The 55,623-nt window shown below is 71.1% G+C and carries 53 protein-coding genes and 2 pseudogenes (1 of these 55 only partly in view); 24 read left to right on the top strand and 31 right to left on the bottom strand.

Annotated elements, in window-relative coordinates; all coding sequences use genetic code 11:
- Nucleotides 1-122: the 5' end (the start) of a DUF3052 domain-containing protein gene (locus tag OG948_RS54955; protein ID WP_331772600.1), read on the bottom strand. 289 nt of this gene lie to the left of the window's left edge; only the first 122 of its 411 coding nucleotides appear in the window; its start codon is at nucleotides 120-122; its stop codon lies beyond the left edge, outside the window.
- A gap of 383 nt (nucleotides 123-505) precedes the next feature.
- A complete protein-coding gene (locus OG948_RS54950) occupies nucleotides 506-2,608 on the bottom strand; it encodes a SpoIIE family protein phosphatase (protein WP_331772599.1) in 2,103 nt (700 codons plus the stop codon).
- 433 nt (nucleotides 2,609-3,041) lie between these two features.
- On the opposite strand from OG948_RS54950, the gene OG948_RS54945 reads away from it, so the two are divergent.
- Entirely contained in the window at nucleotides 3,042-3,419 is a 378-nt protein-coding gene (locus tag OG948_RS54945) for a chaplin (RefSeq protein ID WP_406300770.1), read from the top strand.
- A 158-nt stretch (nucleotides 3,420-3,577) separates the two neighbouring features.
- On the opposite strand, the gene OG948_RS54940 is transcribed toward OG948_RS54945, so the two are convergent.
- A complete protein-coding gene (locus OG948_RS54940) occupies nucleotides 3,578-3,934 on the bottom strand; it encodes a helix-turn-helix transcriptional regulator (protein WP_406300769.1) in 357 nt (118 codons plus the stop codon).
- 250 nt (nucleotides 3,935-4,184) lie between these two features.
- On the opposite strand from OG948_RS54940, the gene OG948_RS54935 reads away from it, so the two are divergent.
- A complete protein-coding gene (locus OG948_RS54935) occupies nucleotides 4,185-4,577 on the top strand; it encodes an STAS domain-containing protein (RefSeq protein ID WP_331772596.1) in 393 nt (130 codons plus the stop codon).
- Entirely contained in the window at nucleotides 4,574-4,810 is a 237-nt protein-coding gene (locus OG948_RS54930; protein ID WP_331772595.1) for a DUF2795 domain-containing protein, read from the top strand. Before OG948_RS54935 ends, OG948_RS54930 begins: the two co-directional genes overlap by 4 nt.
- A 184-nt stretch (nucleotides 4,811-4,994) precedes the next feature.
- Here the strand turns inward: OG948_RS54930 and OG948_RS54925 are convergent, their stop codons facing one another.
- From OG948_RS54925 to OG948_RS54915, 3 genes are all read right to left on the bottom strand, one after another.
- The gene (locus OG948_RS54925) at nucleotides 4,995-5,915 is read right to left on the bottom strand and encodes an aldose 1-epimerase family protein (RefSeq protein ID WP_331772594.1); all 921 of its coding nucleotides are present in this window, start codon (nucleotides 5,913-5,915) and stop codon (nucleotides 4,995-4,997) included.
- An 81-nt stretch (nucleotides 5,916-5,996) separates the two neighbouring features.
- On the bottom strand, nucleotides 5,997-7,367 hold the full coding sequence (locus OG948_RS54920; protein ID WP_406300768.1) for a chloride channel protein: 1,371 nt from the start codon (nucleotides 7,365-7,367) through the stop codon (nucleotides 5,997-5,999).
- 191 nt (nucleotides 7,368-7,558) lie between these two features.
- Nucleotides 7,559-8,527, bottom strand: a complete 969-nt coding sequence (locus OG948_RS54915) for a DUF389 domain-containing protein (protein WP_331772592.1) — start codon at nucleotides 8,525-8,527, stop codon at nucleotides 7,559-7,561.
- Between the two features lie 228 nt (nucleotides 8,528-8,755).
- On the opposite strand from OG948_RS54915, the gene OG948_RS54910 reads away from it, so the two are divergent.
- The 3 genes from OG948_RS54910 (at nucleotide 8,756) to OG948_RS54900 (ending at nucleotide 13,198) form a co-directional block, all read left to right on the top strand.
- Nucleotides 8,756-10,576 (top strand): glycoside hydrolase family 15 protein, encoded by a 1,821-nt coding sequence (locus OG948_RS54910; protein WP_331772591.1) that lies wholly within the window; start codon nucleotides 8,756-8,758, stop codon nucleotides 10,574-10,576.
- A gap of 72 nt (nucleotides 10,577-10,648) precedes the next feature.
- The gene (locus OG948_RS54905; protein WP_331772590.1) at nucleotides 10,649-11,563 is read left to right on the top strand and encodes a cyclase family protein; all 915 of its coding nucleotides are present in this window, start codon (nucleotides 10,649-10,651) and stop codon (nucleotides 11,561-11,563) included.
- A gap of 54 nt (nucleotides 11,564-11,617) precedes the next feature.
- Nucleotides 11,618-13,198, top strand: a complete 1,581-nt coding sequence (locus OG948_RS54900; RefSeq protein ID WP_331772589.1) for a GMC family oxidoreductase — start codon at nucleotides 11,618-11,620, stop codon at nucleotides 13,196-13,198.
- Between the two features lie 198 nt (nucleotides 13,199-13,396).
- On the opposite strand, the gene OG948_RS54895 is transcribed toward OG948_RS54900, so the two are convergent.
- From OG948_RS54895 to OG948_RS54875, 5 genes are all read right to left on the bottom strand, one after another.
- A complete protein-coding gene (locus OG948_RS54895; protein WP_331772588.1) occupies nucleotides 13,397-14,416 on the bottom strand; it encodes a cytochrome d ubiquinol oxidase subunit II in 1,020 nt (339 codons plus the stop codon).
- The gene (locus tag OG948_RS54890) at nucleotides 14,413-15,918 is read right to left on the bottom strand and encodes a cytochrome ubiquinol oxidase subunit I (RefSeq protein ID WP_331772587.1); all 1,506 of its coding nucleotides are present in this window, start codon (nucleotides 15,916-15,918) and stop codon (nucleotides 14,413-14,415) included. Before OG948_RS54890 ends, OG948_RS54895 begins: the two co-directional genes overlap by 4 nt.
- The gene (locus tag OG948_RS54885) at nucleotides 15,915-17,297 is read right to left on the bottom strand and encodes an NAD(P)/FAD-dependent oxidoreductase (RefSeq protein WP_331772586.1); all 1,383 of its coding nucleotides are present in this window, start codon (nucleotides 17,295-17,297) and stop codon (nucleotides 15,915-15,917) included. Before OG948_RS54885 ends, OG948_RS54890 begins: the two co-directional genes overlap by 4 nt.
- A 4-nt stretch (nucleotides 17,298-17,301) precedes the next feature.
- Complete coding sequence (locus OG948_RS54880) at nucleotides 17,302-18,141, bottom strand: SDR family oxidoreductase (RefSeq protein ID WP_331772585.1); 840 nt, start codon at nucleotides 18,139-18,141, stop codon at nucleotides 17,302-17,304.
- Nucleotides 18,142-18,719: 578 nt separating this feature from the next.
- Nucleotides 18,720-19,316 carry an NAD(P)H-dependent oxidoreductase gene (locus OG948_RS54875; RefSeq protein WP_331773616.1) on the bottom strand — a complete coding sequence of 199 codons (597 nt, stop codon included), beginning with the start codon at nucleotides 19,314-19,316 and terminating at the stop codon, nucleotides 18,720-18,722.
- 112 nt (nucleotides 19,317-19,428) lie between these two features.
- Here OG948_RS54875 and OG948_RS54870 point away from each other — a divergent pair, with 112 nt between their 5' ends.
- Together OG948_RS54870 and OG948_RS54865 are read left to right on the top strand one after the other, a co-directional pair.
- Complete coding sequence (locus tag OG948_RS54870) at nucleotides 19,429-20,265, top strand: helix-turn-helix transcriptional regulator (RefSeq protein ID WP_331772584.1); 837 nt, start codon at nucleotides 19,429-19,431, stop codon at nucleotides 20,263-20,265.
- A gap of 217 nt (nucleotides 20,266-20,482) precedes the next feature.
- Nucleotides 20,483-20,728 (top strand): hypothetical protein, encoded by a 246-nt coding sequence (locus OG948_RS54865; protein WP_331772583.1) that lies wholly within the window; start codon nucleotides 20,483-20,485, stop codon nucleotides 20,726-20,728.
- A 301-nt stretch (nucleotides 20,729-21,029) separates the two neighbouring features.
- Here OG948_RS54865 and OG948_RS54860 read toward each other — a convergent pair whose 3' ends face one another.
- Nucleotides 21,030-21,230, bottom strand: coding sequence for a hypothetical protein (locus OG948_RS54860; protein ID WP_331772582.1), 201 nt, complete (start codon nucleotides 21,228-21,230; stop codon nucleotides 21,030-21,032).
- 156 nt (nucleotides 21,231-21,386) lie between these two features.
- Here OG948_RS54860 and OG948_RS54855 point away from each other — a divergent pair, with 156 nt between their 5' ends.
- Nucleotides 21,387-21,614 carry a hypothetical protein gene (locus tag OG948_RS54855; protein ID WP_331772581.1) on the top strand — a complete coding sequence of 76 codons (228 nt, stop codon included), beginning with the start codon at nucleotides 21,387-21,389 and terminating at the stop codon, nucleotides 21,612-21,614.
- 744 nt (nucleotides 21,615-22,358) lie between these two features.
- Nucleotides 22,359-23,543 (top strand): glutamate--cysteine ligase, encoded by a 1,185-nt coding sequence (locus OG948_RS54850; protein WP_331772580.1) that lies wholly within the window; start codon nucleotides 22,359-22,361, stop codon nucleotides 23,541-23,543.
- Nucleotides 23,544-23,976: 433 nt separating this feature from the next.
- Here OG948_RS54850 and OG948_RS54845 read toward each other — a convergent pair whose 3' ends face one another.
- From OG948_RS54845 to OG948_RS54820, 6 genes and pseudogenes are all read right to left on the bottom strand, one after another.
- A complete protein-coding gene (locus OG948_RS54845; RefSeq protein WP_331772579.1) occupies nucleotides 23,977-25,881 on the bottom strand; it encodes a pentapeptide repeat-containing protein in 1,905 nt (634 codons plus the stop codon).
- A gap of 316 nt (nucleotides 25,882-26,197) precedes the next feature.
- Entirely contained in the window at nucleotides 26,198-27,115 is a 918-nt protein-coding gene (locus OG948_RS54840; RefSeq protein ID WP_331772578.1) for an alpha/beta hydrolase fold domain-containing protein, read from the bottom strand.
- Between the two features lie 913 nt (nucleotides 27,116-28,028).
- A pseudogene (locus OG948_RS54835) lies at nucleotides 28,029-28,296 on the bottom strand (IS256 family transposase); the annotation flags it as partial.
- Between the two features lie 167 nt (nucleotides 28,297-28,463).
- The gene (locus OG948_RS54830) at nucleotides 28,464-29,636 is read right to left on the bottom strand and encodes a protein-L-isoaspartate O-methyltransferase (RefSeq protein WP_331772576.1); all 1,173 of its coding nucleotides are present in this window, start codon (nucleotides 29,634-29,636) and stop codon (nucleotides 28,464-28,466) included.
- Nucleotides 29,637-30,116: 480 nt separating this feature from the next.
- Nucleotides 30,117-30,299 carry a DUF397 domain-containing protein gene (locus tag OG948_RS54825; protein ID WP_331772574.1) on the bottom strand — a complete coding sequence of 61 codons (183 nt, stop codon included), beginning with the start codon at nucleotides 30,297-30,299 and terminating at the stop codon, nucleotides 30,117-30,119.
- Nucleotides 30,299-31,138: a helix-turn-helix transcriptional regulator gene (locus OG948_RS54820; RefSeq protein WP_331773615.1), complete on the bottom strand. Its 840-nt coding sequence runs from the start codon at nucleotides 31,136-31,138 to the stop codon at nucleotides 30,299-30,301. The genes OG948_RS54825 and OG948_RS54820 overlap by 1 nt, the downstream gene beginning before the upstream one ends.
- Before the next feature lie 194 nt (nucleotides 31,139-31,332).
- Between OG948_RS54820 and OG948_RS54815 the strand changes: the two genes are divergently transcribed.
- The gene (locus tag OG948_RS54815) at nucleotides 31,333-31,818 is read left to right on the top strand and encodes an ATP-binding protein (protein WP_331772573.1); all 486 of its coding nucleotides are present in this window, start codon (nucleotides 31,333-31,335) and stop codon (nucleotides 31,816-31,818) included.
- A 58-nt stretch (nucleotides 31,819-31,876) separates the two neighbouring features.
- Here OG948_RS54815 and OG948_RS54810 read toward each other — a convergent pair whose 3' ends face one another.
- Nucleotides 31,877-32,062: a hypothetical protein gene (locus tag OG948_RS54810; RefSeq protein ID WP_406300767.1), complete on the bottom strand. Its 186-nt coding sequence runs from the start codon at nucleotides 32,060-32,062 to the stop codon at nucleotides 31,877-31,879.
- Between the two features lie 9 nt (nucleotides 32,063-32,071).
- On the opposite strand from OG948_RS54810, the gene OG948_RS54805 reads away from it, so the two are divergent.
- The 3 genes from OG948_RS54805 to OG948_RS54795 are packed head-to-tail and all read left to right on the top strand — an operon-like array spanning nucleotide 32,072 to nucleotide 33,566.
- On the top strand, nucleotides 32,072-32,950 hold the full coding sequence (locus OG948_RS54805; protein ID WP_331772572.1) for a hypothetical protein: 879 nt from the start codon (nucleotides 32,072-32,074) through the stop codon (nucleotides 32,948-32,950).
- The gene (locus OG948_RS54800) at nucleotides 32,947-33,369 is read left to right on the top strand and encodes a hypothetical protein (protein WP_331772571.1); all 423 of its coding nucleotides are present in this window, start codon (nucleotides 32,947-32,949) and stop codon (nucleotides 33,367-33,369) included. The genes OG948_RS54805 and OG948_RS54800 overlap by 4 nt, the downstream gene beginning before the upstream one ends.
- Nucleotides 33,366-33,566 carry a hypothetical protein gene (locus tag OG948_RS54795; RefSeq protein WP_331772570.1) on the top strand — a complete coding sequence of 67 codons (201 nt, stop codon included), beginning with the start codon at nucleotides 33,366-33,368 and terminating at the stop codon, nucleotides 33,564-33,566. The genes OG948_RS54800 and OG948_RS54795 overlap by 4 nt, the downstream gene beginning before the upstream one ends.
- An 87-nt stretch (nucleotides 33,567-33,653) precedes the next feature.
- On the opposite strand, the gene OG948_RS54790 is transcribed toward OG948_RS54795, so the two are convergent.
- Nucleotides 33,654-34,325, bottom strand: a complete 672-nt coding sequence (locus tag OG948_RS54790) for an NAD(P)H-binding protein (RefSeq protein ID WP_331772569.1) — start codon at nucleotides 34,323-34,325, stop codon at nucleotides 33,654-33,656.
- A 42-nt stretch (nucleotides 34,326-34,367) separates the two neighbouring features.
- Complete coding sequence (locus tag OG948_RS54785; protein WP_331772568.1) at nucleotides 34,368-34,805, bottom strand: SDR family NAD(P)-dependent oxidoreductase; 438 nt, start codon at nucleotides 34,803-34,805, stop codon at nucleotides 34,368-34,370.
- Nucleotides 34,806-34,910: 105 nt separating this feature from the next.
- On the opposite strand from OG948_RS54785, the gene OG948_RS54780 reads away from it, so the two are divergent.
- Both OG948_RS54780 and OG948_RS54775 read left to right on the top strand, forming a co-directional pair.
- Nucleotides 34,911-35,588, top strand: coding sequence for a TetR family transcriptional regulator (locus OG948_RS54780; protein ID WP_331772567.1), 678 nt, complete (start codon nucleotides 34,911-34,913; stop codon nucleotides 35,586-35,588).
- A 26-nt stretch (nucleotides 35,589-35,614) separates the two neighbouring features.
- The gene (locus OG948_RS54775) at nucleotides 35,615-35,743 is read left to right on the top strand and encodes a hypothetical protein (protein WP_331772566.1); all 129 of its coding nucleotides are present in this window, start codon (nucleotides 35,615-35,617) and stop codon (nucleotides 35,741-35,743) included.
- Between the two features lie 47 nt (nucleotides 35,744-35,790).
- Here the strand turns inward: OG948_RS54775 and OG948_RS54770 are convergent, their stop codons facing one another.
- The 5 genes from OG948_RS54770 to OG948_RS54750 form a co-directional block, all read right to left on the bottom strand.
- The gene (locus OG948_RS54770; RefSeq protein WP_331772565.1) at nucleotides 35,791-38,589 is read right to left on the bottom strand and encodes an AAA family ATPase; all 2,799 of its coding nucleotides are present in this window, start codon (nucleotides 38,587-38,589) and stop codon (nucleotides 35,791-35,793) included.
- Between the two features lie 231 nt (nucleotides 38,590-38,820).
- The gene (locus OG948_RS54765; protein WP_406300766.1) at nucleotides 38,821-41,631 is read right to left on the bottom strand and encodes an AAA family ATPase; all 2,811 of its coding nucleotides are present in this window, start codon (nucleotides 41,629-41,631) and stop codon (nucleotides 38,821-38,823) included.
- Between the two features lie 269 nt (nucleotides 41,632-41,900).
- Nucleotides 41,901-42,155 (bottom strand): alpha/beta fold hydrolase, encoded by a 255-nt coding sequence (locus OG948_RS54760; protein WP_331772563.1) that lies wholly within the window; start codon nucleotides 42,153-42,155, stop codon nucleotides 41,901-41,903.
- A gap of 101 nt (nucleotides 42,156-42,256) precedes the next feature.
- Nucleotides 42,257-42,952, bottom strand: coding sequence for an alpha/beta hydrolase (locus OG948_RS54755; protein ID WP_331772562.1), 696 nt, complete (start codon nucleotides 42,950-42,952; stop codon nucleotides 42,257-42,259).
- 404 nt (nucleotides 42,953-43,356) lie between these two features.
- Nucleotides 43,357-44,328 (bottom strand): helix-turn-helix domain-containing protein, encoded by a 972-nt coding sequence (locus OG948_RS54750; protein ID WP_331772561.1) that lies wholly within the window; start codon nucleotides 44,326-44,328, stop codon nucleotides 43,357-43,359.
- Nucleotides 44,329-44,399: 71 nt separating this feature from the next.
- On the opposite strand from OG948_RS54750, the gene OG948_RS54745 reads away from it, so the two are divergent.
- From OG948_RS54745 to OG948_RS54725, 5 genes are all read left to right on the top strand, one after another.
- Nucleotides 44,400-45,041: an HD domain-containing protein gene (locus OG948_RS54745; RefSeq protein WP_331772560.1), complete on the top strand. Its 642-nt coding sequence runs from the start codon at nucleotides 44,400-44,402 to the stop codon at nucleotides 45,039-45,041.
- Nucleotides 45,042-45,170: 129 nt separating this feature from the next.
- On the top strand, nucleotides 45,171-45,773 hold the full coding sequence (locus OG948_RS54740; RefSeq protein WP_331772559.1) for a DJ-1/PfpI family protein: 603 nt from the start codon (nucleotides 45,171-45,173) through the stop codon (nucleotides 45,771-45,773).
- Between the two features lie 248 nt (nucleotides 45,774-46,021).
- Nucleotides 46,022-46,324, top strand: a complete 303-nt coding sequence (locus tag OG948_RS54735) for a hypothetical protein (protein WP_331772558.1) — start codon at nucleotides 46,022-46,024, stop codon at nucleotides 46,322-46,324.
- Between the two features lie 54 nt (nucleotides 46,325-46,378).
- Entirely contained in the window at nucleotides 46,379-46,660 is a 282-nt protein-coding gene (locus OG948_RS54730) for a hypothetical protein (RefSeq protein ID WP_331772557.1), read from the top strand.
- A gap of 271 nt (nucleotides 46,661-46,931) precedes the next feature.
- Complete coding sequence (locus OG948_RS54725; RefSeq protein ID WP_331772556.1) at nucleotides 46,932-47,591, top strand: DUF4232 domain-containing protein; 660 nt, start codon at nucleotides 46,932-46,934, stop codon at nucleotides 47,589-47,591.
- 46 nt (nucleotides 47,592-47,637) lie between these two features.
- On the opposite strand, the gene OG948_RS54720 is transcribed toward OG948_RS54725, so the two are convergent.
- Together OG948_RS54720 and OG948_RS54715 are read right to left on the bottom strand one after the other, a co-directional pair.
- Nucleotides 47,638-48,615 (bottom strand): hypothetical protein, encoded by a 978-nt coding sequence (locus OG948_RS54720; RefSeq protein ID WP_331772555.1) that lies wholly within the window; start codon nucleotides 48,613-48,615, stop codon nucleotides 47,638-47,640.
- A gap of 537 nt (nucleotides 48,616-49,152) precedes the next feature.
- Nucleotides 49,153-49,887, bottom strand: coding sequence for a dienelactone hydrolase family protein (locus OG948_RS54715; protein WP_331772554.1), 735 nt, complete (start codon nucleotides 49,885-49,887; stop codon nucleotides 49,153-49,155).
- Nucleotides 49,888-49,996: 109 nt separating this feature from the next.
- Between OG948_RS54715 and OG948_RS54710 the strand changes: the two genes are divergently transcribed.
- Nucleotides 49,997-50,479: a MarR family winged helix-turn-helix transcriptional regulator gene (locus tag OG948_RS54710; protein WP_331773614.1), complete on the top strand. Its 483-nt coding sequence runs from the start codon at nucleotides 49,997-49,999 to the stop codon at nucleotides 50,477-50,479.
- Nucleotides 50,480-50,656: 177 nt separating this feature from the next.
- On the opposite strand, the gene OG948_RS54705 is transcribed toward OG948_RS54710, so the two are convergent.
- Nucleotides 50,657-52,480, bottom strand: coding sequence for an alkyl sulfatase dimerization domain-containing protein (locus tag OG948_RS54705; protein WP_331772553.1), 1,824 nt, complete (start codon nucleotides 52,478-52,480; stop codon nucleotides 50,657-50,659).
- A gap of 368 nt (nucleotides 52,481-52,848) precedes the next feature.
- Entirely contained in the window at nucleotides 52,849-53,307 is a 459-nt protein-coding gene (locus tag OG948_RS54700; RefSeq protein ID WP_331772552.1) for a MerR family transcriptional regulator, read from the bottom strand.
- 290 nt (nucleotides 53,308-53,597) lie between these two features.
- Between OG948_RS54700 and OG948_RS54695 the strand changes: the two are divergent.
- Nucleotides 53,598-54,242, top strand: a pseudogene (locus tag OG948_RS54695) (SDR family NAD(P)-dependent oxidoreductase); the annotation flags it as partial.
- A gap of 102 nt (nucleotides 54,243-54,344) precedes the next feature.
- Nucleotides 54,345-54,698 (top strand): SgcJ/EcaC family oxidoreductase, encoded by a 354-nt coding sequence (locus OG948_RS54690; RefSeq protein WP_331773613.1) that lies wholly within the window; start codon nucleotides 54,345-54,347, stop codon nucleotides 54,696-54,698.
- Between the two features lie 54 nt (nucleotides 54,699-54,752).
- Here the strand turns inward: OG948_RS54690 and OG948_RS54685 are convergent, their stop codons facing one another.
- Nucleotides 54,753-55,469, bottom strand: coding sequence for a hypothetical protein (locus OG948_RS54685; protein ID WP_331772551.1), 717 nt, complete (start codon nucleotides 55,467-55,469; stop codon nucleotides 54,753-54,755).
- Nucleotides 55,470-55,623: the final 154 nt, after the last annotated feature.

The following is a 55,623-nucleotide window of genomic DNA, read 5'->3' as shown; positions in this document are numbered from 1 at the left end:
TCCTCGATGTCGGCACGGATCTCGTCATCGGTGTCATCGTCCCAGCCCAACTCCTGGACCACCGTGGACGGAACGATGCCCATCCTCCGCGCGTAGTCCCGCGCACCCCCGGCAGCCACCATCACGGCCCCCTTCTCGAAACCCACGCCCCGGCACAACGATGCGCAGTGCGCAAAACGGTTCTCAGTCTCATCGTCGGGGTGGCACCCGTTCAAGGCTCAACCTGAAAATACCCTGGCGGCAGGCCTGTTGACGCAAGAGCGATCGTGGCCGCCGGGATACCTCGGGCACAGCACACCCGCAGCGCGGCAGCGCCGCAACACGCCGGCGGGCCTGACCCCGCGCCCGGTCATCGGCGTCCCACGCCACCCACCGTTCCGGTCCGTACCGACTGCCGTTCCGGTCCGTACCGGCCGCCGGGGATCGGCGCGTGCGCTTCGGTCGGCTCGCGCTTCGCCTCCGGAACCGGCCGGGGCGCCGGTCCGGGCAGACCTCGTCCACGGGGTCAAGGTGTGGGGCCGCGACGGTCCGCGGGCACCGTGGTGGCCTGTGCGATCAGGAGAGCGACGTCGTCGTGGTCGTCGGGGTGTCGCAGGGCTTGCAGGAGCCATTGGCAGGTGTCGTCCAGGGGCAGGCGGGATTCGTCGAGGGTGCGCAGCAACGTGTCCAGGCGTTCGTCGATGGCGTGGTGGCGAGTTTCGACGAGGCCGTCGGTGTAGAGGACGAGCCGGTCGCCCGGGTTCAGCTCGAAGTCGGTGGTGTGGAAGGAGATACCGCCGACGCCGAGCGGTGCCCCGGACGGCAGGTCCAGCAGTCGGGGTCGCCGTCCGGCGGGGGCGAGGACCGGCGGTAGGTGGCCGGCGTTGGCGATGTGACACCGGTGCCGGTGCGGGTCGTAGACGGCGTAGATGCAGGTGGCGATGTAGTGCTCGAGTCCGTCGGTAATCCTGTCGAGGTGTTGGAGCACGTGCTCGGGAGGCAGGTCGAGGTCGGCGAAGGCGCAGGTGGCGGTGCGCAGTCGGCCCATGGTGGCGGCGGCGTCGATGCCGTTGCCCATCACGTCGCCGATCACCAGCGCGGTTCTGTCGTCCGTCAGCGGGATGACGTCGTACCAGTCGCCTCCCACCTCGTGGGATGCCTGGGCGGGCTGGTAGAAGGAGGCGACGTCGAGACCGGTGAGCTCGGGTGGGCGGCCGGGCAGGAGACTGCGCTGGAGGGTCTCGGAGACGTTGCGGACGCTTTGGTGCCAGCGGGCGTTGTCGATGGAGACGGCCGCGCGTGCGGCGAGTTCGACGGCGAGGATCACGTCGTCGTCGTCGAAGGGGAGCGGGTTGCGGGCACGCAGCAGGTCGAAGGCGCCGAGGACCTCGTTGTGGGCGATCAACGGCACCGCGAGGTAGGAGTGCACCCCGGCCCGGGCGAAGGCGGTGGCGACGTCGGCATCGGGGGCGATGTGCTGCAGATCGCTGTTGTCGGCATGGGCGACCACGACGGGCTGCCCGGTGTGGACGCACTGCGTGATCAGACGGTCGGCGCTGTACGCGGCGAGGTCCCCGACCTTCAGGGAGGCCGTCGCCGGTGTGGGGTAGGCGGAGGCGACGGCGAGCGCGCGGAACATCTCCGGGCCCCGGTCCACGGATGCGCTGGTACGGCGGAACGCCAGGACGGCGTCGAGGACGTCGACCGCGGCCACGTCGGCCAGATCGGGCACGGCGACCTCGACCAGTTCCTGGGCCGTGGTCTCCACCTCCAAGGTGGTGCCGACGCGGGCGGAGGCGTCGGCGATCACGGCCAGCCGGCGGCGGGCCCGATCCGCCTCGGTGGCGACCCGGTGGCGTTCGCTGACGTCGACCACGGTGGTCGCCACTCCGATCACCCGCCCGCCGGAACCTTCGAGCCGGAAGTACGAGACCGACCAGGCGTGGTCGTGGTCGGGGTCGGCCGGGGTGCGGCCGACGGTGTATTGATCGATCAGGGGCGTGCCGGTGAGCAGCACCTGGCGCAGCGCGGACTCGATGGTGTCGACGTCGAGGGACGGGACGATGTCGACGGGGCGCCGCCCGATGTGGTCGGCCGCCGATTTGCCGTTGATACGTTCCAGCGCCGGATTGACCAGCAGATAGCGCAGGTCGGCGTCCAGCAGGGCGATACCGATGGCGGCTTGCGACACCAGGCGCTCGGACAGGGCCAGATCCGTCTCCACCCGCCGCAGCATGCTCTGGTCGGCGGCTATGCCGAGGGCGTAGACGTCGCCCAGGTCGTCCAGGAGGCGCATATTGCGGAACTCCACCAGGCGTGTGGTGCCGTCCCCGTGGCGAATCGGGAACGCGCCGGCCCAGCTCGCGCCGGTGCTCAGTATCTCGGCGAACAGCTTGACCACCAGGTCCCGGTGCATGGGGTGCACCAGCACGTCGGCCGCGTACCGCCCCAGCGCCTCCTCGGCCGTGTGGCCCAACACCTTGTCGGCCTGCGGGCTCCAGAACACGATCTTCCCGCGGTCGTCCAGCACGATCGCGGCCACGCTCAGCAGGTCCAGTAGTCCTCCGGGCGGCGATGGCACGGCCCCCTGGCCGTGCTCGCCCTGCGGGGGCGACTCGTGTGCACTCATCCCATACAGCTCCCTCCCCAGCGCGGCCAACGCGGTCACGCGCCGGCTGAGGGCTTGTCTCCATGCTGCTCCCGAACCCGGCGTCGCACGATCCGGCGGCCTCGCGGCACGACTCCGGAGGGCCGGCACCGCTGAACCCTTCCCGAGAGGGCCACGTTGATCCGGCGGCCCCAGGCCCGGCGCACACCCCCGCCGTCGCGCACTTTCAGGGGTGAAATCGGGCTCCCCTGCGAACGCGACGGCCGGCGAGTCGGTGCGGCTTGCCTTCGTCGCCGCGCTTGGGCACCTTGCGGGCGGGCCGGGCGTCGGTATGTGTCCATGCCATCGAACTCGGCGACATCAACGAGACCGTCTCCGACCGGGAACCCACCGTCCGACACCGTGTGGGATGCGTCGTTCGGGTGAACGGTGGCCGGGGCCGAAGCCTTTGGGCATGTGGATCGTTGGTCGGGACGAGGGCGTCGGGACGGACCGGCGCCGCAGCGAAGAGGGAGTGTTCGTGGGTTCGTTCAAGAAGGTCACCATGGTGATGGCCGGCACCGCAGCCGTCCTGATGGCGGGCGCGGGCGCCGCGCACGCCGAGGCCGACGCGGACGGCGCCGCCGTCGACTCCCCCGGCGTGGCCTCCGGCAACAACATCCAGGTCCCGGTCCACGTGCCGATCAACCTGTGCGGCAACACCGTGAACATCGTCGGCATCCTCAACCCCACCCTCGGCAACACCTGCCTCAACATCGACGGGGACGACGAAGGGCACAAGGGGCACGACGGCGGCCACGAGGCGCCCCAGCACGACGGCCACCGAGGCTGACCCTTCCGAGGGCATTTTTCCCGGACGTTCCTCCGCGTCCGACACACCGAGACCCCCGCGCCTGCATCCCGCGGGGGTCTCGGCACGCCCGATCCCCGTCCCGCGTCGGGATCGTGCCGGGGGCGACCCCGGCCGCGGTTGCGGGCTCGGGCATCCGGTCAAGGCGCCCGGGTCCCGGACGGGTCCGTGTCGACGTCCGCCGCGTCCGGGGCGCCCGAGTGCTCCGCCACGGGCAGGTCGAGGGCGTCGGCGACGGCCCGGCCCCGGTCCGCGGGATGGCGCACCTCCGTTCCGGGGACGATGCGGTACGTGTTGCGGCGCCCGCTGCGCTCGCGGATGAGATACCCGCCGTCCTCCAGGTCGGCCAGGATGCCCTGGACGGCGCGCTCGGTCAGCAGGCACACGGCCGCGATGTCGCGCACACGCGCCTGCGGATCACGAGCGATCACCGACAGCACACGGGCGTGACTGGTGAAGAAGGTCCACGACGGCCGGGCCTCGTCCGCATCACTCATGACACCCATCGTAAGCTCGGTCATTCCGGCATCACTACACCGGAAACAAAGTTCCCGAATTCCTTGACGTGCTTTTGCCGGCGTCCGATCCTGGAGTTGACGGACCCCGGATCCAACCGACCCGACAGGCCCGCACCCCGATCGAGATCCACCACGGCACCCGAGTGAGGGAATGGCAATGTCCCCACGTCGCCCCAACACCCGCCGCCGGGGCACGAGTCGCCCCGGACGCCGCCGCCACGGCGCAACCATGACGCGGCATCTCCGGGTACACACCGCCACGGACGGTGCCCGAACCCTCTTGCGGATCGGCGGGGAGATCGACATCGACACCGCGCCGCAGCTTCGGCAAGCCCTCGACACCGTCCTGGGCTCCGGGGCACGTCGAGTGAACGTGGACATGCGGGCGGTGACGTTCTGCGACAGCACCGGAATCCACGCCCTGCTGTACGCACGGGCCACAGCCGTCGAGCGCGGGATCGCACTCACCCTCGTGCCCTGCGACAAGCTTCGCCGTCTCCTGGACATCACGGGCACCGCGCACCTGTTCACCTGTCTCGCGTTCGCTCCGCCACCCCGTGCGACCACGGGCGGCTCCCCCAGCGGACCGGGTGACGGCCGCATCGAGGGGGCGTCGCCATGAGCGCCCCGGCCTGTTCCGGAACGGACCCCACGCCCATGGAGATCCACTGCGCGCTCCGCGGTGCGACCTATCCCGCGCGCCCCGGCGGCCTGATCGCGTACGCCCGCGCCAACCACGCGCCCCCGTCGGTCCTGCGCGTGCTCGCCACGCTCCCGGATCACCCGATCGTCGGACCCAACCAGGTCTGCATGGCCCTGTTCGGCCGACACCGTGAAACCCAACCCGGGCCCTGACCCAGCGGTCTCGGCCGCCCACCCACGACCAGTCTTCGACTGCTCGCCGACCTCGACGCGGTCCTCACCCGACCGATCGGCGGGGCATCGCGGCTCGGCGGGGGCCGCCGCGCTGCCCCCGCCGAGACCGACGTCGAAGAGGCCGAGCGTCGCCGAGCGGGCAGCGGGTCACGTCGTCTCGGTGTCAGCGTCCCTCGGTCCACGCGCGCAGGCCCCACCTGAAGGCGTGCTCGGCACCGGGCTCGAGTTCCACCAGGCCGGCGCGGCTTCGGAACGCGTCCGCCGGGCAGGACATCGGCTCCACCGCGATGCCTTTGCGCCGGGCCGGCTCGGGGAGCGTGTCTCCCGTGTACACCTGCACGAACTCGACTCCCTCACCGAGCCACAGGTCGGTGCCGTGCGATCCGGAAGGGTGCGCCAGCCGCACCGCGGCAAGACCGGAGGAGTCCCGCTCCAATTCCGCGAAGGCCGTGTCCAAGTGCCGCGCGCCCACGGCCCTCGGGGTGCGGAAGTCGAAGGGTGAGCCGGCCACCGGTTCGGCCGCGGCGGGCATGCCCGAATCGTCTGCCGGAAGCCATTTCCGGGCCGGGAGGGTGAGCACCGCGTCGTCCACCAAGTCGGTGCCCACGGTGAGGTACGGGTGCTGGCCGACACCGTAGGGCGCCGTGCCGGTACCGACGTTCCGGGCGACCACGGCCACCGCCAGCCCCGCCGCCCCGAGCGCGTACTCGACCCGGACGTGGAGGTGGAACGGGTAACCCGGCTGTGGCCAGAGCGTGACCCCCAGAAGTACCCGATCCTCGTGCTGCTCCACCACCTGCCATGACGTCCAGCGCAGCAGCCCGTGGATCGCGTTGCCCTTCTCGGGCTCGGTCAGGGGCAGCCGGAACTCCTCGCCGTTCCACCGGTACCGCCCTCCGCCGATCCGGTTCGGCCACGGTACGAGGACCTGACCACGACCACCCACGATCGGCTCGTCGGCGGAGAAGCCGTCCAGTACCGGCCGTCCACCGACGAAGTAGCCGCGCAGCGCACCCCCGAGTTCCACGACGACGGCGGTCTGTTCGCCTTTGCGCAGCACGATCTGCCGCCCTGTCGGACTCACGGACACAATCGGCCTCCACCTCGGGTACCGGGCCCGGTACACACGGCCCGAGCGGCCCCGCGTACCGGAACGGGCGTCGGACTAGGACGGGTCGGCGTGGGCACCGACGGACTCGGAGCCCGGTGGCGTGGCGGGCGGAACGCGGGGCACCGGGACGAGTCGCAGCGAGACGACGTACGAGACCACCACCGCGACGATCACGAGCGGCATCACGGTGAGCCCCGAGGACCCCAGCAGCAGGGTGGCCAACAGCACCGAGGTCATCGGGAGTTTCAGCATCGCCACGCACATGGCGCCGATACCCATCGCGAACCCGGACGTCAGATCCAGCCCGGGGAGATGGGACAGCGCGATCCCGCCCACCGCGCCCACGAACATCGAGGGAAAGACGAGGCCTCCCCGAAAGGCGCTCACTGACACGCAGTACGCCACCGACTTGCAGAAGAGGAGCAGTACGAGCGCGCCCACCGAATATCCGTCACTGCCGGCGAGCAGCGGGTCCAGCGCGTGCTGCCCCGAATACAGCACCCCCGACGCGTCGTACCCCGACCCTTCGGCGTACACGAGCGCGGCCAGCCCGACGATCGTCCCCATCGCCACGGTGACCGGCACCCTGTGCTGCTCCACCCGCGGCTGTAGATAGAGGGCGCCCCGGCGGATACCCGTGCCCAGGAGGGCCGCCGCGAGCCCGATGACGAGGGCCCAGCCGAAGGACGCGAAATCCGGCACATCGGCGGCGGGCACGTCGTCGAGGGTCAGGGAGTAGGTGCCCAGGCCGGTCCACGAGCCCAGGCCGATGAAGACGAGCGAACCGATGCCGGCCGCAAGCAGTCCCGGCACCAGCACCATGCCGAGCGTCGGCCCGCCCAGGCCCGATGCCTCCATCAGCAGGAACGCCCCCAGGAGCGGCGATCCCAGCAGCGCGCTGACCGCGGCGAAGCTCCCGGCGGCGCCCACGGCGGCACTCACCTTCGGCCCGATGTCCCGCTTCACCAGCCGTGCGCCGAACACGGCGAGGCCGGCGCCGAGAGCGATGAGCGGCGCCTCGGGCCCGAGGACGACGCCCATCCCGAGGGAGGCCAGCGCCGCGAGCGCGATACCGGGCAGCTCCTTCGCGGACGCCGCGCCCGTCGAGCCGAGGCCCTCGGCGGGCTTGTGCCCGCCCTCCCCCGGTAGACGGTTGATGATCAGCCCGACCAGCAGCCCCGCCACGGCCAGCAGCGGTACCGGCCACCACGAGGGCGTGTCGTCGAAGCCCAGGGCCTCGGGCAAATCGGTGTAGGTCAGCGATTCGAGTCGGGAGACGAGGGCGAGGAATCCGAACGCCGCCGCCGAGATCGGGACCCCGAGAACCGCCGCTATCACCAAGAGCCCCACGTACCCGCGGGAACGGACCGGCGCGAAGGGATCCGGTGACACCTTTTCGGGCTCTCCGGCAGGCGTGGCCGACACTCGCATCGTCTCCTCAGCATCGGAACCCACCCGCAGGCGTCGGCTCACAAGCCTTTGTCCGGTGATATCACGCGGCAGGAGCAGGTTCCGCGTACCCGACCCGCGGAGCCCCGGCATGTCCCGCACCGTCATGCCCATGGCCCAATCGGATCGCCGCCGAGCCGCCGTTCGGGGCCTCGACCCCGGTGTTCCTACCCGCCGTGACCGGGTCGTCTGCCGGTTTGCCCGCGGCGCCGGCCGACCCTGCGCCAGATCTCCCGCTGGAGGCGGAGCGTGGCGGTGCCCACCGCGACCAGGACCACGATGTTGAGCAGCAGTTGCACGAGCGACCCCCATGCCTCTCGCCAGGCGGCGAACGCGACGGAGACACCGACGTCGGCGGCCGCCGGGATGGTGGTGACCGAGATGAACACGCCGAGCAGAGCGCTCGTCCTCGCCTCGGTGAGCGAGACGATGCCCACGATCCCGGCCAACGTCGCGACGGCGACCGAGAAGAAGTTGGGCGTGTTGATGAGATTGGACACCGGCCGCAGTCCCAGGCCGAACGCCCTCGACTCGAGATCGAATGCGCGAATGAGGAGGCTGAACAACAACGTGGCGACGATCGCCAGCACGAAGCCCACGAAGAGCGCGCGCAGACCCTGTCGGATTCTCGTGCGATCACGGCGGTCGATGCCCAGCGCGACGCTGACGATCGCCCCGTACTCGGGGCCGACGACCATGGCCGCGACGATCAGGATCTGCGAGTTGGTGACGATCCCGACCGAGCCGATCAGTCCCGCGATGACCAGATAGAGAAAGAAGCTCGGCGCGTACGTCCCCTGGGAGCGGATCCGCGCCTCGACCTGTTCCCAGACGGGCGCCCGGGTCAAAGGCCCGAGATCCCGCGCTCCGGCGTCGGCGGCGCGGCCGGAGAAGGCCATGTCCACCGGTTCGATGACGATCGAACCCCGGTGGTCGAGACGCAGCGCGCGAAGGCCGCGCAGAACGTCGTTCGCCGCTCCGGTGAGCACGTCGCAGGCGATCGCGTCACCGTCCGGGTTGCGCGCGACACCGGGCTGGACGATCAGGTTGAGGACGCACGGATCGCCGGCGAGCAGGGCGACGGCCTCGCCGGTGACGTCGGGCGGGCTCACGGCACGGACATGGATCATGTCCATCCAGAACCTCCGGGATTTCGGACGCCCTGCCGCACTCCGCCGGTCGCGGGCCGGACCGGTGGGGGCGGGGTTCGTCGAGGGGTTCCCTCCAGCCAACACCGCACCCACCCTCTTCGGCAATCGGGCTGCACCGGGAGCGGCATCGGCCGCGCGCGGCTCCCGAAAGGCAGGACGCCGGCACCGGGCGGATAGTGGATCGGGTAGGGATCCGCCTGAGATTGGATGCTCATGGACCGATACCCGCCCATCGCGGAACACGGTCTGATCGGCGACCTGCAGACCGCCGCGCTGGTTTCCTCACAGGGTGTCGTCGACTGGTTCGCGGCGCCCCGGTTCGACTCCCCCAGCATCTTCGCGGCGTTGCTCGACCACGATCGAGGCGGCTTCTTCCGGCTGGGCCCGGACTTCGCGGAAACCACCTGCAAGCAGCTCTACTACCCCGACACCGCGATTCTGGTGACCAGGTTCATGTCGCCGGACGGGGTCGGCGAGGTGATCGACTGGATGCCGCCGAACAACAGCCGTACCCCCAGTAACCGGCACACCCTGATCCGTGCCGTGCGAACGGTGCGCGGCACCGTGCGGTTCGACCTGGAGTGTCGGCCGCGCTTCGACTACGGCCGGGCGACCCACCGGCTCGATCTGGGACCCGATGGTGGCGTGTTCCGGGCCCCGGGCGTCAGCGCGTACCTCCAGAGCACTTTTCCGTTGGAGCGGGACGGCGAGGATCTGCGGGGTTCGATCACCTTGGGCGTCGGGCGGGAGGCGGGGGCCGTTTTCACCGTCTGCGCCGGCGACGGCGAGGCTCCGGCGCCGATCTCCGTCACCGGGGGCACCGAACAGCTGTGGAGCGCCGCCGACTTCTGGCAGCAATGGGTGCACGGCTCCAACTACCGCGGCCGCTGGCGCGACATGGTCAACCGTTCCGCCATCACCCTCAAGCTGCTCACCTACGCCCCCACCGGCGCGCCGGTGGCCGCGGCCACGATGGGCCTGCCCGAACAGGTCGGCGGCGAACGCAACTGGGACTACCGCTACACCTGGGTGCGCGACGGGTCGCTCTCCGTCCGGGCGCTGCTCGACCTCGGCTTCGTCGAGGAGGCGACGGCCTTCACCCACTGGCTCGGCGACCGACTGCGTGCCGCGGCCGGGCAGGACGGGGAGCCGCTTCAGATCATGTACCGGGTCGACGGTGAGCCGCTGACGACGGAAGAGACCCTCGACCACCTCGAGGGGTACCGGGGTTCCGCGCCGGTGCGGCTCGGCAACGCGGCCTCCGACCAGTTGCAGTTGGACATCTACGGCGAGGCGCTCTACGCCCTGTCCGAGGGACGCGAGGTCGCCGTCCAGTCCGGCTACCAGGGCTGGCAGATCCTCGCCCGTACGCTGGACTGGCTGGCCGACTCCTGGGACCGGCCCGACGAGGGCATCTGGGAAACCCGGGGCGGGCGCAAGGACTTCACCTACAGCCGGGTCATGTGCTGGGCGGCCTTCGACCGCGGCCTGCGGATGGCGACCCAGTTCAGCCGACCCGCGAACACCGTGCGCTGGACCGAGGCCCGCGACACCATCCTCGAACAGGTCATGGCACACGGCTGGAGCGAGTCCGGTCAGGCCTACGTCCAGCACTACGGCGGGGACGCCGTCCTGGACGCGTCGCTGCTGCTGATGCCGCGGGTGGGCTTCGTCGCGCCCAGGGACCCGTCCTGGTTGTCCACCCTGGACGCCATGGACCGCACGCTGGTCTCCGACAGCCTGGTCTACCGCTACGACCCGGCGGCCTCTCCGGACGGCCTGCGCGGCTCCGAGGGCACGTTCAGCCTGTGCACCTTCCTGTACGTGGACGCGCTCGCGCGGGCCGGACGCCTGCGCCCCGCCCGGTACACGTTCCAGAAGATGCTCACCTACGCCAACCACGTCGGCCTCTTCGCCGAGGAGATCGGCCCCACTGGCGAGCAACTGGGCAACTTCCCGCAGGCGTTCACCCACCTGTCCCTCGTCACGGCGGCCTGCACGCTGGACAAGGCCCTCGACAACCGGCGCGGCTGAGGCGGGGCGGCAACGATGTGCACAGGCATACCGAGCGGACCCGACCGCCGACCGCGCCGGAACCGGGATGCGATGCAGAGCCGAATCGAGTTCACGGCCCTGTACGAACGCCTGCGCGCGCAGGTCGCCGACCCGAGCGGCGGGCGGGGCGCCCTGGCCGGCATCACCCCGGAGACGGTGCGCGCCGCGGCGGCGGAGGTCCGCTCGGGGCGTACCGTCACACTCGCCTCACCGGTGGAGACCCGGCCCGCACCGGACAACCCGCACCCGGCCGTCCACCGGATGACCAGCCCGCCCGAGGCGACGGCCGACGACACCGGACTCCATTTCGCCACCGACCGGTTCGCCATGCACGTGCACGGCGACGCCGACAGCCATCTCGACGCGCTGTGCCACGTCGTCTACGACGGCACGCTGCACGGCGGCATCCCCGCGGCCGGCATCACCGACGACGGCGCCACGGCGCTCTCCGTCGAGCAGGCCCGGGACGGGATCGTCGGCCGTGGCGTCCTGCTCGACATCCCGCGACTGCGCGAGGTGCCCTGGCTCGAACCGGGCGACCACGTCAGCGCCGACGACCTCGTCGCCGCCGAGCGCGCCCAGCAGGTCCGCGTGGGCCCGGGCGACCTGCTGTTCGTCCGGGTCGGCCACCGCCGCCGACGCGCCGAGACCGGACCGTGGGACGCCGCGCACAGCCGAGCCGGACTGCATCCGAGCGCGATGGAGTTCCCGGCCGCGCGCGGGGTGGCCGCCCTGGGCAGCGACGGCAACAACGACACCGCCCCGAGCCTTACGGACGGCGTCGACTTCCCGGTGCACGTACTGGCCATCCATGCCCTCGGGCTCCACCTCCTCGACTACCTGCAGTTCGAGGACCTGGTGCCCCTGTGCGAACGAGAGCATCGCTGGTCGTTCCTGTGCGTGATCGCGCCACTGCGGCTTCCCGCGGCGACCGGCTCACCCGTCAACCCCATCGCGATCCTGTGACCGGCGGCCCGCCGGCGGACGCGTTCGCCCGACGACTCACCTCCAGGTGGCGACATGGCAGACAACGAGCACTACGACGTGATCATCATCGGCACCGGCGCGGGCGGCGGCACCCTCGCCCACCGGCTCGCCTCCACCGGAAAACGCATCCTGCTCCTGGAACGCGGCGGCTACCTCCCCCGGGAGCGGGACAACTGGGAATCGACCGCGGTGTTCGTCAAGGGCAAGTACCGCGCCCCGGAGTTCTGGTTCGACAAACACGGCGACCGATTCCCGCCCGAGGTCAACTACTACGTCGGCGGGAACACCAAGTTCTACGGCGCGGCGTTGTTCCGCCTGCGGCCCCAGGACTTCGGCGAACTGCGCCACCACGGCGGCCTCTCCCCCGCGTGGCCGATCCGCTACGAGGACCTGGAGCCCTACTACACACAGGCCGAGCATCTCTACCTCGTGCACGGCCGACACGGCGAGGACCCGAGTGAGGGGCAGGCCGGCGCGCAGTACGCCTATCCACCGGTACAACACGAACCGCGGATCCAGCAGCTCAGCGACGACATGGAGAAACGCGGACTGCACCCGTTCCACCTGCCCATCGGCGTGAACCTCACCCAGGACGAGCACGGCCGCGCCACCCACGAGAGCGTGTGCATCCGGTGCAATCGGGTGGACGGCTTCCCCTGCCTGGTGCGCGGCAAGGCGGACGCCCAGGTGATCTGCGTCGATCCCGCGCTGGAGTTTCCGGACGTGCGGATGGAGACCGGCACCAACGTGCGGCGGCTGGAGACCGATCCGAGCGGGCGGAGTGTCACCACGGTGGTGGCCGAGTTGGAGGACGGGACGATCGCCCGGTTCCGCTCCGACATCGTCGTGGTCGCGTGCGGAGCGGTGAACTCCGCGGCGCTGCTCTTGCGTTCGGCCAACGATCGGCACCCGGGCGGGTTGGCGAACAGCTCGGACGTGGTCGGTCGCCACTACATGCGGCACAACAACCTCGCCCTGATGGCGATTTCGAAGGAACCGAACAACACGCTCTTCCAGAAGACCCTCGCCATGAACGACTGGTACCTGGGCGCGGACGACTGGGATTATCCGCTCGGCGGCATCCAGATGCTGGGCAAGTCGGACTCCGACCAGATTCGCGGCGAGGCGCCGCGCTGGGCCGGGATGGCCTCGCCGGACATGCCCTTCGAGGTACTGGCCCACCACGCCGTGGACTTCTGGCTGTGCGGGGAGGACCTCCCGCAGCCCGACAACCGGGTGACCCTGGACGACCAGGGCGAGATCCACCTGGCCCTGGACGAGAAGAACAACATCAAGGGACTCGATCGCCTGCAGCACAAGCTCCGGAGCAACCTCGAACACCTGGGGATGCACCCGCATCACCTGCTCCCGCACAGCCTCTACCTGCACAAGGGCATGCCGATCGGTGCCACCGCGCACCAGGCGGGCACCGTGCGATTCGGCGCCGATCCGCGGAGTTCGGCTCTCGACGTCAACTGCAAGGCCCACGACCTGGACAACCTGTACGTCGTGGACACGAGCTTCTTCCCGAGCATCGGCGCGGTCAACCCCTCGCTGACCGCCATCGCGAACGCCCTGCGGGTCGGCGACCACCTGGCGGAGCGCCTGGGCTGAGCCTCCCCGCACCGGACACCCCGGCCGGGGAACGCTCTTGTCCGCAGGTCACATTTCGCTTCTCGGCCGGGGATGACCGTCGTCGCCGCGTGCCTTGCGCATCGGGTTTGCCGGCGGGCCGCCCGTCTCCGCCGCGCCCGATGCGGTGCGGTGCGGTGCGGTGTGGTGCGGTGTGGTGCGGTGTGGTGTGGCAAGCCGTCACTCCCCGACGTCCTCGTCGGTCAGCGGTTCCAGCACGCCGTGCGTGTCGAGGCGGTACAGCACCACCAGCGCCGGGCCGATCAGCACGACGGCGATGAGCGCGACGATGAGCATCCAGCGCAGCGACTCGCTGTCTCCCGCCGCCTGCTGCACGGTCAGTGAGGTGGGCACCAGATAGGGACGCTGCGCGAATCCCCAGGCCGCGACCACCAGGGCGACCGAGGCCACCGAGGTGTAGCGCGCCCAGCCGGCGTTGCGGCCGGAGACCAGCCAGGCCGTGGCGGCCACGGCGACCGCGGCGACCAGCACCAGCACCAGCCCGATCCCGTGGGTGAGGCCGTGCCGGACATACGAGGCGTGCTCGTCGGTCACGGCCAGGGCGAGCACACCCAGGATCACGAGGGCCGCGATGCCGATCCAGGCGCGCAGCCGGAAGTAGCCGACCAGGTTGTGGGCGCCGAAGCGGCGTGCGTCCGAGGTGAGGAACACCGCGCCGAGGAAGGCGGTGGCCGCGACGGTGAGCAGGCCGGCGAAGATCGAGGTCGTGCTGGCCCAGGCGTCGGCCGAAGCGGTGGTGCCCGGCTTGACCCGGCCGGAGGCGACGCCGCCCGCGGCGGCTCCCAGAAAGAACGGGGTGAGCAGCGAGGAGATCGCGAACACGGCCCCGTACAGCCGGCGTTCGGCCAGCCTGCGGGTGGGCTTGCGGAGCGCGAATCCGGCGCCGCGCAGGAGCATGCCGACGGCGGCCAACACCAGCGGCAGCCACAACGCGGTGAACACCGTCTGGAAGAACACCGGGAAGCCGGTCCACATGAGGATCAGGACGAAGATCAGCCAGACGTTGTTGACCTCCCATACCGGCGCCATCGCGTGATCGATCAGCCGGCGCGGGGCCTTCCCGCGCTCCGCGCCGCCGGCCAGCAGGTCCCAGAACCCGGCGCCGTAGTCGACGCCGCCGCCGCAGACGTACGCGGCGATCACCACCAGCAGGATCCAGGCCACGACGTCGGCGATCACGGCACGCTCCCGGGGTTCGGGCCGGTGCCCGGACCGCCAGCCGAAGTCCCTGGCGGAGCGCCGGACTTCGCGCCGGTGGTGACCAGTTCGCCGCGTGGACCGTACGGCGTGTCGCTCTCCGGCCCGTCGGCCGACACGCGGCCGACTCCGGAGTCGGCCAGGCGCCAACGACTTCGCATCTTGAGGAGCACGCCGAGAAACGCCCCGAAGATGAGGACGTAGAGCACCACGATGACGGCGAACACGGTCCACAGCGTGGCCGCCCCGGTCGGTGTGACCGCTTCGGAGACCCGCATGTTCCGGTAGACGATCCAGGGTTGGCGGCCCACCTCGGTGGTGATCCAGCCGCATTCCACGGTCACCACACTGGCCGCACCGGCGAGGGCGGCGCTTCGGAAGAACCACCGTGACCGCGGCAGGTCACGGCGGCGCAACCAACACCAGCCGTACCACAGCGCCAACAGGATCAGCAGGCTGCCGATGGTCACCATGATGTCGAAGGCCCAGTGTGCGATCGTCGCCTGGGTCGGGGTGGGGCGGTCGGAGGCCGGCACGGCGGTCAACCCGGTCACCTTGGTGTCGGGGCTGAAGCCGGCCAGGATGGAGTCGAGTTGGGGGATTTTGAGGCCCCTCTTGACACTTCCGTCCGATTGCAGGCTGCCGAACATGTACTCGGGTACGTGGGTGTCGGTGTCCCAGACCAGTTCCGTGGCGGCGAACTTGACGGGCTGCTTGTGGAAGACCGATCGGGCGATGGAGTCGCCGAGGACGAACTGCACGGGGGTGAGGACGGCGGCGATCGTGAACGGCACCCGGAATCCGAGCCGGTGGTAGCGGTCGCGGCGACCGCGCAGCCACCCGACCGCGTAGACGCCGGCCACGACGTAGCCCGCGGTCAGGAACATCGCGACCACGAAATGCCAGTACTGCGGTCCGAACATCGGCGTGAAGATCACCGATCGGATATCGACGTTCACCGGCTTGCCGGTCGGGTCGAGGGTGAAGCCCGCCGGGGTGTTCATCCAGGCGTTGGCGGCGATGATCCCGAACGCGCCGAGCAGCGCCGCCAGCGGCAGGGGGACGCCGAGCCAGAAGTGCGTCCACGGCTTCAGCCGCCGCCAGCCGTACAGGTAGATCGCGATCAGGATCGCCTCGAGGAAGAACGCCCAGGCCTCGACCCCGAATCCGATGCCGAAGACGTCGCCCCACCGACCCATCATGCCCGGCCACAGCAGTCCGAACTCGAACGACAGGACCGTGCCGGTGACGATGCCGACCGCGAACTGCACGGCCATGACGGCGGACCAGCGCCGGGCCAGCAGCATGGCCACCGGGTCGTTCTTGCGCAGACCCCGATGGTGCATCACCAGCGTGATGAACGGCAGTGCCACTCCCAACGGCACCAGGGTGATGTGGGCGGCCAACGTGAACGCCATCAACTCCCTTGCGGGAAGCAGCTGTTCCGGTGCGGCCGCGGCCAGCATCTGGGGCACGAGATTCATGCGGGCCTCGACGACTCGTGCCGGGCGACCGCGGGGTCGTTCGGCGGACCGGGGGATGTGGCCGGGGGCGGGGCGGGTTGCGGGTCGGGTTGCGGGTCGGTCGCGATGAAGGCGCGTTCGCGGCGGGATCCGGTGGCGAAGACCACCGCCCAACTGAGCAGCGCCCCGATCCGGCTGCGGAAGCCGGTGAGGAAGACGATGTGGATGAACAGCCAGATCAGCCAGCCGATCAGCCCGGACGCGTGGAACCGGCCCATCTTGACGACCGCCTTGCCGCGGGAGATGTACGCGGCGCTGCCGAGATCCAGGTATCGGAACGGACGTGCCTTGCCGGTCCTGCCCTCGACGGCGTGGCGGATCCGGCGGCCGGCGTAGGCGCCGCTCTGCATCGCGACCTCGGCCAGACCGGGCAGCTTGTTCAGGCTCATCAGGTCGCCGACGACCCGGATCTCCGGATGGCCCGCGATCGTCAGGTCGGGCTCGACCCGGATGCGTCCCGCCCGGTCCTGTTCCGCCCCGGTGGCCCTGGCCAGCGCCGTCGCCAGCGGCGGTGCCTCGACCCCGGCCGTCCACAGCACCGTGCGCGCCTCCACCTGCTCCGTGCCGCCGTCCTTGTGGCGCACGGTCAGGCCCCGGTCGTCCACGTGGGTGACGATCGAGCCGAGGTGCACCTCCACGCCGAGATCGTCCAGGGTGCGGGCGGCCCGACGGGACAGGACGGGGCCGAAGGCGGCGAGGACCGCGTCCGAGGCGTCGAAGAGCAGCACCCGGGCCCGACTCGGGTCGACGGTGGAGAACTCCCGGTTGAGCGTGTGGCCGGCGATCTCCCGAATCTGGCCGGCCAGCTCGACTCCGGTCGGGCCGGCCCCCACCAGGGCGAAGGTGAGCCATTGCGCGCGTTCGCGTTCGTCCTCGGCGGCCTCGGCCATCTCGAACGCGCGGTAGAGCTTGCTCCGCACGTTCAGCGCGTCTTCCAGCGTCTTCATGCCCGGGGCGTGGACGGCGAACTCGTCGTGCCCGAAGTAGGACTGCCGCACGCCGATCCCCACGATCAGGTCGTCGTAGGGGAGGTCGAGCGTGCGGCCGTCCGGCCGCTCGACGAGCACGACCCGTCGGGTGACGTCCACGTCGGTCGCCGTCGCCTCCAGGCAACGTACCTGCTCGTGGCGGCGCAGGACGGCGCGCAGCGGTTGCGCGATCTGGCCTTCGGACAGGATGCCGGAAGCACACTGGTACAGCAGGGGCTGGAACAGGTGGTGCGCACAGCGGTCGACCAGGGTCACCGCGACCGGGGCGCTGCGCAACGCCCGTACGGCGAACAGTCCGGCGAAGCCGCCGCCGAGGATCACCACCCGACGAGGAGTGACGTGGTCCTCCACGCCCTCACCCTCCGGTGGCGAAGCCGGGGAAGAGTGTCATGCCGCCGTCGACGTAGATCGTGGTGCCGACGACGTAGTCCATCAGGTCGGAGACCAGTGCGACCACCGCGTCGGCGATGTCCTCCGGATCACCGACGCGACGGTAGGGAATCAGCTTGAGGAGATCGGCCTCCGCCTCGGGGGTGTCCCACGCGCTGCGGTTGATCGGAGTACGGATGGCGCCAGGGGCGACCGCGTTGACCCGGATGCCCTGCGGGGCGAGTTCCTGCGCGAGGGTCTGCGTCAGCATCAGGACGCCGCCCTTGGAGGCGGCGTAGTTCACATGGCCCGCCCACGGGATGATCTGGTGGACCGAGCTCATGCAGACGATCTTCCCGACCGAGCGGGACACCTCCGGGACGGCGCCGCGGCGCAGGAACTCCTTGGTCGCCTCCCGGGCGCACAGGAACTGGCCCGTGAGGTTCACGTCCAGGACCTTCTGCCACTCGGCGAGCGACATCTCGGGGAAGGCGGCGTCCCGCTGGAGCCCCGCGTTGGCCACCATGATGTCGATCGTGCCGAACTCCTCGACCATGCGCGCGACCATCGCGACGACTTGGTCCTCCTGGGAGACATCGGCCTCGTGCGCGTAGGCCCGTACGCCGAAGGACTCGATCTCTCGGACCACATCCTCGGCGGCCTCCCGGCCGGCGACGTAGTTCACGACGACATCGGCACCCGCCCGTCCCAGTCCGATCGCGGTCGCCTTGCCGATGCCGGAGTTCGCCCCCGTCACCAACGCTTTCTGCCCTCCGAGGATGGGCGGTAGCACCGGCCGGCCGGGCCTGTCCACACCTGTGGTCATCGCGTTCTCCCATCGTCGCCCCGCACGGCGGTACCGAAGCATCACCCTGTCCGACGGCACGCCGTGCGACGCCGAGCGACCCGACCCGCCCACCCGATCGGAACAGTCGCGCCCCTCGGATGGCTCAAGCTCGGCCCCGTCCGCCGCACCGTCCGCGTCCGGACCGAGCGTGCCCCCGGCGCTTGCGCCGTGTGGGGGCGGCGCGGGGAGGGGTGGGCCCGTCGGGCGCCCGCGGGCACATCGGCGTGGGATGGACCGTCCGAAGATCCGCACGCCCCAGGCGGCCGACCTCCGGACGCCACAGCCACCCCGAGCTCGCCCGAGCCCTCACGCCGACCCTCGTCGCCCTCGGGGGCAGCCCGCCGAACCGGCCCAACCCTGCCCGGGGTCCGCCGTGCCGGTACGGCCGGCCCCGCCTCGGGAATCGGCGCCGGCGGCCCGATCGTCCAGGGCCCACGGGTCGACCCCGTACGTCCGGTCCGCGAACGCCATGCGACCGAACGCCATGCGACCGGGCGCGAGCCGGCCGACCGGCGGATCGGTACACCCGGGCGGCGCCTACTCCATGGCCGCCGCGCTCACGCCGGGTACGGAGCCGCCTCGCGTGCGGCTCGGAGTGCGCCCGCCCACCAGGAGAGCTGGTCGAGGAGGGTCTTGGCGTACCCCGGCGCGTCGGCGGCCGGCGGCCGGCCGTCCTGCCACGCGGTGAAGTAGTTCGGGAAGGCGAGGCCGTCGCGAACGGTGACCGCGTGCAACTCGGTCAACACGTTCTCGAGGTGCAGGACCGCGTGCCGCCCGCCCGCCGCGCCGCCGTAGCTGACGAAGGCGACGGGCTTGGCCGTCCACTGCGTGAAGTGCCAGTCGATGGCCGCCTTCAAGGACGCGGGGTAGCTGTGGTTGTACTCGGGCGTCACCACGATGAACGCGTCGGCGTCCTCCAGCGCCGACGTCAACGCCGCCATCCCGGCCGGGCGGGGGTAGTCGTCGCCCGCGTACTTCGGGGACGCGGCGGGCAGCGCCAGCGGGATGTCGATCTCGGCCAGATCGACGACGTCCACATCGAAGCCGCCGTGGGTGGCGGCCTGTTCGGCGACCCACGAGGCCACCACCGGGCCGAACCTTCCGTCCCGAACGCTTCCGACGATGATCAGCAACTTGTGCTCGGTGTTCTCCATGTCCACCACGATCAGGCGGCGCCGAGGCGGCAACCAGACCGCGCTCAGGCCGGCCCCCGCAGGGCCGGCCTGAGCCCTCCACACCCCGCCGACACCGTCATAGGCTCGCCTCATGGGTACGCCGTTGGGAGACTTCATCCGCGCGAAGCGGGACAGCATCCAGCCGGAATCGCTGGGACTGCCGGATCATGGACGCCGCCGTGCACCGGGGCTGCGCCGCTCGGACCTCGCCGCGCGCGCGGGCATCAGCGTGGAATACCTGACCCGCATCGAACAGGGCCGGGACCGCAATCCCTCCACGCCGATCGCGCACGCGCTCGCCGACGCGCTGAGCCTGGATCCGTCGGAGCGCGAGCACCTGCGCTACCTCACGAAGATCACCGGCGGTGAATGCCCCTCGCACGCCCGGCCCGCGCCACCGAACCGGGCGGTGCGACCGTCCGTCCTGGAGACGCTGCGTCTGCTCGAACCGGGGATCGCACTGGTGACGAACCGGCTCGGCGACGTCCTCGCCCACACCGACGGCTTCGCGGCGGTGGTCGACGGAACGGGACTTCTCGACGCCGAGGCCCCGAACCTCACCCGCTACGTGTTCACCGACCCGCGTGCCCGCGAGTTCTTCGCGGACTGGGACGACGTCGCGGACGAGCAGGCCTTCGACCTGTGGCTCGGGCCGAGCATCGAGAACACCGAGTGGCTCGCCGCGGAACTCGCGCCCGTGGCGGGCCCGGACTTCACCCGCCGCCTCTACGGGCACGTGGTGCCGCAACGCGGCCCCCTCCGACTCGATCATCCCGCGGGGTGCGCCTTGCGGTTGCTCCGGGAGACCCTCGAACTGCCCTCGGACGCACAACAACTGGTGGTCCTGCTGCCCGCGGACGAGGCCACGGCGCAGGCTCTCGAAGAACTCCGCCATGGGCCGAGCGATCGGCTCCGGGTCGTCTCGTAGCCGCTCGTGCGGCCCGCCCCGAAGACGGCAATGCGCCCCTCGGGCGGCGTCACCCGGGCGAAGGATCCGCGCGGCGGCGGTCCGGCCGGCATCCCTGGGCCGCGCCCGTCGACCGGTTGTGGCGCGAGGCGGAGGCCGGCGACGACCGACGGTCCCGCGCCACGGCGCGGGGACCGGATCCAGCTTCGCCTCGGCGGTGCGCGCGGGCCAAGATGCGGTGCGCCGGTACGAGCCGCTGGCGGACCCCGCGGCATTCGGCCGGGCCCTGGTCCGGCTCTCGCGCCACCACTACATGACCGGGGAGACCAACGCCGCCGAGGACGCCGTGTCCCGGGCGGTCCGCGTCCTGGACCGCTCGGCCGCACCCCGGTGGGACCCGGGATCTCCCGGGCACCGTCGGATTCGCGTAGCCGCAGACGCCGACGACGCGCTCGGGTCGGTGGTCGCCGACCGGAGCGCGTAGTGACCCCACGTCGCGGTCACATCACCTCGTCCGCACGGGCGATGGTCGTGTGTCGGGCGTGGCCCGGGGTCGCCTACAGCCGCAGGACTTCCGTGGTGTTGTCAGCCCATGGCAGGGCCGCGCGGGTCCTGTCTCGTTTCTCTCGAGTTCTGCCCCTCGCGTTGACCGGCACAGAAGTCGGACTCCGGGGGCGCAGACAAGAGCCGTGGGCGTCGTCTCGTCGTCCTGGGTCACCACTTGATGCGAGGGTCCTCCATCAGGTGGCATCAACGCATGGCGCTGGTCGACCCAGTGGGTCGGATCAGGGCCCGGCACATCGGGCGTGCGCATGCCGAACAAGGCCACTGGGCGCAACCGGCGATACCGGTTGATATCGCAGTTGACGAGACCCGGCGCACGTACGAACCCGCTGCTCGACCGCCCGCACTCGCGCCCACGAGGCACCCACCCGGGCAAATGCCGTTTGGGCGAGATCCTCGGCTTCGCCGTGGTCTCCGGTCATCAAGTACGCGATCCGCACGAGCCACCGCGATCGGCGGCTTCCTGCTGCTGGAACGCCTGGCCGGCCGGTGAGAAGGCCCACGCACGGCGTGGCGCCGAGGGACGTCCGGGTTGACCGATGCTGTGAAGCAATATGCGGGTTCGACATAATGATCATGTGCCAAACGAACGCAACGACTCGGTATCCGCCTCGGGCAATGCCATCGCCGTGGGCCTTTCCCTCGGGCTCGCGATGGGTGTCGTCCTCGGGCTGCTGGTCTTCGAGAACCTCGCGCTGGGCATTGCCTTGGGCATGTGCCTCGGGGTCGCGGTGGGCGGCACGTTCGCGGCGCGAGGACGCCGGCGGGGCGGTACGGCCGAAGGTCCGCAGGGCGGTTCGCGCTGACGGCGGCACCGGGGCGCGAACTTCGCTGAGCACAGTCTCGGCCCCGGGTCGGGGTCACCGACGAGTGGGACGCGACGATCGAGGGCCCGCGGCGCGCCCCGTCCCGTCCGGTCGGGGTGCAACAGCAGTGCCGGTGAACATTCCCACCTGCGCCGGCAGTGGGCAGGCAACGCCGAGTCGAGGTTCGGGCAACGCACACCGGGTGGCGGGGTTCGGGCAACGCACGCCGAGCCGATGCGCCGACAGGCGTCATCCGCGATCCGCTCCGGGCCGGCGTGTCCCGGTCACGCCGCGGCCGTGGATCGCCGCCGCCTCCCGCCTCGACGCGGTCATCCGGGCCGACGTCGGCACCCGGGCGCGGCCCGTGCCGCGTCGAGCGGCGCCTTCCGACTTCGCCCGTCGGCCGGAAACGCGGGTGCCGCCGCGCCCGTGCCGCCCCCGCAGGGTCACTCGATCGCACCAACGCGGCGCGAGCCGTCCTCGCCCGCCGCGCGCTTGGGGCAGGGCCGGCGCGGACACCGTCCGTAACGCGCGACACCGGGCCTCGCGGCCTGCTCACCGGTCACTGCGGCGCGCCCCTCGTGCCCGGTGGCGACGCGGCAGGCCGGCCGTGATGGTGGAGATACCGACCAGGTCCGCTTCGATCGGCGGCCCGGCACGAACCGCCCATTCGAGCGCCTCGGCCCCTCCCGCCCATCCCTCGGCGGCCCGCACGTCGTACTCGATCGGGCCGAAGGATCGCCGATGTCAGATCCCCGCAGGACCCACGCCACGCCCGCCGCCACCGCGACTGCCCTCACGGGTCCCGCCGCCGAGTCCACCGCGGGTAACGTGCCGACGATGGGGGTCGAGGAGGAATTCCTCCTCGTCGACGCCCACGGCCCGCACCCGGCACCCCACGCCGAAGCGGTTCTGGCCGAGGCCGACGACGGCCGCGACACCACCCACATCGAGGCCACCCGTTACCAGGTGGAGTCGGCCACCCCCATCGCCCACACGGCCCAGGAACTGCGCAGCCACCTGCTCACGCTGCGCCGCCGCCTCGCCGCCGCCGCCACCGCGCACGGCTGCCGCCTCGTCGCCTCCGCCACGCCGGTGGTCCTCACCTCCCCGCCCGCGTCGCGGCTCGTCGACGCCCCCCGCCGGCACGAACAACGCGCCCGATACGGCTCGCTCACCGACACACTCGTCGCCTGCGGGTGTCACGTCCACATCGGCACGCTCGACCTGGACACCGCCGTCGGCGTCCTCGGGCACATCCGGCCCTGGTTGCCCACGCTGATCACACTCGGCGCCAACTCACCCTTCTGGGAAGGCCGCGACACGGGACACGCCAGTTGGCGGGCCGTCTCCGTCTCCTGCTGGCCCGCCTCGGGATCCCCGCCGCGCCTGGACTCGGCCGAGCACTACCACCGCACCCTGGCCGATCTCGTCGCGAGCGGCGCCGTGATGGACGCCAAGATGATCTATTGGGACGCGCGCCCCTCCGCCCACTGGCCGACCGTGGAGGTCCGCGCCCCGGATGTGTCCACCAGCGTGGACGAGGCCGTCCTGCAGGCCGTCCTGGTCCGCGCGTTGGTGACCGGCGCGTTGCGTGCCGTCCACGACGGCCACCCCGCCCCCGACATCCGTGACGGCGTGCTGACCCTGGCCCGCTGGCGCGCCGCCCGCGACGGCCTCGAGGGCCGAGCGGTCGACCCGCACACGGCGGACCTGCTCCCCGCGAACACCGTCGTCGACGCCCTGATCGACCACGTGGGCAGCGACCTCGACGACACCGGGGACCTGCCCCACGTGGAGCGGACTCTGGCGAGACTGCGTCGCGACGGTTGCGGCGCCCGCCGCCAGCGACGTGCCTTCGAACGCCGCGGGCTCCTGTCGGACGTGGTGGACCACCTCGCCGAAGCCACCGTCGACCAGAACGCCTGACCCGTTTCGTCATCGCATCCCGCACCACTCGCAGGCCCACCCACGCCCCGCTGGTGACGCACCCGGCCGCGAACGCCGCCACGCCACCGAACTCCTCAGCCCCGCCGCGATCGCTCCCGAACGCACCATCGTGACGCCCGGGTTGTCCAAGAGCCCGCCCCTCGGCGGTCGACGCATCGACGCCGGCCGCTTCCCCGCGGGCACCGAGGGCGACCGCATCCGAACCGCGTCGTCGCGGTGGCCGGCGCAACCTGGTCCGCGCTCGTCCCGCCCCACGCAGGAAGTCGCCCGCTACGCCCACCGGGAACCGTCCGAGATCCCCGCCCACTTGGCCACAAGCGCCCGCCGCCCCTCGACGTGCGGAATTCGCTTCTCCAGGCCCCGGGGGGCGGTTCGTGCCGTGACGCGGCCGTGCGGTGCGCGCTGTGCCCGGTCAGCGTCTGACGCGGTTACGGACGGCCAGGACCGCCAGACCCAGCAAAAGAAGCCGGCTCAGCCTTGAGACCGACTCGATATAGCCGCCGGCGGTCGTCAGGGGCTGTCCCGAGGAGCGGAACACCACAGAACCGAGCGCGACGTCCAGGGACTTCTCGAAACGCTCGCTGGTGAACCGGTCCCCGGTGGGGTTCCTGGGGCTGGTCTCGCCGATCTCGAAAGTGACCGTGCCCCCGCCTGCCGGTACACGGCCGGCGGCCTCCTGCTTCGGTGAGTCCTGCGGAATCCCGGCCCACATCAGCAGCACCACCGTGAGGACGATGGAGGCGGCGAGCCAACCCAGGGCGCGGGAAGCACGCAGCCCGTACCCGGAGAGCAGCCAGTACGCGTGCAGCAGTCCACGTTCGGCGCGAGTGGTGCCGGTGCGGTCGTGGCGGCGCATCTCGCGCTCGCCGTAGGCGAAGTCCGCCGCCCACGGCTGGTTACCGGCGTGCTCGTGAGCCCTGCGCAGCGCCCGATACACCGGCTCCAGTTGTGCCGGGCCGACGTGCCCGGCGTCGAGCACGGCCCTGTTCCAGCCCCGCGCCGCCCTTGGCCGACCCGCGCGCCAGTGGTGCTCCTCGGCCAGAGTGCGGCGCGGGGTGAACCGCGGGCCAAGACCCCATCGGCGTGGGCGGGGCGGGGTCGTGTCGAAGACGCAGACGCCCTCCAGCCGTATCCGGTCCAGATGCACCGCCCCGGTGAACAGGCACCCGGAGAGATCGATGTCGGCCAGGACCAGATGCCTCGTGTCCGCCCCGCGCAACGAGACCAGGCGCACCCGGGCGTCGGGCGCGCCGGCGAAAGCCTCTTCCTCCAGTGTCCGTCCGTCGGACAGGGCGAAGGGAGCAGCCTCCGCGACGAGGGCCAGAGGGGAGGCGAAGGACGAGTGGGAGAAGTCGACCGTGGCGTAGCGCAGACGTATCTCGGCCGTCGACGTCCAGCGAGTACGCCGGCACTCCACCCGGCGCGCGGCGAACGACAGAGTGACCGACCCACCGAACACCGCTTCGGACAACCCCACCCGCCCGGCACACACAAACGGCCCCAGCTGGTCAGGCCGCTCGAAGCCCGCCCGGTCGAACCTGAGTTCGCCTCCGAAGGTGGCCGCCTCGAACCTGGCAGCGCCTCGGAAGGTCGCCGACTGGAACAGGGCGTGGTGCTGGACGGCAGCCGACCGGAAGTCCGCCTCACCCGCGAAGATCGCAGCTTCGAACATGGCGATGTACCCGAAGACCGCCGACTCGAAGATGGCTCTTTCCTCGAAGGTCACCTCATCGAACCGGACGGTCCCCCCGAAGGTCGCCGACTTGAACCAGGCGCGGCGTTCGAAGGACGCCGAGGAGAACTTGGCGCCGTCCTCGAAGTGCGCGTCTTCGAAGTCCGCGTTTCCCTCGAAGGCCGCGGCCGTCTCGAACGTGACGATGTCCTTGAAAGTCGCCTGACTGAACCCGGCGTCATGCTCGAAGGTCACCGAGTCGAACAGGGCCGACTCCTCGAAGACCGCCATCTCGAACATGGCCCGGCCCCCGAAGGTCGCCGCTTTGAACTCGGCATGGCCCTTGAAGCGCGCCGAGTGGAATACGGCGGTCCTCCGGAAATCCGCCCGCTCGAAACTGGCACCTCTCTCGAAGATCGCCGCATCGAACCCGGCTTCACTCTCGAAGACCGCCGAGCCGAAATCGGCGAAGCCGAGGTGGAGAGCCCTCGTGGGAGTGCGCAGAGCGTCGAGGAGCGCCGCGAGGAGGGCTTCGGCGAAGGTGGTGCCGCGATGGTCGATATGGCTGCCGGGGCACAGACCGGCCAGGTAGGCGTCGCGTTCGGCCCCGGTCAGGTGGGCGAGGCAGGCCGTATGACCGGACACGTGGACCCCACGGCATCCCACCGGGTCCGCTGCTGTGGCATCACGGCCGCAGTGCGGCCACTCCGGCGGTTCCAGGGGCCGGGCGGGGTGCAAGGTCGGGTGCGGATGCGGGTGCGCCACGGTCATGCCCGAGGGGACGAGGACCACACGCGGATAGTTGCACCCAGGCTTCTCCACCACCGTGCCGAAGCTCCTGCCCGCAGCCTGCCACGCGTACGGTCGGCCACACCCACGCGCACGGCGGGCTGCCGTCCCGGGTCGCCGTGGTGGTGGAAGCGGTCGCTCGGGTACACGATCACGGTGCCGGCGAGGCCGTTCACGGTTGGGTGATGCGGTCCAGCAGCCAGGTCTCGATGCCGTTGAGCGCTGTCCGAGCCATTGCGGTGGGGTGCCCGGTGAAACCGTGCGGCGCCTCCGGGTAGACCCGGAGTTCGACGTGGTTCCCGGCGGCGGAGAGTCGACCCGCCATCGCGAGGTTGTCTTCCAACACCACATCCTCACTTCCGACGACCAGTAGCGCCGGGGGAAGATCGCGAAGGTCGCCGTAGATGGGAGAGATATCCGGAAGGGTGCGGTCCGCGACGTGGCCCGCGTAGGCCCGGATGAAGTACTCGTCCGCGATCCGGCGTCCGGCCGGCGTCTGTGCGCTCAGGTCGTAGGTGCCGAACTGGAGTACGGCCCCCGCGAATTCGTCGACGGCCCCGCTGTCCCTCAGCCGGAGCAGGGTCGCCAGTGCGAGTGTCGCTCCCGCCGAACTCCCGCCGATCACCAACCGGTTCGTACCGAAACGCTCCCGCGCCTGTTCCACGAGCCACAGTGCCGCCGCCGCACAGTCGTCGGGCGCGGCCGGCCACGGATGCTCCGGCGCCAGGCGATAGTCGACACTGACGACAGCGAGGTGGAGGGCGTCTGCGAGCCGACGGTTGCGCACGTCTCCTCGTGCCGCGGAGTCCATGTAGAAGCCGCCCCCGTGGATGTCCAGGTAGACGCCTCGTGCTCGCCCGTCGGACGGAGTGAAGATTCGCACCGGGACACGCGCTCCCGATGCTTCGGCCATCTCTTCGATGGCCGGTGGATCAGCCGGGGCAAGCGCGGACCTCTGCGCGCGCACTTCCCTCAACTCCTCCACGCTGCCGGGGCCACGACCGGCCGCCCTCGAACGGTAGAAGCTCCGAGCTTCATCGACCTGCTCGTTCGGTAGGTCGGCGAACAAGTTGCTCAACGCGAAGCGCACGGCGTCCCTTTCAGTCGCTCGAGATCTTGTCCCCACGCTATTGCAGACGCATCCGGCGACGGGCAGGCCGGATACGTCCTCCTCCGATGCGGGCGTCGAGGTGCGGCGTCGCGCGGAGTGGTGTCCCTGCGCGCACTCGACTGGCTTGGTCGACGTTTCCCGGCCCACGTCTGCCATGTCGGACCACAACGTGCGGGTCACCGCGACCGCCCGGCGCGGCGGCGCGCTGTGCCGCTCCGTACCGCGTCGTGCCGCGCCGCGCCGCGGTGCCGATCACGCACGCCGGCTACGGGACGGTCTTCAGAGTAGTTTTCAAATCCTGTGGATCGGACGAGGTCGCGCGGTGTCGCTGCCATGGATGGAGTTACGGTCGGCCGGGGATCCGGCCGGTCGTGACTTGCGCTACGAAGCGTCTCAGTGCGCGCGGATTCCGAATCACGTGCAGGTTCGCATCACCGGCGTCGGTCGTGATCGCCGCGAGGAGGAGCGGTCGGCTCCGGCGTCGATAGGCCCATACCCATAGCCAGAAGTCGGCGCGTTCCCGAGAGCGTCGGATCGCTCGCCAGGCGCAGCGCGAGAACGAAAAGTCCAGCAGGATGACGGTGTCCGCCGCTTGGAGTCGGACGTCGGGGACGTCGTAGGGTCCGAGGTCGCCGTCCATGATCCAAGCCTCGTCTCGGACGAGTTCACGTTGCACGGCGGCCCACTGATCGGGAGGTGTCGCTTCAAGGCCGGGTCGCCAGAAGTGCCTGTCCAACTCGATGACGGGAAGCCCGGTGATTGCGCCCAGGCGGGCCGCGAGGACTGACTTCCCTGAACCGCCACGCCCCAGGATCACGACTCGCTTCATGGCCGCCATGGTTCCAGGCCGGTTCCGGGACGGCTACTCGTTAAGGTGCGCAGCGGACCGGTGTCATGCTGCAGCGGACTCGGGCCGTTCGACGAGGTGACCGTTCTCGAAGCGGGCGCCGGCGCGGACCAGGGCGACGAGGTGGGCGCCGGTGACCGCGCGCCGGCGGGGCCTGGGCGGATTCGACGAGCTTGAACACCATCGCGAGGGCTCCGGCCGGGCTGCCGGCACCGCGGGTGACCTCGATGCGGAGCTTGACGGTGGAGAAGGTCGACTCGATCGCGTTCGTGGTCCGCAGGTGGATCCAGTGCTCGGCGGGGAAGTCGTGGAAGGCAGTTCCTCGTGCTCCGTGGGTCACGCGTTGCCCGTGCCGATGGCGGCGAGCGCGGCCGACACGACGTCGCGGCGCAGCGGGGGGTCACGAGGCCGAGCAACTCCGGGTCCGAGCGCGGCCGGGAACGGGTCCGGAACGTCGAGGTGCTCTTTCGGGTCGATCCGTCAGAGGTGTGGTCGATGGTGGATCGACAGTTCCACGTCGGGCGACCCGTACCAGGGGCGTTGTTCGACTCCGCCGCCTCGGTCCGCGATGACGGTCAGCCCGAAGTGGTCGGCGGCCGGTTTTCCGGCGTCCTCCCAGCGGTGATAGGCGGCCTGGACCTCGCCCCACAGGTCCCGGGGGCCGGCCTCGTAGGCGGCGGACTTGTAGCCCTTCGCGTAGGAGACGGCGGCGATGGACGCCCCGCTACCGGCGTCGGGGGCATACAGCCACAGCGTGCCTTCGACCTGCTGTGGGACGCAGTCGCGCACGTGGAGCCCGATGACGAACTCGACGGGTTCGTAGGCCGCGCCGATGGTGTCGGTGACGTCGATGTCGGGGGCGGATTCGCGGGATGTGTCCGGCCAGTCGTCGGGGAACGACGTCTCGGGGAACTCGCGGCGCTGGTCGCGGAGTTTCATGAACGACAGCGGCTGGGTGAACGGTCCGGAGGCGCGTCCGGGGCCGGTTCTGGTGAGCTTGAGGGCCTGGTCGTGGGGGCTGTAGTCGGTACCCCAGGGCATGAGGATGATCGCGCCGTCGCGGGCCTGGTCGATCCAGGCCGGGGGAATATGGCGTACGCCGGCGGTGATGTGCAGGCGATCGTACGGGGCGCCCGCGGGATGGCCGAGTGCGCCGTCGCCGGTGACGACGGTGACGGCATCGGCGTACGGGGTGCGGTTCAGATTGGCGCGGGCCTGTGCGGCCAGGACGGGGTCGATCTCGATCGTGACGACACGGCAGCCGCGGGCGGCCAGCAGTGCGGCGGTGTAGCCGGTGGCGGTGCCCACTTCGAGGACGGATTCGCCGCCGGTGACGTCCAGTTCGTGGAGCATGTCGGCCACCACGGACGGCATCGACGCCGACGAGGAGGCGAGTTCGCCGGGCTCGTCACCGGTGTGTGTGCCGTCGTCCCACTGGACGACCAAGGGCGCGTTGCTGTTCGCGGCCCGGTGCCAGGCGACCGGGTCGCGATCGCGGTCGATCACGGACGTGTAGGTGTCCGTGGCGACGTCGAACGACCAGACGCGGCGCGGGAGGAAGTCGGCGCGCTCGACGGCGGCGAACGCGTCCTCCCATCCGGGAGGCATGGCGTCGATGGACGCGAGATACGCGCCGACCCCCGGCGTCGTCACTTGTCGTCCTTCTTGTGCTTCCCCGGGCCAGGGGGTGAGCTGCCATCGGGGTGCGGGGCGCCTGGCTTGGGACTCGGGTCGGGTTTGGCCGGTTTGATCGGCGCGTTGCCACCGTCGTGGTCTCCCATGCGTGCCCTCCCCGGGTGCCTCGCCGCGTCCCTGGGACGAGACGCGCTGTCACGTCGGTAGTCCCTGCGGATGCGGGCCTGGTGCGGACGGAAGAGTCCTCTCCCGGCAACGTACGGGCAACACGCCCGGCCCGTCAATCACGATCGGCTAGGAGTCCACAACCCACCGTCATCATCTTGGTCGCCGACAAGCTGGGGCCTCCAGCCTGTTGGAACCTCCGTTCACCCGACGAAACCACGGTTGTCCTCCCCCGCCGTCGGAATCGGACAGTACGGTGACCCAAATGAGGACGTCCCCCACTGTCCGGGGGACGTCCTCTCCTGGCGCTAGGGACGTGTTGCAGCAACCGGCCTATCCACGAAACACGGCAGTCATTGCTTCCCAGGACGCCGAGTCGAACGCGAGCACACCCCGCACCCGGTCCTTGGTGTCCCGAACGAGAGCCTGCCCGTCGCGAGCTGCGCTCTCGACGCAGTTGTCCGTCCCCTCGCTGGCCTTGGCCTTGCGCCAGTGCAGTTCGGTGGTGCGTGCCATCAAGATCCACCCTTCTTGGCTTCGAGCATCTCCCCGAGGAATCTGAGCGATTCCAGAGACGGCAACGCTTTGGTCCGGATGTGTTCGTGCGCAGTTGCGTAGACGTCGACGGTCTCCGGCTCCGGATAGAGCGTGGCCGTCAGGCTTGTCACGCTCGCGATGAGCGGCAAGCCTTCGATGTCCAGCAGCGAGAACGGGCCCTCCATCCCAGCGTGTGCGCCTGCATCATAGGGAAGCACCTGCACCGTGACGTGCGGTAGTTCCGTCGCGAGTTCGAGAATGTGACGAATCTGCTCGCGCATGACGGCGGGACCGCCGACGGTTCGCCGAAGCGCGCCCTCGTCAACGACTGCCCAAACACGCACCGGATCACGGTCGGTGCGCCGCAGGATGGACTGCCGCGCGAGCCGAATCTCCACGCCGCGATCGATCGCCTCCTGGGTGCTCCAGATGCGATGAGCCGCGATGATCTCGCGGATGTACGCCTCGGTCTGGAACAGGCCGGGCACGAGAAGCGGCGCATGTACGTAGATGCGCCGAGCGGCGTCTTCGAGGCTGATGTAGTCGAGATGGATCTCCGAGATGTGCCCGACGTGGGCGTGCCACCAGCCCTTCTTGGCCGCGTCACGGGCAAGCGTGATGAGGGCTTCGCGCTTGGCGGGGTCTGCGATTTCGAGCCTGTCGAGGATGTATGGCATATCGCGGGCCTTGGGCGCACTGTGCCCGTTCTCCCAAGTGCTCAACGTTCCGGTCGAGCGGTCGATGCGCTCTGCCGCGGCACTCATCGTGAGCCCGAGTTCTTCGCGCGCCCTGATCAGTTCCTGGCCGAGCCACGCCATGCGCACGGTCGGCTGCTTCCGAGGTGCCACCCGAACCACCCCTTCCTTGAACGCAGTTGGGCCTCACTCTAGAGGTCGAGCGGAACCTGATCGTCATTTTCTAAATCTTCAATTTCCGAAACTTGTGTATTTGAAGGCTATGGGTGTAGACCTGATTCATCACCCACTGCACTCGCAAGATCACGAAGCGCAGCATGATCGTCAAGCCGTGCCACCCCAAACCCAAGGGGACAGCTGTGCCTACCGACGCCTCCACGTACCTCGACCGCCCTACCTCTTGTGCGCGGGCGACCTGGTTACTGAGCCTCAAGCCGGGCCTGGATCAGCCTGTGAAGTGGGCGCGGGAACATGTGCAAGCAGCCTGCGAGCAATGGCAGATGGCCGGTGACGACCTCGTCCTCGTGATGGTCGAACTCCTCACCAATGCGTACACGCACGCCCGCCTCACGCCCGGCAAGCGCGTGCTGGTGAGGATCCATTGGCGCAAGCATGTGAACGAGATGGTTCTGGAAGTCGTCGTTCCCCAGCCCCGGTTCGAGCTGCCCGAGCCCGCGGAACCCGATCCGGACGCGGAGAGCGGACGCGGTCTGGCGATGGTGCGAAGCCTGACCCGCGCGTTCTCGTGCAAGGAACACATCCCGGGGCTGCAAACCTTCACCGCGATCCTGGCGGCAGCGTGAGTACCCCGAACGAGCCACCAGAGCGACCGAAGCGACCGAACCCCGCATGTCCTCCCGACTACGGCTCGGTCATCGAGTACCACTCGCCCGATCCGCCCTGCCGTCGCCGCGGCGTCGTGCAGCGCTGGTGCGGCGACCACGTCGTCGTACGCCCCTTGAGCCCGCGGGCCACCCCCGAGCGCCCCTTCGACTCGGCGCCCTGGGGAGCGGCGACCACCGTGATCGTCCGCAAGCCACCACCCATGGAGCAAGCGTGAACGAGTTCAACCCACCCTCGGCATACGGTCGCCGCAACGTGCGGGCGTCCGGCAAATCGCCCCTGGTCCGCACCGTCGACCTGCTCCCGCGCCTTCGCGCGTGGGCGCTGACCCAAGCCGTCGAGGGCGTGAACGTGGCGGACGTGTCCTCCGTCCATGGCCCGGACTGGACCGGCAACCTGGCGCCGCTGTCCTGGACCACCGCGACGCCCACCCTTCCCCTGGCTCCGCGCCACCTGGACTCGATCGCCGAGGGCATCGGACGACTCGACGGAGCACTGCACCGCGCCCTCACGTTCGAGCCGATCCACGACGGAACGGCCGTACTCGCCCACTCGGGAGAATTCACCGAGGAGTTGGGGGTATTCGCCGACCAGCGCCGGGTTGCACTCATGGGGACAGCCCACCTACCGCAGGACCACCCCCATCGTTCGTTGATCCCCCCGAGCGGCGTGGACGCGGTGTTGTCCGCGCCGGCGAGCACCGTGGTGTGGTCGATGGGCCCGGACGATGTCCGCGTCGATCCCGAAACCGGTGACACCTGGTTGCTCGGCTGCGGGGCGGAGCCGACCCACGGGCCATTCGGCGCGAACCTGGCCGACATCGTCAGCCGCCTCGGACACCACCGGCTCGAACACCGGACATTGCACGGCCTGTCCACCCACTACAACAGGGGACTCGCCCGCGCGCTCGGCGGCATGGCACCGCACCTGAGCCCGGCCGTATTCGCCGTGCTCGTGGAGGCGGCCGCGTCCGGCCCCGTCGGGTCCGAAGCCCCCGAATCGGAAAGGTGGGCCGCCGTACGGCCCGACGAGTTCGAGGTCCTGGTCCCGCTGGGCCTGAAGCACCTCTCGACCACCGAGGAACCGTCGTGAACAACCCGAAAGCAGGCGCCGAACCCGACGTGCAGGTCACCAAGTACCCCGAGTCCGGGATGCGTCATCGCGGCGACACCAAGCAGTACTACGTCTCGTCTCCGCGCGACGGATGCGTCCACTACTGCGCCGACGTCCTCAGCCTGAACCCCCGGGAGGCCGAGGCGACGGTCCTGGGGCTGCTGCGCGCGTTCCCGGTCTCCGACGCCAACCGCGTCGCCGCCGCATACCTCACCCACCTCCCGCAGACACTCGAAGCGGAATCCCTCGACACGGACGCTCTCATCCGAGCCGCCGTCCACGCGGCGCGCATCGCGGCCAGGCTCGTAGCACCCGCGCACAGCCACCGCTTACGGGAGGCACTGGCCTCGACCCTGGGCATGGCTCCACACCCGACACCAAGCGCGAGTGCGCGATGAGCACCCGACGGTTCCGCCCGCACGTACCGGGTCGCCCGGTCCACGTCCCGCGCGAGACGTTCCGCCCGTTCCTTCCCTTCGTCCACTCGGTCGACCTTCAGGACGTCCCGCATCCCGCACGGCCGTCCATCGTGGTCGCGTGGCGGCACACCGGGTACGACACCGCAGGTCCGCACGGTCCGAGCTTCGACACCTGACGAAGCCACAGGGCCCAGCCATTTGGGCAGGTTGCGCCCAGCCCCGGTCGACCCGGCCGCAGTCATCGGTCTCGGCCCCGTGGGCGTTCAACTCCCCGTGGCCGCCGTCCGGTTGATGTCCGGGCTGCGCAGGATGCGCTCGCCCGCACCGTTGCGTGCCGCGACGGCGAGCATCGCGCGACCCAGGTTCTCGGTGGTGGTCACGTACTTGGGGGCCACCCGGCGCAGCAGCGGGTACAGCCGGGAGGTCACCACGTAGAGCCTGCGATAGGTCGGGGTCCGGGACATCTCGCCGTGCGACGCGTGGATGAAGCCTGGGCGGAACATGTACGCGCGGAACGGCATCGCGAGCAGTTCGTTCTCGGTGCGGCCCTTGACGCGGGCCCACATCGAGCGGCCGCGTTCGGTGCTGTCGGTGCCTTCGCCGGAAACGTAGACGAAGGTGAGCGCCGGGTTGGCGGGTAGGGCTCGGGCCGCGGCGAGGGTGTAGTCGTGGGTGATCCGGCGGTATTCGTCCTCGCGCTTGCCCACGGACGACACGCCGAGGCAGAAGAAGCACGCGTCCACGGTTTCGAACTCGGGGGCGAGCGCCGAGAAGTCCGTGAAGTCCGCGTGCACGATCTCGCGGAGCTTGGGGTCGGCCGTGCCGAGCGGTGCCCGGACGACCGCGGTCACGCCGGTGACGCGGTCGTCACGCAGGCATTCGCGCAGGACGCCTTGGCCAACCATGCCGGTGGCGCCGAAGAGGAGCACGTGCACTGGGATTTCTCCTGGGTGAGGGGGTGATCGATCGACGGTGGGTCAGGCGGCGTACGCGGGGAGCCGCGCGTCGGTGAGGCGTTCGGCCTCGGCCCACAGGCGGGCGTTGGTCGCGGTGTCGCGGGCCCGCTTGGTGATTTTGGCGGGTCCGGTGGGGCCGACGAGGCCGAGGCGCTTGCTCGGGCCGTAGTAGTGGCCGGCTTCGGCGTCGGGGCTGGTCGCGGCGAACAGCAGTGGCCCGTCCGCGAAGTCCCGGACCGAGGCCAGGTTGGCCAGGTCGATCCGGCGGACCTCGAGGTTCGCGCCGGGGTGCTGCGCCAGGATCTCGGCGCGTGCCGCCTCGCCCTTGGCGACGGTGCGGACGGCCATCACGACGCGGGCGCCGGCGGCGGCGAGGCGCCTGGCCGTCTCCAGGCCGGTGCCGCTGTTGGCGCCGGTGACGACGGCGATCCTGCCGGTCTGGTCGGGGACGTCGTACATGGGGGCTCCCTGGGTGATCATAAGAGACTGTCGGTCTGTTGTGACTTCAAGCTAGCAGACCTCCGGTCTCTTAACAACAGACCGGAGGTCTGTAGAATTCACCGCATGACGACGTTCCAGCGTGCGCGCAACGAAGAACAGCGGGAGATCCGCCGACGGGCGATCCTGGACGTCGCGGCGGCGATGCTGACCGAGATGCCGGTGGCCCAGGTGAGCCTCAACGAGCTCAGTCGCCGCGTCGGGCTCGCGAAGTCGAACGTGCTGCGCTACTTCGAGTCGCGCGAGGCGGTCCTGCTGGAACTCCTCGACGTCGCCCTGCGCGCCTGGCTGGAGCACCTCGACGTCGCCCTCGCGGACGCGGTGGACGCCGACGCGCCGGCGACCGAGCGCGCCGACCGGTTGGCCGCCACGATCGCGACCTCCCTGGCGGAGCAGCCGGTGTTGTGCGACCTGCTCGGCGCCCAGGCCGCGGTCCTGGAACGCAACGTCTCCCCGCAGATCGCCGCCGGGTACAAACACGCCGCGCTCGCCAACGTCGACACCATGGTCGGGCTCGTACGCCGCCACCTCCCCGAGCTCGCCGAGCCGGCGGCGTTTCGGTTCGTGGCCGCCGCCGTCCTGGTCACCGGCGCGGTGTGGACGCACGCCCAGCCGTCCGCGGCGATGCTCGCCGCCTACGAGGCGGACCCCGAACTGGCCGCCCTGCGCCTGGACTTCGGCTCGACGCTGCGCGAACTCCTGGAAGTGTTCCTGGCCGGTCTGCTGGTCCGCGCCGCGAGCTGACCCACCGCCCCGCGCCCCGGCCGGCGATGAACTCCCGAGGCCATGGCGAGATCGAAACGGTGGTGCGCGCGCTGCTGCCACCGGACGAAGCCGTACTCGCCCATCGGGAGACGCACGCGGGCGAGGTCTTCGACGGGATCGTGCCGACCCCATGACTCCCGCGCGGTACCTCGCACGGTGTCCGCCGAGCGGAACGGCGTGTTCACGGTTCCTGAGGCTCGATGCGCGCCGGCTCGGCGGTCTTTCCCAGGGCGTCGCGGAGCGCGGCGCGAGAGGTGATGTCCAGCTTGGGGAAGACCTGGTAGAGATGGGTTCCGACGGTTCGCGGCGAGAGGTGCAGCCGTTGGGCGATCTGCTTGTTCGTCAAACCGGCGGCGGCGAGCCTGGCGATCTCGTATTGCTGCGGCGACAGACGGATGTCGGGCGACGCGCCGGCTTGGCCGGCCGCAAGGCCCGATGCTCGCAGTTCGCCGCGCGCGCGTTCGGCCCACGGCGCTGCGCCCAGCCGCGTGAACGTCGTGAGGGCGGCGTCGAGTTGTTCACGCGCCGCCTGGGTGGCCTTGGCGCGCCGGAGGCGTTCGCCGTAGAAGAGCCGGATGCGGGCCAGGTCGAACGGCCAGGTACCGGCGTCGGGGAGGGCCAGGGCCCGTTCGAACCGGGCCACGAACCGGTCGTCGTCGGCGACCATCGCTGCCGCGCCCCGGGTCACCAGCGCCGACCTGTCCGATATCGCGGGGACCCGGGCTCGGAGCAGCGCCGCCACGTGCGCCCGGGCTTCGGCGTGTCGACCGGAGAGAACGGCCGCCTCCACGAGGTCCGGGATCAGCCACAGGACAGGTGCCTGGTAGTGCGGAAGGACACCGGCGGGGCCGACCGAGGTCGCCTGTCGGAACGCCTGTTCGTATTCGCCGCGGGCGAGGGCCGCTCTCGTCCTGATCTCCGCGGCCAGGGTGAGGAGGAGTCGAACCCGCCTGGGTGCCGCGAAGCGCGTGATCTCGTCGGCGAGTTCCTCCGCGCGGTCGGTGTCCCCCCGCGTCGCAGCGAGCAGGGCCTGTCGGTGGAGGAAGGTCTGGGCGAGGAGGCGGTAGCCGTGTCGGTCGCTGAGCCGCAGGCCTTCCTCGCTGAGGTGGGCGAGCCGATCCCATTCCCCTGATTCGTAGCAGTGTCGGCTCAGCAGACTCATCGCGTGGATCGTCAGCGTGAGGTGTTCGCCTTCGCGGCCCTCCTCCAGCAGTCTCTGCAATGCCGGCCGGCAGTTCTTCAGGCGGCCGACGTGCTTGCCGGCCATGCCGATCCGGATCACCTCGACCGGGTCCGCGTCCGCGAGTCCGCCGACCGCGTCGTCGAGTCGGGCCAGGTCGGGGAGTGCGGCGTGTACCGGATCACCGAAGCAGCTCGTCATCAGCGACAACGATTCCGGAATGTGGAGAGTCGGGCTCAGCCGCGCCACGACCCGTTCGAGGGGTTCCCAGAGTTCCGCGCGGGCGCCGTAGAAGCCGACCCACACCAGCGTGTACAGGGCTTCCCGAAGGACGTCGTGCGCGGTGTCCGCCTGGTTCGGTTCGGCATCGACGGCCTTGATCAGCAGTCGGTACGCGGAATCGACGTCCCCGTTGCCGCTGAGCAGGAGGTGGTGGGCGGCCGCGAGCGCCGTCGTCAACGATGTCGCGTCGGCGTCGTCGGGCGTTCGGCACTCTTCCAGGAGCCGCGGCACGTCGAGCAGGTTCCCGGTCGTGTCCGTGCCGAGATAGGCGGCAGCGGCGGCCCTGCGGCTCCGATCGCGACCGTCCGGGCTGAGGGTTGCCGCCCGGGTGAGCGCGGCGACCGCCCCGGCGACGTCGCCGCGTCCGCGCGCCCGGCGGGCCAGTCGTTCCAAAAGGTCGGCGACGTGCTCGTCCCGCTCGACCGCCGCGTCCGCGAGATGCCAGGTGCGGCGTTCCTCGTCCCCGTCGATCCGCCGGGCCAGCGCCTCGTGGGCTCTGCGCTGCTCGCCGGCGGTGGACAACTCCACCACCGCCGAGCGGATCAACGGATGGCGGAAGGTCAGCCGCGTCCTCGCGCGATCGAGGTCGATCAGCCCGGCCTCCCGCGCGTCCCTCAGCGCCGTCGTCATCACGTGGTCCGGCAGCAGGGAGCACAGGGCCCGCAGGTCACCGGTGCCGTCCAGGACCGCCAACAGCAGCAGACGCAGGCCGGCCGGTGGGAGGTCGGCCACTCGTGCGGCGAAGATCGCCCGGAGGCGCCGGCCGAGGGGCAGCACGTGCGGCAGCGGCGCGGATCCCGACCGTTGGGCCGCGTCGAGGGCGGCCGGCAACTCTCGCAGACTCAGCGGGTTGCCGCGCGCCTCGGCCAGGAGGCGTCCGCGTACCGCCGGGGACAGGGCGGGAAATCGATCCGTGAGCAGCGCGACCGCCGATCGATGATCCAGCGGCCCGAGTTCGTGGACGCGCGTGGCGGCGGATCCGCGCCACGCGCCGTGATCGTTGCGTGTGGCGGTCAGCATCGCGATCCGGGTCCCGGCGAGATCGAGAGAGCGCAGCACCTCGGCACTGGCCTGGTCCAACACCGGAAGGTCGTCGATCGCCAGCAGGAGGGGGCGGGTTCGCGAGGCGTGCCGGAGCAGGGCCGTGGTGGCGCCGGTGACGGTGTGCCGCGCGGGCGCTCGTCCGGATGCGAATCCGAGGGCCACCGTGAGTGCGTCCCGGTGCCGGCCGGGGAGATCGGTCAACCGGTCGAGCAGCGGATGAAGGAGTTGATGGAGCCCGGCGAAGCGCAGGTCCCCTTCGAACTCCGCGCCGGCTGCCCGCAGTACCCGAACACCCGCGTCGACGGCCCGTGCCGCCCCGGCGTGCAGGAGCGCACTCTTGCCGACGCCCGCGTCTCCGATGACCGTCAGTACCCCGCCCTGGCTGTCGGCGGCGGCGTCGACGAAGGCGCCGATGACGGCGAGATCGTCGTCGCGGCCGTAGAGCGTCCGACCCGGGTCGCGTGGTGTGGCCATGCACATCCCCTTCTCGCGTGCTGCCGCCACGTTAGGTCCGTCCACGGCCCCGCCGATTGAGTCATATGGCGTGGATCGCCGGAGCGGACGTGAGGATCCGCGCCGGACGACGCGTTCGGCGGCGGTTCATCCCGTGGCGTCCCGGTTGTGCTCGGAGCCCTCACTGCGCGGGGGCTCGTGGTCGCTCGGGCAGCCCCCACCGCGCGGGAGGGTCCTGGTTGCTCGGAGCCTTCACTCCGCGGAGGGCTCCTGGTGGCTCAGGGCATCACGCAGTCCGGCCCTGGTGGTCACGCCGAGCTTGGGATAGATCTGATAGAGGTGGGTGCTGACCGTGCGTGGCGACACGAAGAGGCGCTCGGCGATCTGCTTGTTCGTCAGGCCCGCCGCCGCCATCATCGCTATCTCCCGCTGCTGCGGCGTCAACGCGGCGATGCCACCCGCCTGAAGCTTCCCCCGTACTCCACCGGCGGCCCGCAGTTCCTTGCCGGCCCGAGCGGCCCACGGGGTGGCGTCGAGCCGCCGGAAGGTGTCGAAGGCGTCGCCGAGATGTCTGCGCGCTTCGACCGTGGCTCGACCGTGGCGCAGGCGTTGCCCGTAGGAGAGCTGGACGCGGGCCTGTTCGAAGGGCCACCGTTCCACTCCGGCAACGGCGAGCGCCGCCTCGAAGTGCTCCGCGAACCGGCCGTCGGGTGACACCATGCCGGCGGCTCCCGCCGTGACGAGTGCCAGGCGCGGGGAGATGGCCGGGACGTCCAGGTCCCTCAGTGCGCCGACGTGTCGAGCGGCCTCGGTGCGCAAGCCGGCGCGTACCGCCGCCTCGACGAGATCCAGGGCGGTCCACAGGGTGTAGGGGACATAGGGCTGCAACTCTCCCGGCGCGGTGATCGCGGACGCATGGACAAATGCCTCCTGATACCTGCCGCGTCCCAGTGACGCGAGGGCCTCGATGCCGTGCCCGTACGCGAGGAGCAGCCCCACTCCCCGTGGCGCCGCCCAGCGCGTCATCGCCCCGGCCGCGGCTCGCGCGTGCTCGGTCCGCCCTCGCGCCGCCGCGATCAGCGCGTCCTGGTGGACGTACAGCCATCTCAGCAACGGGTAGCCGTGCAGCTCGCACAGGCGTATTCCTTCGTCGCACAACTCCAGTGCCTCGTCCCACTGGCCGGCGAACCAGTCGTCGTTGGCCAGGATGACCTGGGTCTGGATCTGCGAGGTGACGGCACCGCCGTGCCTGCCGTGGTCGACGACCGCCTGCACGGCTCCTCGGTACGCGCGTTGTCGATCCACGTAGGCACCGGCGATGGCGACCCGCGCCACCAGCGCCGGGTCGGACTCCCGGCTCGACTCGACGATCAGTTCGTCGAGTTCGTCGAGCACCGGCAGGGCCTGATGCGCGGGATCGCCGAAGGTCTTGGCGAGGACCGTCAGGTATCGCGGCGGCGGCGGTGCGAAGCGGGCGATCAGGCCGTCCATCGACTGCCACAGCTCCGCCCGGCCACCGAACACGCAGATGGCGATGAGAAACCACAGGGCTTCGATCAGGCCGTTGTCGCTGCCGTCCAGCACTTCGCGAACCGCGATGGCCCCGAAGAGCATGCGGTGCGCCGCGTTGACGTCGCCCTCGCCGTTGAGCAGGTACGCCGCCGCCGCGACCGCCGCGGCCAGCGCGTCGGCACCGCCCGGGTCGGCGTGCTGCGCTTCGGCCAACAGCCGCGGCACACTGCCGATGTCCCCGGTGATCTCCGCTCCGACGTACGCGGCGCGTGCCAGCCTGCGGCCACGATCCCGGCCGGCGGGAGTCAGGTCGGCCGCGCGCAGCAGGGCGGCGACCGCGCCGACCGCGTCGCCTCGGGACAGGTTCCGATCCGCCGTGTGCTCCAGCAGCACCGCGATGGACTCGTCCGGAGCCTCGGCGGCCTGGGCCAGGTGCCAGGCGCGGCGGTCGGGCTGGTCCGGCATCTGCGCGGCGATCGCCGCGTGCAGAGCACGGCGCTGCTCCTCGGTGGACATCGCGATGACCGCGGACCGCGTCAGCGGATGGCGGAACACCAGCCGACGCCGCTGACCGTCGACCCGGATCAACTGTGCGCGCTCCGCCGGCGCGAGGTCGTCGATGGCGTTCGCGCCGAATGCCGCGAGGAGGATGCCCAGGTCGCCGGTGGCGTCGAGGGCGGCGAGCAACAGGGCGCGCCTGGTCGCGGCCGGAAGCGGATCGACCCTGGCGGCGAACAGTTGCTCCAACCGCCGGCTCAACGGCAGCGTCGGACCCGTCCGCCGTTCATCGCGCCGCTCGGCCACGCGCACGGGCAACTCCAGCAGCGCCAGCGGATTCCCGGCGGCCTCGTCCAGCACCTGCCGGCGCGCTCTCGGCGGCAGTGCCGGGAAGCTCCGGTCGACCAGGTCGGCGGCGGCGGTCCGGCCGAGTGGCATCACCTCGACGGCCGCCAACCCACCGCCGTCGAAGAAACTCGACTCACCCGTACGGAAGGCGCCGAGAAACCCGATCCGGGTGCCGGCGAGCCGCCGCGCGACGAACGCCAACACCACCGCGCTCATCCGGTCCAGCCACGGGAGATCATCCACGATGACCAGCAGCGGGCCGTCACCTCCGGCCGACCCGAGCAGTGCCCGCACCGCGTTCGACACGGCCAGCCGGTCCGGCGGCGGCCCCTCGTCGAGCCCGAGCGCCGTCGCGAGTGTGCGACGCTGCTCCCGGCTCATCCCGTCGAGCCGCGGCAGGATCGGCGTCAACAGCCGAAGCAGGGCGGCGTACGCCAGATCCGATTCGACCTCGATGCCGTCGGTGCGGATGACGGGAACCCCGCTCGCGGCGGCCACCCGCTCGGCGGCGTCGAGCAGGACCGTCTTGCCGACGCCGGCTTCCCCGTAGAGCACGAGGGCATCCCCGTCACACGCGACGCGCAGCACGAACTCCTCGACGACCTTCAGTTCGTGCTCCCGGCCGATCAACCGGCCACCCGTTCCCGGCAAGAGGCCGTCCTGTGGTTCGCGCCCCGGGCCGGCAGCCCCATCGTCAGGTGTCACGGGCTGCACGGTACCTGTGGACCGTTCGGCACACCACGGGCGGAAGACGGGGCCCTCGCCTTGGTGACGAGGCGGGCACGAGGGGTCGATCGCCGTGCCCGGCGCACCGCGCGGCCCATGCGGCTGCCGGCCGAAGCCCACGTCCTGGCGGCTGCGACGTCGGCGGCCCCGCCGCCGCGGCACCGCGCGACGTGGACGCCTCCGGGCGCTTGCCCGGCCGTTGCCTGGGACTCCCCCGCGTCCAGGCGGTCGTGCCGAGGGGGCACCGGTCAGTCGGTGGCCTTGACGGCCTTCTCGATGAGGTCCGCGGTGGTCCGCGGGTGGCTCATCATGGGAACGCGCGAGGCGCCCTCGACCTCGACGACGTGAGAGTTCGCGCGCTTGTGGAAGAAGCGCTCCAGGTCCGGCGGGATCGCCTTGTCCTTGGTCGCGACCATGGCCCACGAGGGGATGGTGTGCCAGGCGGCTTGCCCGCTGACGTCGGTGAGGCCCTCGGTGGCGAAGGGCCGCTGGGTGGCCTGCATGAGCCGGGTGGTGGAGACAGGCAGGTCGGCCGACGGCGGCGCGGGTGCGCCGGGGCACAGCGTGCGCAGGGTGCACCGGGGGCGCAGGGTGCGCAGGGTCGCTATCCGGCGGAGAGCGCGTGGGCCGCCTGATTGATGACGGCCGCCACGGCCGCGGGGTTGGACACGTAGACGGCGTGGCTTCCGGGGGTCTCGGTGACGGCCGACCCGGCGCGTTCGGCCATGGCGCGCTGGGCGGGTGGCGGGATCATGCGGTCGTCGGCGGCGACCAGGTACCAGGAGGGCTTGCTCCGCCACGCCGGTTCGGACACCGTGCCGCCGAGGGCGTCGACGCCCCACGGCACCTGGGAGTCGGCCATGAACGCCGCGATCGCCTCGGGCAGGTCGGCGGCGAACGACTCGGCGAACTTGTCCCGGTCGAGGAACAGGACCCCATCCCTGGGCGGCAGGATCGGCGGGACGGGCGCACCGGGCGCCGGGTCGGCGGTCAGCGAGCCGACCGACTCACCCCGGTCGGGGGCGAACGCCGCGATGTAGGCGAGGCCCGCGACGTTCGGGTGGCCACCCGCCGCGGTGATGACCGCGCCGCCATAGGAGTGGCCGACCAGCACGGCCGGGCCGTCCAGACCGTCGAGGAGTTGGTGGGTCGCGGCCACGTCCCCGGCCAGCGACACGGTCGGGTTCTGCACCACGGCCACCCGGTAGCCGTCGGCGGTCAGGTGGTCGTAGACGCCCTGCCAGCCGGATCCGTCGACGAAGCCGCCATGGACCAGCACGATGTTCTTCACTTCGGTCACCGCATTGCCTCCTTCGCCCGGAACGCCGGCCCGGGCTCGATGGGGAGATGACCGGAACGCTAGAAGGCCGCCTCCCATCGCCGATTGCGGCACATGACGTATCCCGGTCGGCGGCTGCCACGACTACGTCATTCGACGGGTTGACCGGTTCGGCGTCGGCGGCTTCGCCATGCACTTCGCCAACGCCCACGAAGTCGCCCTCGGGGCTGCTGCTTCGTCGACTGCGACAAGACCGGGACCAAGACCGTCGACCACCGCACCGGCGCCCTGAACGGCGCGGCCCGCTACGCCGTCGACCCGGACAACACCCGGCGCCTGTGGACGCTTTCACAGAACCTGCTCAGCGCCGCCCGAGCTTGCTTCGTCCCCGGCAAGGTCGTTCTCGCCGGAGACGAAGAACAAGCTCAGAGCGGGCGGTCGCCGGTGTCGAAGGTGCCGCGGTAGGTGCTGGGCGGCACGCCGAGGCGGCGTTTGAACAGGATGCGCAGGTTGGCCGGGGTGCCGAGGCCGGATTGCCGGGCCACGGCGTCCATGGGCAGGTCGGATCCTTCGAGGAGTTCGCGGGCCCGGTCGATGCGGGCGTCGAGCAGCCACTGCATGGGCGGCAGGCCGGTCTCCGCGTGGAAGCGCCGGATCAGGGTGCGCCGGGACAGCCGGGCCCTTCGAGCCATCAGGTCGACGGTCAGCGGCTCGTCCAGGTGGCGTACCGCCCACGCGCGCACCTCGTCGAGGCCGCCGCCGCGCTCGGGCGGGGTGGGGTGGGCGATGAACTGTGCCTGGCCGCCCGCACGATGCGGGGCCGCGACGAGGGCGCGGGCGCGCTGATTGGCGACCGTGGCGCCGAGGTCGGCGCGGATGATGTGCAGGCACAGGTCGATGCCCGCCGCGACGCCGGCCGAGGTCAGCACGTCGCCCGCGTCGACGTAGAGCACCTGCGGTTCGAGGAGCACGGACGGATGGCGCCGGGCCAGTTCGGCGACACGTTGCCAGTGGGTGGTGGCGCGTCGTCCGTCCAGCAGTCCCGCGCCGGCGAGCAGGAACGCGCCGGTACAGATCGACACCATGCGGGTGCCGCGGGCGGCGGCCGCGGCGAGGGCCGTGCGCAGCGGCGGCGACGGGGGATCGGGTGGGACCAGGCCGGGCACGACGATCGTGTCCGCGTGCGCTAGGGCGTCCAGGCCGTGCTCGACGAGCAGCGCGGGCCCGCCGTGGACCGGGACGGGGCCGGGGTGCTCGGTGCACACGGTGACCGTGTACGGGCTGCCCGGCCAATCGCCGAACGCCTGGATCGGGATGCCGAAGTCGAGGGCCAGGACTCCGGGCTGGGCCAGCACGACGACCCGGTGCGGTCGGCCGGGCGGGGCTGTGGCGGGCATGGCACGATACTATCGAGATGTGGCAATCGTGCCACTCCCCTGATCGGCGACCCATTGCCTACGGTCGGGGTATGAACACAATCGCCGCCGTTCCCACCACACCGACGGCCCGCCGCGCGATCGAGTACGTCCGGGCCTGTGAATCGGCGCCGATCGCCGAACACAGCTTCCGCAGCTATCGATTCGCGGTTCTGCACGCCGCGCACGAAGGGCTGCGACCCGGCGCGGACTTCGACCCCGACCTGCTGTTCCTGGCCTGCGCGCTGCACGACCTCGGGACGTCGCCGCACGCCGAGGGCAGGCAACGATTCGAGGTCGAAGGGGCCGACCTGGCCGCGGCGTTCCTGACCGACAACGGGCTCGCGTCCGCCGACGTCGATCGGGTGTGGGAGGCGATCGCGCTGCACACCTCGGCGGGCATCGCCGAGCGCCGCGGCTCCCTGACGTACCTGACCCGCAAGGGCATCGCCATCGACTTCGGCGTCGACACCGAATGTGTCACCGACGCCCAGGCCCGGGCGATCCACGCCGAGCACCCTCGGCTGCGGATGGCCGAGAGTCTGGCCGAGGCGGTCGTCCGGCACGCCCGGCGCAGTCCGGAGAACGCGCCTCGCTACAGCCTCCCGGGCGAACTGCTCCGCGAGCGAGGGCGGGACGGGAGCGGGCGGACGCAGATGGAGGAGGCGGCGGCGAGTTCGCGGTGGGGGGTGTGAACGGGCCTGTCGGCTCCCGGTCTCGGTGCTGCGCGTCGCGGCGCCGCGGCGGGACACGATGCGCCGAACGACCGCGAGCGGAAATCCCCGGAACGGAATCCCCATGACCACGAACGAACGGGCGGTCCGATGACGACCTACGGTGTGCTGATCTTCGACGAGGCGGAGGAACTGGACTTCGCCGGGCCGTGGGAGGTGTTCGGTGCCTCCTCGTTGCTGCGCGGCGGGGCTGACAGCCTCGTGCTGATCGCCGAACACCTCGATCCGGTGCGGTGCAGCCGGGGCATGCGGGTGCTGCCGGACCACACCCTGGACGACCACCCGGACCTGGACGTACTGCTCGTCCCGGGCGGGCGCGGTGCGCGCGTGGTCCAGCCGGTCAACCCGGTCGTCACGACCTGGTTGTCCCGGACGGCGGCGCGGACCGACTGGGTCGCGGGCGTGTGCACCGGTACGTTCCTGCTGCACGCGGCGGGCCCGGCGCGCGGTCGGCGGGTGGCCACGCACCACGCCTACGAGGACGAATTGGAGGCACGCGGCGACGTCACGGTGGTGCGCGACGCGCGCTACGTCGTGGACGACACCCTGCTCACCAGCCAGGGCGTCTCGGCCGGCATCGACAGCGCCCTGTGGCTGGTCGGCCGGCTCCACGGCCGCGACCACGCCCGGGACGTACGCCGATACATCCAATACGACCCGGCACCGCCGTACCTGGCCGACGAGCCATTGTGACCACGGGCGTGACGCGACCCGGGGACGACGTCCATCTTCTTTCCCGGATGTTCAGCGGGCGGTCGGTTACGAGCGGCGTCGAGGGGCGCAAATTCATTGGTGGCAAGGCTGCTTCGGGTGGGACACGGGCGGCGGCGCCTTCGGGGGCAGCGATCTCTGCCCTCGGAGACACCCTCGCGGACATACGCCACGCGCCACGGTTCGCGGGAGCATGGCCTCGGCCCTCGTCGGCGTAGGAGGTCGGGCTCATGAGGCAGCGACAGGGCGAGCGGCCGGGCGCCGGCGCGCACGACCACGCCGGACGCGACGATCGCGAGAGGGCGCAGCACCGGCCGACGCGGCCCCTCTCCCCCGCGCCCCCGACCCCCGGCCGGCTCACTCCCGCCACCGCGCTCGCCTTCCAGGGCTCGATCGGCAACGCCGCCGTGACCCGGATGCTCCGCGCGGATCCCGCCTCGACCCCGCCGCTGCCCATCCAGCGCATGGACGGCGGCAACGGCGGCAACGGCGGCGCGGGACAGCCCCCGCAACAACCGCCCGCCGCGCAGTAGCCGACGCCCGAGCAGGTCAAGGCCGCGATCACCGCACTGGTCGACAACCCGCCCATGGTCAACTACGGCGCTCGCCGACAGGGCCGCGCGCATGGCGAGTTCTGGATGCGCTTCGCCCGCTCCAAGCAGGGCGAGGAGGCCGAGGAAACCCTGTCCGAGACCAGCGCCCTGCTCTTCGACAGCATGAAGGGTGCCCAGGAACAGGCCCGCGACGAGGACCCGGACAACGCGGCGGAGGACACCAACAACCGCGAAGTGACCATTCGCGCCGCAACCGGCGCGGCCCCCGAACAACCCATCGCCCTCGGCGAGATCGAGTTCTTCCGCCGCACCTGAGCCCCGACCGGCCCGACCGGGTCCAGCGCTTTCGCGGACCCTCCTCGCCCCGAGGAGAATCGCACCGATCGGGCGACGACCCGACGGTCTCGCGCCCTCTGCCCATGGCCGGTCGGCACGGCGAAGGGCTCACGCTCGACACCGTCGGCCCGGCCGTGCCCATGCGCCCGTGACCTTCGTGGCCGGCACGACCCGTTCGCGCCGGCCGCCGCGACTGCCGAGCCGTGGGTTCTCAAGATCCCGCTCCGGCGGAACATGTGATGATCGTCGGATGACAACGGGTCGGCGTGGACGGTGGGCGTGGGGTTACGGGCTGCTCATGGCCGCGGTCGTGGTGGGTGTGAACGGATGCGCGGACCAGCCGGGGTCGAGGACGCGCAACGCCGGCGGGACCGGATCGTCGTCCGGTCCGACACTCCCCGGGGGCGGCGGAACGTCATCCGCGCCCAAGGACCGCGACGCGTCGACGAAGTCGAACACCGAGGCCCCGCCCGTCGGTTGCCCGGAGTCCGGGCTTCGGATCACGGCGGAGGAACCCGAGGCGGCGATGGGGCTGCGCGCGATGGGTCTGACGATGGTCAACTGCGGCGATACGACCCGCACCGTGACCGGATATCCCGCCATTCGGGTCCTGGGTGCCGACGAGACCGAACTCGACGTCGCGATCGAGCCGGGGGCTGCCTCGATCGCGACCATCGACACGCTCCGGGCCGAGCCGCGACCGGTGACGCTGCGTCCCGGCGAGCGGGCGATCTCCGGGGTGGCGTGGCGCAACACCGTCACGAGCGCGGCGGGGGCCGATCCGAGCGGGCACGAGCTCGACGTCGCGCCGCTGCCGGGGCAGGACCGGCAGCGGATACCGATCCCGGGTGGGATCGACCTCGGCGACACGCGACGCCTGGGCGTCGGCCCCTGGCGCACCCCCGGTTGACCGGTGGGACCCTGCCCCGCCTACTCTCCCGTGGCGAACAGGCGCGCTACGGGTGAAGGGAGTCGCCCGCGTCGAAGTCGCCGGGCGAGGCGACGAAGTCGATCCGTACCGCCACCGGCGCGCCCGTGACGTCGAGATCCAGAAACAGCGGGAAGAACCCGTCCCCCCGACTCGTCATCGCGCACAGGATCCTGGCCCCGTCGACCTCCACCGTTCCGGCCTCGACGTCGGAGGCGCGGACCTGGCGCATCACCTGCCAGTGGTGGGAGTGCGGCCGGAAGTCCACGGCCAACCCGCACCCCGTGTCCTGTTTCCAATCCAGCAGGGCGCGTGCCTTGTCGATCGCGTCCGGCAGGGCCAGGTCCGTCCACCCCCGAGCGTGGTCCTCACCGGGCGTGCCGAGTGCGGGCGCGTGGAACTCCGCGGCGGCCCGATCCGCGTCCGCGCCCCAGAAGGCCACGTCGGCCAAGCCGTCGACCGGATCGTCGTGTTGCCAGGCACCGAGCGCGTCGACGTCACCGAAGAGCACCCGGGCCCAATCCACCCCGATCAGGCCCAACGGCCTGGTCGAGACCACCGGCGCGTCCGAGATCCGGACCGTCATCCGTGCCCAGCCGTCCTGGGCCTCGTCGCCGGCGTCGACCCGCGACGCCACCACCGGCAGACGACGATCACGCGGGAGCCCGCCCACGGCGACCACGGGGACGCCGTGCGCCAGGAACGACCCCCCACCGTCGGCGACGACCCGGCCCACCCGTCGTACGTGCGACTCACGCGCGGGCAGGGCCTCCAGGCGCGCGTCCCATCCCCCGCTCCGGCAGTGTTCCTCGAACGAGGCCCGCAGACGCACGACACCCGAGCCCGGGATGTCGTAGACCATCACCCCCGGCTGCCGATCGAAGGTGCGGGCCGCGGCCTCGGCGTCCGGGCCCACCACGGCGAAGTCCACGGCGGCGGCGATGTCGGCGGCCACCGCCGGATCGTCGATCCCCACCACCCCGGGTCGAGTTCGGCGGGTGAACATTCTCCGCTCCACAATCCGAGATAGCCGCCGTCGATCACCACCAGCGTCCCGGACGGGCAACTGATCTCGCCCAACTCGAAGGTCGTTTCCATGCGGCGGGAGTCTACGGTCGGGCACGGACACCGCCCGGCCTGCTCGGATCTGCACGGCGGGCGGACGCCGGTGCTGGTCGGGTCCGGGACTCACAAGGGCCCCGCCCGGCATCCGCCGTGCCCCTCGACGCTGTTCGTGCGAACCTCACGCACTTCCCTCGGCGCGGCCGGTGAGCACGAGCAGATCGGCGGCGAACCGTTCGAGAGCGCGCGCCCCCACGCCGTCGTCCCACCGCATCGAGGTGCCCGCAACCCGCCGCGCGGAAGGCCGAGTTCACTTGTCTCGCCGAGTTCACTTGTCTCGGGGAGGCGGGTACGCGGTCGCCGGGTCGTGCGCGAACGACCGAATGCCGAGGACTCGACCGGCGCGTCCGCGTTGCGGTCGGTGCGGGGGTGCCGTGGGCTGCGGAGCCGCGCGCCTCGGGTTCGATGCCGGGCCGGAGGCTCAGCCGTTACCCAGGGTGCTTCCCAGGAGGGGGAGCAGGCGGTCCCAGTGGAGCCGCATCGCGGCGGGATCGAACGCGTCGGTGTCGGCCATGGTGAAGCCGTGGACGGTGCCGGGGTAGATCTCGGAGGTGTGGTCGACACCCGCCGCGTCCAGGGCCTGGTTGAGCTCGCCCAGGCCCTCGGGCGTCAGGTCGGATTCGGCATGGCCGAAGTGGACCCGGGCGGTGAGCTCGGCGAAGCTGTCGGGCCCGTCGGCACCCACGGGGCCGTGGAATCCGGCGACGGCGGCCACCCGGCCGGGGTGCGCCGCGGCGGTGCGTATCGCCAGGAGGCCGCCGATGCAGTAGCCGGTCACGGCGACCGGTCCGGCGCCGACCTCGGGTTGGGCGGTGAGGAACCCGAGGTAGGCGTCGGCGTCGCTCAGGACACGTTCGGCGGTGTGCGCCTGGATCAAGGGCATCAACCGGGCGAAGATCGCGGGCCGGACCTCTTCCCCGATGTACTCGGGAAGTTCGACCACCGGGGCCGGGCCGTGCCGGTAGAAGAGGTTGGGGACGAGCACGTAGTACCCGTGCCCGGCCAGTTCGCGGGCGATCTCCCGCAGCACGGGCCGGATGCCGAAGCCGTCCGCGTACATCAGCACCCCCGGGTGCCGCCCGCCACCTTCGGGGAAGGCGGCGAATGCGTCGGCCCGGCCGTCCGCGGTGGGGATCTGCGCTGTCTTGATGGGCAAGGTCGTCCTTCCTTGGAGTTCGCTCCATTAACGTTAGTCGCACTATCGTTTTGAGCGTGAGCGAACCTATACCGTTAGTTGGACTAATGCAACGAGTAGCATGGGCGCCATGATCAGCGCCGAATCCGCAGACCTGCCCGACGGCGGCGGGCTCAAGACACCCGACCGGCTGCGCCGGCGGGCGAGTCGGCTCCTGTCGCAGCTCGGCGTGCCGTCGGACCGGCTGATCACCGAGGGACTGGCCCGGGTCGACGCCCGCAAGTGGCACTATGCCGTGCTTGCCTCGCTACAGGACTACGGGCCGGGCAGCCAGGCGGAGTTGAGCACGCGCTCCGGCATCTACCGCAGCGACATGGTCGGCGTGCTCAACGAACTGGCCGAGCGTGACCTCGTCGAGCGCGCACCGGACCCCGACGACCGGCGCCGCAACATCATCACCATCTCCGCCCGGGGCCGCCGCCACCTACGCCTCCTCGACCAGGTCCTGGACGACCTGCAGGACGACCTGCTCGCCCCGCTGAGTCCGACCGAACGCGACCAGTTCGTCCGGTTGCTCACCCGCCTGCTGGACCACCACACCCGCGACGCCTAGAGCACGACCCGCGACCCCGCGCGGAGGCCACATCTCGAACTCTCCCGACGGGGGCGCACGCCGGACCGCGATCGCCGGCACGTCGTATGCGATCGCACGGGTGGGACGCCGCGCGGTGGCACACCGCACCACGGGTGAGCCATGCCCCCGCGCCGACGGTCCGGTCCTGCCACAGCGTCAGGGGGTGACGACGGGAAATGCCTTGTCGGGTTCGGTGACGTAGGAGAACAGCCGCTCGAGCAGCGCCGGGTCGCCGTCGGTGTGGACGCCGTCGAGCGGCTTGCCGGCGAGGATGCCCAGGAGTTGCGGCTTGGTCAGGGTCAGCGTCAGCCCGGCGGAAGTCTTCGGCGCGCGGTCGAGGGGCGTGTCGCGGTGGGTCAGGGCGCCGTTGTGCAGGGTCAGGCGGTGGCGCCGTTGTTCGTCGGTGACGGCGAGGTCGACGACCAGGTCGTCGTCCCAGGCCTTGGGGCCGTCGATGCGGATGGCGATGGTGTCGATGAGCATGCCGGTGGTGAGCGCCATGGCCATCTCGGGATTGTTCAGGTCGACCAGGTTGAACACGACACCGCGCCGCAGTTCCTGGGCGGCGGTGAGGAAGAAGTTGCGCCAGGTGGCGTTCTCGGCGCCGCGGCCGAGCGTGTCGTAGACCCCGGCCAGGGTGTGCTTGGCGTCGCCGTCGGACGGATCGGCGAAGACGATGTGGTTGAGCAGCGTGACCGCGAACCGCAGGTCGCCCGCCTCGACGTAGCCGCGGGCCTTGGCGAGGGCTTCGGCGGCACCGCCGGCGACCTCGACGTACCGCTTGGCGATCTCGACCGGCGGGTGCTCCCACAGGTGGGCCGGGTTGCCGTCGAACCAGCCCAGGTAGCGCTGGTAGATCGCCTTGACGTTGTGGCTGACCGAACCGTAATAGCCGCGCGCGTGCCAGGAGTTCTCCAGCGCCGGGGGCAACCGGATCTCCTCGGCGATCTCGGGGCCGGTCAGCCCCTCGTTCATCATGCGCAGCGTCTGGTCGTGCAGGTACGCGTACAGGTCGCGTTGCGTGCTCAGGAACGCGACCACGTCGTCGTGGCCCCAGGTGGGCCAGTGGTGGGAGGCGAACGCGACGTCGTAGCGGCCGTCGAAGTACTCGATGGCCTCGTCGAGGTAGTGCGCCCAGATCCGCGCGTCGCGCACCACCGCGCCGCGCAGGGTCAGGATGTTGTGGAGGTTGTGGGTGGCGTTCTCCGCCATGCACAGCGCACGCCGGTCGGGGAAGAGGAAGTTCATCTCCGCCGGCGCCTCGGTGCCCGGAGTCGTCTGGAAGACGATCCGCACCCCGTCGACGGTCTCCTCCTGGCCCGTGTGGGTGATGTCCATCGTCGGCGGGACGAGGGTGATGGTGCCGGTGGAGGTGGCGGTGCCCAGTCCGGTGCCGATCTGCCCCTCGGGGCCGACCGGCAGCGCGGTGCCGTACATGAACCCGCCGCGACGTCCCATCGCGCCGCCGGCGTAGACGTTCTCGCTGACCGCGTGCTCCAGGAAGCCCTCCGGCGCCAGAATCGGCACGCCCTCCTCGGTGCCGTGCGGCAGGATGCCGCGCGAGCCGCCGAAGTGGTCGCCGTGCGAGTGGGTGTAGATCATGCCGGTCACCGGTCGGTCGCCGCGGTGCTCGCGGTACAGCGCCAGGGCCGCGGCGGCGGTCTCCGCGGAGATCAGCGGGTCGATGACGACGATCCCACGGTCGCCTTCCACGATCGTCATGTTCGAGATGTCCAGGGACCGGACCTGGTAGATGCCCTCGGTGACCTCGAACAGGCCCTGCTTGGCGCATAGCTGCGCCTGGCGCCACAGGCTCGGGTTCGCGGTGTGGGGACAGTCGCCCTCGAGGAAGCCGTACGCGTCGTTGTCGTACACCACCCGCCCGTCCGCGGACTTGACCACCCCCGGCACGAGCGCCGCGATGAACCCCCGCCCGGCGTTCTCGAAGTCGGTCGTGTCCTCGAAGGGGAGGGTGCCCATACCGCGCTCCAATTGTCTTGAAAATCCCATTCGTCAGTTTTCCATCCCAGCATCGCGCCCCACCGCCCGCACATCGGTCGCGGCGCGCCGTCGCGCCCGACTCGCCCGCGACCGCGCGCCTCCAGCGCACGGCGCGCCGGCCGGATGCGCCGGCCGCCGTTTCCCCGCGGCCGTTTCGGGGGACCCGTAGGCCCTGTCCGGCGGCCGACCGGCGACATGAACGTGGTGGGTCGAGCTCGCCGTCGCGGTGATGTTCCTGCTCCTGGCGGTCAAGCAGTGGCACGGACGCCCCAAGGGCGAGGCCGAACCGGGCCTGCCGGATTGCCCGACACGCCCTCGGCGCCGCCCTCGGACCCACCCACCGAGTGCTACGGGCTGTGGGGACGAGCGAACCCGGCCCGGTGGCTCGGATCGTCCCGGGCCTCCGACCGATGCGCGGTGGTGACCTCGCCCCGAGACCGCCGGCGGCCTCGGGGCCGGGAATCGGTGAGGAGGGCGTCGAGCGCGTCCCGGGACGCCTCCAACGCCGCCATCGACGCACTGATCCGCGCACGCTGTCGGTTGAGCTGCTCAACCAATCCCGGACAGCCCGACGGGACGGGGTGTCCGCCGTCGTCGTGGACACAGTGCAGGACACGGCCTATCACCGCGGTCGGCAGGCCGGCCGCCAAGAGCAGGCGGATATGGCGCACCGCGGCGACGTCGGAGGCCGCGTACTCCCGGAAGCCGTTCGCCGACCGCAGCGGCCGCAGCAAGCCCTGTTCCTCGTAGTAGCGCAGCAACCTGCGACTCACACCGGCCTCTTCGGCCAGATCCCCGATACGCATGAGACTCCCCCGACGCTGTCGATGACGCCACAACGCCCGCCCTCGCCATCGGGCGTCGCGGACGACGGGGAAACCGCCCGAAGTGCTCGCCGATTCCCGACCGCGCCGCCTCGACTCGGTCCGAGTCCGCGCGCGTCCGACGCCCAAGGGCCCCGGGACGCATACGGGGTGGGCGATCGGCACGCGGCGCGTCGATCCGGCGTACGACTTGACCTTCACATCGGTGTGACGATCTAACGTCCCGCGCTACGAACCCCCGCGAGGGCGAGGGAAGACGAAGGGAGACGGCAATGCCGGGAGTGATCATCATCGGGGCGGGGCCGGGGATCGGTGCGGCCGTCGCGCGAAGGTTCGCGGCCGAGGGGATGCCGATCGCGCTCGTCGCGCGCACGCAAGCGTCGCTGGACACGGTCGCCGCGTCGATCGCCGGCCACGACGTGTCCGTGACGCGGCTGTCGGCGGACAGCGCGGACGAGAGCGCGCTGCGTGCGGCACTCGACGCGGCGATCGACGCCATGGGGGCGCCCGATGTGATCGTCTACAACGCCGCGATCGTCCGCTCGGACACACCCGGGCAACTCACGACGCTCGAACACGGCCGCACCTGGGCGGTCAACGTCCTCGGCGCGCTGACCGCCGCCTCCCACACCGCCTCCGCCCTCGCCGAACGCGGCGGTACCTTCATCGTCACCGGCGGCATGCCCGAACCCAAGGCCGACTACGTCAGTCTCTCCCTCGGCAAGGCCGGGCTGCGGGCCCTGGTCACGATGCTGGACCAGACATACGGCCCCGACGGCGTACACGTCGCCGCCGTCACCGTCGCCGGACCGGTCGCCCCCGGCACCGACTTCGACCCCGACGACATCGCCGAACACTATTGGCGGCTGCACCGCCAACCGCGGTCCGCGTGGCAGCGCGAGGTCGTCCACGACGGACGCACCGGCACGGACCGACGCGTCGGCGACGATCCGGCCGGAGGAACCGCCACCCCACCCGACACCGACCGCGACGCGCCCGCACAGGTCGTTGCCAACTGGCTGGACCGCTTCCGCACCGCCTTCGACGCGCACCGCGTCGGCGACGTCACCGACCTGTTCCATCCGCAAGCCCTGTTCCAAGGCATCGACACCGAACCGGCCTCCGGCCGAGAGGCCATCGGTGCCTACTACACGGCCGTCGCCCCCGGGACCACGGCGACGACACGGCTCCTGCACGCGCGCCGACTGGGCGACCGGACCGTGACGGCCCTGGCCGACGTGGACTTCTCCCTACCCACCGGGGAGGCGGTCCCGGTGCGCGTGTCCATCGTCGTCCACCGCGACTCCGACGGCTGGACCGCGCGGCACTACCACGCGGCCCGGCGGGTCACGCCGGAATCACATCCTTCCTGACCCAGGCGCCCCCGTCCGTCCTCGGACGCGAAGTCGGTCCACCCGGAGCCGTCGTCACGCTGCGCTCCTCGGAGCCTCCGGCTCGCATCCGGCCCGGACGATGGCGCTGCATCGGGCAACCAGCGGCGCGACCGCGTCGGGATCGGTCCGGGGCTTGGGGAAGCGCGTGATGGCCAACCCGACACAGGCAAAAGGCAGCGGCCACACGCCCAGCGTGCAAAAACCCGCCACGGCCCACGACAGCCGGCCGCCGACCCCGCAGGCCACCGCGATCGCCCAGGCCGTCAACCCGGGGAACAGCGCCGCCGACACCATGGCCAGGCGCAGCATGCGCCTGTGCCGGCCGCCGTGCGTCGGCGGGAGACGCGCCGGCAGCGGTGGCGCGTGCTCACGCAGCACGGCCTGGAAAGCATCGCTGCGGTCGATCTCCTCGAAGGTGAGCCCCTCGTGGAAGTCTTCGACAAGCAACGCGTAGAGGGCGACCTGCACGGGATCGTCGGTCGGCTTGCGATGTCGGTCCAAGGCCCGGACGACGCGTCGCCGCGAGACGAAGACCAGACCCGCCTCGCGGAGCCCGCCGACGGCAAGCTCGCGCGCCGACACCTCGGGAACCGCGAACTCGGCGGCCTGGTAGAGGTTGATCGGCAGCGCCGCAGCCGCCTTCGCCGCAGCGAACTCCGCAGGCGAGGCAGGCCGCTTGGACAACGACCCCAGCACGAGGTAACCCGCCACCAATCCCACGGGCACCAGCAGCGCAAGATCGTTGTTCATGTACCCCCACCCCCGTCCGCGGCAAGCATCTCAACCCGCCGATGCCCGGTCAGAGGGAGCTCCCTCCGGCCGGGCGCAGCGCGGCGGCGCGGGTGCGGTTCCTCCGGCGCTGGAGCAGATCGAACGCGAGAGCTGCCCGTCGGCCGCCCGCCGC

The sequence above is a fragment of the Embleya sp. NBC_00888 genome (genome assembly GCF_045207655.1).
Classification (GTDB): Bacteria; Actinomycetota; Actinomycetes; order Streptomycetales; family Streptomycetaceae; genus Embleya.
This window is presented reverse-complemented; position numbering and strand designations above follow the sequence as displayed.

Excerpts from the sequence above, each read along its gene's own strand:
- OG948_RS54950 (WP_331772599.1), bottom strand. The coding sequence starts at position 2,608 with ATGAGTGCACACGAGTCGCCCCCGCAGGGCGAGCACGGCCAGGGGGCC.
- OG948_RS54945 (WP_406300770.1), top strand. The coding sequence starts at position 3,042 with ATGTGGATCGTTGGTCGGGACGAGGGCGTCGGGACGGACCGGCGCCGC.
- OG948_RS54940 (WP_406300769.1), bottom strand. The coding sequence starts at position 3,934 with ATGAGTGATGCGGACGAGGCCCGGCCGTCGTGGACCTTCTTCACCAGT.
- OG948_RS54935 (WP_331772596.1), top strand. The coding sequence starts at position 4,185 with ATGACGCGGCATCTCCGGGTACACACCGCCACGGACGGTGCCCGAACC.
- OG948_RS54930 (WP_331772595.1), top strand. The coding sequence starts at position 4,574 with ATGAGCGCCCCGGCCTGTTCCGGAACGGACCCCACGCCCATGGAGATC.
- OG948_RS54915 (WP_331772592.1), bottom strand. The coding sequence starts at position 8,527 with ATGGACATGATCCATGTCCGTGCCGTGAGCCCGCCCGACGTCACCGGC.
- OG948_RS54910 (WP_331772591.1), top strand. The coding sequence starts at position 8,756 with ATGGACCGATACCCGCCCATCGCGGAACACGGTCTGATCGGCGACCTG.
- OG948_RS54905 (WP_331772590.1), top strand. The coding sequence starts at position 10,649 with ATGCAGAGCCGAATCGAGTTCACGGCCCTGTACGAACGCCTGCGCGCG.
- OG948_RS54900 (WP_331772589.1), top strand. The coding sequence starts at position 11,618 with ATGGCAGACAACGAGCACTACGACGTGATCATCATCGGCACCGGCGCG.
- OG948_RS54890 (WP_331772587.1), bottom strand. The coding sequence starts at position 15,918 with ATGAATCTCGTGCCCCAGATGCTGGCCGCGGCCGCACCGGAACAGCTG.
- OG948_RS54880 (WP_331772585.1), bottom strand. The coding sequence starts at position 18,141 with ATGACCACAGGTGTGGACAGGCCCGGCCGGCCGGTGCTACCGCCCATC.
- OG948_RS54875 (WP_331773616.1), bottom strand. The coding sequence starts at position 19,316 with ATGGAGAACACCGAGCACAAGTTGCTGATCATCGTCGGAAGCGTTCGG.
- OG948_RS54870 (WP_331772584.1), top strand. The coding sequence starts at position 19,429 with ATGGGTACGCCGTTGGGAGACTTCATCCGCGCGAAGCGGGACAGCATC.
- OG948_RS54860 (WP_331772582.1), bottom strand. The coding sequence starts at position 21,230 with ATGACCGGAGACCACGGCGAAGCCGAGGATCTCGCCCAAACGGCATTT.
- OG948_RS54850 (WP_331772580.1), top strand. The coding sequence starts at position 22,359 with ATGTCAGATCCCCGCAGGACCCACGCCACGCCCGCCGCCACCGCGACT.
- OG948_RS54825 (WP_331772574.1), bottom strand. The coding sequence starts at position 30,299 with ATGGCACGCACCACCGAACTGCACTGGCGCAAGGCCAAGGCCAGCGAG.
- OG948_RS54820 (WP_331773615.1), bottom strand. The coding sequence starts at position 31,138 with ATGGCGTGGCTCGGCCAGGAACTGATCAGGGCGCGCGAAGAACTCGGG.
- OG948_RS54815 (WP_331772573.1), top strand. The coding sequence starts at position 31,333 with ATGATCGTCAAGCCGTGCCACCCCAAACCCAAGGGGACAGCTGTGCCT.
- OG948_RS54810 (WP_406300767.1), bottom strand. The coding sequence starts at position 32,062 with ATGGGTGGTGGCTTGCGGACGATCACGGTGGTCGCCGCTCCCCAGGGC.
- OG948_RS54795 (WP_331772570.1), top strand. The coding sequence starts at position 33,366 with ATGAGCACCCGACGGTTCCGCCCGCACGTACCGGGTCGCCCGGTCCAC.
- OG948_RS54785 (WP_331772568.1), bottom strand. The coding sequence starts at position 34,805 with ATGTACGACGTCCCCGACCAGACCGGCAGGATCGCCGTCGTCACCGGC.
- OG948_RS54780 (WP_331772567.1), top strand. The coding sequence starts at position 34,911 with ATGACGACGTTCCAGCGTGCGCGCAACGAAGAACAGCGGGAGATCCGC.
- OG948_RS54775 (WP_331772566.1), top strand. The coding sequence starts at position 35,615 with ATGAACTCCCGAGGCCATGGCGAGATCGAAACGGTGGTGCGCGCGCTG.
- OG948_RS54770 (WP_331772565.1), bottom strand. The coding sequence starts at position 38,589 with ATGGCCACACCACGCGACCCGGGTCGGACGCTCTACGGCCGCGACGAC.
- OG948_RS54760 (WP_331772563.1), bottom strand. The coding sequence starts at position 42,155 with ATGCAGGCCACCCAGCGGCCCTTCGCCACCGAGGGCCTCACCGACGTC.
- OG948_RS54750 (WP_331772561.1), bottom strand. The coding sequence starts at position 44,328 with ATGCCCGCCACAGCCCCGCCCGGCCGACCGCACCGGGTCGTCGTGCTG.
- OG948_RS54745 (WP_331772560.1), top strand. The coding sequence starts at position 44,400 with ATGAACACAATCGCCGCCGTTCCCACCACACCGACGGCCCGCCGCGCG.
- OG948_RS54740 (WP_331772559.1), top strand. The coding sequence starts at position 45,171 with ATGACGACCTACGGTGTGCTGATCTTCGACGAGGCGGAGGAACTGGAC.
- OG948_RS54735 (WP_331772558.1), top strand. The coding sequence starts at position 46,022 with ATGAGGCAGCGACAGGGCGAGCGGCCGGGCGCCGGCGCGCACGACCAC.
- OG948_RS54730 (WP_331772557.1), top strand. The coding sequence starts at position 46,379 with ATGGTCAACTACGGCGCTCGCCGACAGGGCCGCGCGCATGGCGAGTTC.
- OG948_RS54725 (WP_331772556.1), top strand. The coding sequence starts at position 46,932 with ATGACAACGGGTCGGCGTGGACGGTGGGCGTGGGGTTACGGGCTGCTC.
- OG948_RS54720 (WP_331772555.1), bottom strand. The coding sequence starts at position 48,615 with ATGTTCACCCGCCGAACTCGACCCGGGGTGGTGGGGATCGACGATCCG.
- OG948_RS54710 (WP_331773614.1), top strand. The coding sequence starts at position 49,997 with ATGATCAGCGCCGAATCCGCAGACCTGCCCGACGGCGGCGGGCTCAAG.
- OG948_RS54705 (WP_331772553.1), bottom strand. The coding sequence starts at position 52,480 with ATGGGCACCCTCCCCTTCGAGGACACGACCGACTTCGAGAACGCCGGG.
- OG948_RS54700 (WP_331772552.1), bottom strand. The coding sequence starts at position 53,307 with ATGCGTATCGGGGATCTGGCCGAAGAGGCCGGTGTGAGTCGCAGGTTG.
- OG948_RS54685 (WP_331772551.1), bottom strand. The coding sequence starts at position 55,469 with ATGAACAACGATCTTGCGCTGCTGGTGCCCGTGGGATTGGTGGCGGGT.